The organism is Nocardia coubleae NBRC 108252, from assembly GCF_001612805.1.
Lineage (GTDB): Bacteria > Actinomycetota > Actinomycetes > Mycobacteriales > Mycobacteriaceae > Nocardia > Nocardia coubleae.
In genome coordinates, this window is record NZ_BDBD01000019.1 from 344483 (window position 1) to 399215 (window position 54733).

General features: G+C 67.9%; 64 protein-coding genes (2 of these 64 cut by a window edge). 19 read left to right on the plus strand and 45 right to left on the minus strand.

Translation table 11 applies throughout. The features are described 5' to 3' along the window. The 7 genes from NCO8_RS21260 to NCO8_RS21290 form a co-directional block, all read right to left on the minus strand. On the minus strand, window positions 1-332 hold the beginning of the coding sequence (locus tag NCO8_RS21260; RefSeq protein ID WP_376739935.1) for a histidine phosphatase family protein. Its footprint begins 400 nt before the window's first position; the window shows 332 of its 732 coding nt (coding positions 1-332); it begins with the start codon at window positions 330-332; its stop codon lies off the left edge, out of view. Then, the gene (gene hemL, locus NCO8_RS21265; protein ID WP_067641903.1) at window positions 329-1675 is read right to left on the minus strand and encodes a glutamate-1-semialdehyde 2,1-aminomutase; all 1347 of its coding nucleotides are present in this window, start codon (window positions 1673-1675) and stop codon (window positions 329-331) included. Before hemL ends, NCO8_RS21260 begins: the two co-directional genes overlap by 4 nt. Window positions 1676-1839: 164 nt before the next feature. After that, the gene (locus NCO8_RS21270; protein WP_067641904.1) at window positions 1840-2055 is read right to left on the minus strand and encodes a hypothetical protein; all 216 of its coding nucleotides are present in this window, start codon (window positions 2053-2055) and stop codon (window positions 1840-1842) included. Window positions 2056-2139: 84 nt separating this feature from the next. After that, window positions 2140-2415 carry a hypothetical protein gene (locus NCO8_RS21275; RefSeq protein WP_067641905.1) on the minus strand — a complete coding sequence of 92 codons (276 nt, stop codon included), beginning with the start codon at window positions 2413-2415 and terminating at the stop codon, window positions 2140-2142. A 256-nt stretch (window positions 2416-2671) separates the two neighbouring features. Beyond that, window positions 2672-3184 carry a hypothetical protein gene (locus tag NCO8_RS21280; RefSeq protein ID WP_067641906.1) on the minus strand — a complete coding sequence of 171 codons (513 nt, stop codon included), beginning with the start codon at window positions 3182-3184 and terminating at the stop codon, window positions 2672-2674. Continuing rightward, complete coding sequence (hemB, locus tag NCO8_RS21285) at window positions 3181-4158, minus strand: porphobilinogen synthase (protein WP_067641907.1); 978 nt, start codon at window positions 4156-4158, stop codon at window positions 3181-3183. The genes NCO8_RS21280 and hemB overlap by 4 nt, the downstream gene beginning before the upstream one ends. Window positions 4159-4200: 42 nt before the next feature. Next, the gene (locus NCO8_RS21290) at window positions 4201-5379 is read right to left on the minus strand and encodes a serine hydrolase domain-containing protein (RefSeq protein ID WP_167353319.1); all 1179 of its coding nucleotides are present in this window, start codon (window positions 5377-5379) and stop codon (window positions 4201-4203) included. Window positions 5380-5620: 241 nt separating this feature from the next. Between NCO8_RS21290 and NCO8_RS21295 the strand changes: the two genes are divergently transcribed. Beyond that, the gene (locus NCO8_RS21295; protein WP_067485858.1) at window positions 5621-5902 is read left to right on the plus strand and encodes a hypothetical protein; all 282 of its coding nucleotides are present in this window, start codon (window positions 5621-5623) and stop codon (window positions 5900-5902) included. A gap of 56 nt (window positions 5903-5958) precedes the next feature. Here the strand turns inward: NCO8_RS21295 and NCO8_RS21300 are convergent, their stop codons facing one another. From NCO8_RS21300 to NCO8_RS21320, 5 genes are all read right to left on the minus strand, one after another. Next, window positions 5959-7530, minus strand: a complete 1572-nt coding sequence (locus NCO8_RS21300) for a bifunctional uroporphyrinogen-III C-methyltransferase/uroporphyrinogen-III synthase (protein WP_067641909.1) — start codon at window positions 7528-7530, stop codon at window positions 5959-5961. Beyond that, window positions 7527-8561 (minus strand): hydroxymethylbilane synthase, encoded by a 1035-nt coding sequence (gene hemC / locus NCO8_RS21305; RefSeq protein ID WP_067484929.1) that lies wholly within the window; start codon window positions 8559-8561, stop codon window positions 7527-7529. The genes NCO8_RS21300 and hemC overlap by 4 nt, the downstream gene beginning before the upstream one ends. 58 nt (window positions 8562-8619) lie before the next feature. Next, the gene (locus NCO8_RS21310) at window positions 8620-10014 is read right to left on the minus strand and encodes a glutamyl-tRNA reductase (RefSeq protein ID WP_067641910.1); all 1395 of its coding nucleotides are present in this window, start codon (window positions 10012-10014) and stop codon (window positions 8620-8622) included. Then, window positions 10011-10955, minus strand: a complete 945-nt coding sequence (locus NCO8_RS21315; protein WP_174550352.1) for a redox-sensing transcriptional repressor Rex — start codon at window positions 10953-10955, stop codon at window positions 10011-10013. Before NCO8_RS21315 ends, NCO8_RS21310 begins: the two co-directional genes overlap by 4 nt. Before the next feature lie 206 nt (window positions 10956-11161). After that, the gene (locus NCO8_RS21320; RefSeq protein ID WP_067641911.1) at window positions 11162-11443 is read right to left on the minus strand and encodes a glutaredoxin family protein; all 282 of its coding nucleotides are present in this window, start codon (window positions 11441-11443) and stop codon (window positions 11162-11164) included. 87 nt (window positions 11444-11530) lie between these two features. On the opposite strand from NCO8_RS21320, the gene NCO8_RS21325 reads away from it, so the two are divergent. Continuing rightward, a complete protein-coding gene (locus tag NCO8_RS21325) occupies window positions 11531-12559 on the plus strand; it encodes an HAD family hydrolase (RefSeq protein ID WP_376739934.1) in 1029 nt (342 codons plus the stop codon). Here the strand turns inward: NCO8_RS21325 and NCO8_RS21330 are convergent, their stop codons facing one another. The 9 genes from NCO8_RS21330 to NCO8_RS21365 all read right to left on the minus strand — a co-directional run bounded on the left by NCO8_RS21330 (window position 12560) and on the right by NCO8_RS21365 (window position 21019). Beyond that, window positions 12560-13576 (minus strand): lysophospholipid acyltransferase family protein, encoded by a 1017-nt coding sequence (locus NCO8_RS21330; RefSeq protein WP_067641912.1) that lies wholly within the window; start codon window positions 13574-13576, stop codon window positions 12560-12562. Next, window positions 13573-14658 carry an NAD-dependent epimerase/dehydratase family protein gene (locus NCO8_RS21335; protein WP_067641913.1) on the minus strand — a complete coding sequence of 362 codons (1086 nt, stop codon included), beginning with the start codon at window positions 14656-14658 and terminating at the stop codon, window positions 13573-13575. The genes NCO8_RS21330 and NCO8_RS21335 overlap by 4 nt, the downstream gene beginning before the upstream one ends. A gap of 186 nt (window positions 14659-14844) precedes the next feature. Further along, on the minus strand, window positions 14845-14946 hold the full coding sequence (locus tag NCO8_RS30780) for a 30S ribosomal protein bS22 (RefSeq protein ID WP_003402602.1): 102 nt from the start codon (window positions 14944-14946) through the stop codon (window positions 14845-14847). A 259-nt stretch (window positions 14947-15205) separates the two neighbouring features. Continuing rightward, window positions 15206-15487 carry a helix-turn-helix domain-containing protein gene (locus NCO8_RS21340; protein WP_371851926.1) on the minus strand — a complete coding sequence of 94 codons (282 nt, stop codon included), beginning with the start codon at window positions 15485-15487 and terminating at the stop codon, window positions 15206-15208. Window positions 15488-15631: 144 nt separating this feature from the next. Beyond that, a complete protein-coding gene (gene proC / locus NCO8_RS21345) occupies window positions 15632-16450 on the minus strand; it encodes a pyrroline-5-carboxylate reductase (RefSeq protein WP_067484911.1) in 819 nt (272 codons plus the stop codon). 34 nt (window positions 16451-16484) lie between these two features. Further along, entirely contained in the window at window positions 16485-17348 is an 864-nt protein-coding gene (locus NCO8_RS21350; RefSeq protein WP_067641914.1) for a thioesterase family protein, read from the minus strand. An 81-nt stretch (window positions 17349-17429) separates the two neighbouring features. Further along, on the minus strand, window positions 17430-18287 hold the full coding sequence (locus NCO8_RS21355) for a sugar phosphate isomerase/epimerase family protein (protein ID WP_067642101.1): 858 nt from the start codon (window positions 18285-18287) through the stop codon (window positions 17430-17432). Window positions 18288-18318: 31 nt separating this feature from the next. After that, on the minus strand, window positions 18319-20043 hold the full coding sequence (locus tag NCO8_RS21360; protein ID WP_067641915.1) for an Rv0497 family membrane protein: 1725 nt from the start codon (window positions 20041-20043) through the stop codon (window positions 18319-18321). Continuing rightward, a complete protein-coding gene (locus tag NCO8_RS21365) occupies window positions 20033-21019 on the minus strand; it encodes a Ppx/GppA family phosphatase (RefSeq protein ID WP_067484905.1) in 987 nt (328 codons plus the stop codon). Before NCO8_RS21365 ends, NCO8_RS21360 begins: the two co-directional genes overlap by 11 nt. 66 nt (window positions 21020-21085) lie before the next feature. Here NCO8_RS21365 and NCO8_RS21370 point away from each other — a divergent pair, with 66 nt between their 5' ends. Both NCO8_RS21370 and NCO8_RS21375 read left to right on the plus strand, forming a co-directional pair. Continuing rightward, window positions 21086-21949 carry a DUF3109 family protein gene (locus tag NCO8_RS21370; RefSeq protein WP_245655449.1) on the plus strand — a complete coding sequence of 288 codons (864 nt, stop codon included), beginning with the start codon at window positions 21086-21088 and terminating at the stop codon, window positions 21947-21949. Window positions 21950-22013: 64 nt separating this feature from the next. Next, on the plus strand, window positions 22014-22343 hold the full coding sequence (locus NCO8_RS21375; RefSeq protein ID WP_067641916.1) for a hypothetical protein: 330 nt from the start codon (window positions 22014-22016) through the stop codon (window positions 22341-22343). A 48-nt stretch (window positions 22344-22391) separates the two neighbouring features. Here NCO8_RS21375 and NCO8_RS21380 read toward each other — a convergent pair whose 3' ends face one another. From NCO8_RS21380 to NCO8_RS21390, 3 genes are all read right to left on the minus strand, one after another. After that, window positions 22392-23081 carry a winged helix-turn-helix domain-containing protein gene (locus NCO8_RS21380; protein WP_067484899.1) on the minus strand — a complete coding sequence of 230 codons (690 nt, stop codon included), beginning with the start codon at window positions 23079-23081 and terminating at the stop codon, window positions 22392-22394. Continuing rightward, entirely contained in the window at window positions 23078-24316 is a 1239-nt protein-coding gene (locus NCO8_RS21385; protein ID WP_067484896.1) for a sensor histidine kinase, read from the minus strand. Before NCO8_RS21385 ends, NCO8_RS21380 begins: the two co-directional genes overlap by 4 nt. 131 nt (window positions 24317-24447) lie before the next feature. After that, entirely contained in the window at window positions 24448-24822 is a 375-nt protein-coding gene (locus NCO8_RS21390; RefSeq protein WP_067641917.1) for a winged helix-turn-helix transcriptional regulator, read from the minus strand. A 105-nt stretch (window positions 24823-24927) separates the two neighbouring features. Here NCO8_RS21390 and NCO8_RS21395 point away from each other — a divergent pair, with 105 nt between their 5' ends. Further along, window positions 24928-25614: an NADPH-dependent F420 reductase gene (locus NCO8_RS21395; protein ID WP_067641918.1), complete on the plus strand. Its 687-nt coding sequence runs from the start codon at window positions 24928-24930 to the stop codon at window positions 25612-25614. 30 nt (window positions 25615-25644) lie between these two features. Here NCO8_RS21395 and NCO8_RS21400 read toward each other — a convergent pair whose 3' ends face one another. The 6 genes from NCO8_RS21400 to NCO8_RS21425 all read right to left on the minus strand — a co-directional run bounded on the left by NCO8_RS21400 (window position 25645) and on the right by NCO8_RS21425 (window position 29935). Next, window positions 25645-26400 (minus strand): class I SAM-dependent methyltransferase, encoded by a 756-nt coding sequence (locus tag NCO8_RS21400; RefSeq protein WP_067642103.1) that lies wholly within the window; start codon window positions 26398-26400, stop codon window positions 25645-25647. A 15-nt stretch (window positions 26401-26415) separates the two neighbouring features. Further along, the gene (locus NCO8_RS21405) at window positions 26416-26763 is read right to left on the minus strand and encodes a DoxX family protein (protein WP_067641919.1); all 348 of its coding nucleotides are present in this window, start codon (window positions 26761-26763) and stop codon (window positions 26416-26418) included. Window positions 26764-26950: 187 nt separating this feature from the next. After that, a complete protein-coding gene (locus tag NCO8_RS21410) occupies window positions 26951-27655 on the minus strand; it encodes an ESX secretion-associated protein EspG (RefSeq protein WP_067641920.1) in 705 nt (234 codons plus the stop codon). Then, window positions 27652-28938 carry a hypothetical protein gene (locus tag NCO8_RS21415; RefSeq protein ID WP_067641921.1) on the minus strand — a complete coding sequence of 429 codons (1287 nt, stop codon included), beginning with the start codon at window positions 28936-28938 and terminating at the stop codon, window positions 27652-27654. The genes NCO8_RS21410 and NCO8_RS21415 overlap by 4 nt, the downstream gene beginning before the upstream one ends. Window positions 28939-28940: 2 nt before the next feature. After that, window positions 28941-29573 carry a DUF3558 domain-containing protein gene (locus NCO8_RS21420; protein WP_084457350.1) on the minus strand — a complete coding sequence of 211 codons (633 nt, stop codon included), beginning with the start codon at window positions 29571-29573 and terminating at the stop codon, window positions 28941-28943. Beyond that, a complete protein-coding gene (locus NCO8_RS21425; protein ID WP_067641923.1) occupies window positions 29573-29935 on the minus strand; it encodes a hypothetical protein in 363 nt (120 codons plus the stop codon). The genes NCO8_RS21420 and NCO8_RS21425 overlap by 1 nt, the downstream gene beginning before the upstream one ends. 188 nt (window positions 29936-30123) lie before the next feature. Here NCO8_RS21425 and NCO8_RS21430 point away from each other — a divergent pair, with 188 nt between their 5' ends. The 4 genes from NCO8_RS21430 to NCO8_RS21450 all read left to right on the plus strand — a co-directional run bounded on the left by NCO8_RS21430 (window position 30124) and on the right by NCO8_RS21450 (window position 33847). Continuing rightward, the gene (locus NCO8_RS21430; protein ID WP_067641924.1) at window positions 30124-30444 is read left to right on the plus strand and encodes a hypothetical protein; all 321 of its coding nucleotides are present in this window, start codon (window positions 30124-30126) and stop codon (window positions 30442-30444) included. 1 nt (window position 30445) lies between these two features. Next, window positions 30446-31495, plus strand: a complete 1050-nt coding sequence (locus NCO8_RS21435) for a hypothetical protein (protein ID WP_157105026.1) — start codon at window positions 30446-30448, stop codon at window positions 31493-31495. 1005 nt (window positions 31496-32500) lie between these two features. Beyond that, window positions 32501-33304: a hypothetical protein gene (locus NCO8_RS21445; protein ID WP_067641927.1), complete on the plus strand. Its 804-nt coding sequence runs from the start codon at window positions 32501-32503 to the stop codon at window positions 33302-33304. A gap of 18 nt (window positions 33305-33322) precedes the next feature. Next, window positions 33323-33847, plus strand: a complete 525-nt coding sequence (locus NCO8_RS21450; RefSeq protein WP_067641928.1) for an LpqN/LpqT family lipoprotein — start codon at window positions 33323-33325, stop codon at window positions 33845-33847. Between the two features lie 69 nt (window positions 33848-33916). On the opposite strand, the gene NCO8_RS21455 is transcribed toward NCO8_RS21450, so the two are convergent. Both NCO8_RS21455 and NCO8_RS21460 read right to left on the minus strand, forming a co-directional pair. Further along, the gene (locus NCO8_RS21455) at window positions 33917-34654 is read right to left on the minus strand and encodes a phosphoglyceromutase (protein ID WP_067485849.1); all 738 of its coding nucleotides are present in this window, start codon (window positions 34652-34654) and stop codon (window positions 33917-33919) included. Between the two features lie 17 nt (window positions 34655-34671). Next, window positions 34672-35577, minus strand: a complete 906-nt coding sequence (locus NCO8_RS21460; protein ID WP_067641929.1) for an ROK family protein — start codon at window positions 35575-35577, stop codon at window positions 34672-34674. A 189-nt stretch (window positions 35578-35766) separates the two neighbouring features. Between NCO8_RS21460 and NCO8_RS21465 the strand changes: the two genes are divergently transcribed. Further along, window positions 35767-36942 (plus strand): lipase family protein, encoded by a 1176-nt coding sequence (locus tag NCO8_RS21465; protein WP_084457351.1) that lies wholly within the window; start codon window positions 35767-35769, stop codon window positions 36940-36942. 40 nt (window positions 36943-36982) lie between these two features. Here NCO8_RS21465 and NCO8_RS21470 read toward each other — a convergent pair whose 3' ends face one another. From NCO8_RS21470 to NCO8_RS21485, 4 genes are all read right to left on the minus strand, one after another. Beyond that, a complete protein-coding gene (locus NCO8_RS21470) occupies window positions 36983-37477 on the minus strand; it encodes a type III secretion system chaperone family protein (RefSeq protein WP_067641930.1) in 495 nt (164 codons plus the stop codon). Then, window positions 37474-38832, minus strand: coding sequence for a D-inositol-3-phosphate glycosyltransferase (mshA, locus tag NCO8_RS21475; protein ID WP_084457377.1), 1359 nt, complete (start codon window positions 38830-38832; stop codon window positions 37474-37476). The genes NCO8_RS21470 and mshA overlap by 4 nt, the downstream gene beginning before the upstream one ends. Window positions 38833-38977: 145 nt before the next feature. Further along, entirely contained in the window at window positions 38978-39973 is a 996-nt protein-coding gene (locus NCO8_RS21480) for an alpha/beta hydrolase (RefSeq protein ID WP_439951687.1), read from the minus strand. A 345-nt stretch (window positions 39974-40318) separates the two neighbouring features. After that, on the minus strand, window positions 40319-41140 hold the full coding sequence (locus NCO8_RS21485; protein ID WP_067641932.1) for an alpha/beta fold hydrolase: 822 nt from the start codon (window positions 41138-41140) through the stop codon (window positions 40319-40321). 81 nt (window positions 41141-41221) lie between these two features. On the opposite strand from NCO8_RS21485, the gene NCO8_RS21490 reads away from it, so the two are divergent. After that, window positions 41222-41962 carry an SDR family NAD(P)-dependent oxidoreductase gene (locus NCO8_RS21490; RefSeq protein ID WP_067641933.1) on the plus strand — a complete coding sequence of 247 codons (741 nt, stop codon included), beginning with the start codon at window positions 41222-41224 and terminating at the stop codon, window positions 41960-41962. Between the two features lie 78 nt (window positions 41963-42040). Then, window positions 42041-42511 carry a large conductance mechanosensitive channel protein MscL gene (gene mscL, locus NCO8_RS21495; RefSeq protein WP_067641934.1) on the plus strand — a complete coding sequence of 157 codons (471 nt, stop codon included), beginning with the start codon at window positions 42041-42043 and terminating at the stop codon, window positions 42509-42511. Here the strand turns inward: mscL and NCO8_RS21500 are convergent. After that, window positions 42501-43634, minus strand: a complete 1134-nt coding sequence (locus NCO8_RS21500) for a UDP-N-acetylmuramate dehydrogenase (protein WP_157105027.1) — start codon at window positions 43632-43634, stop codon at window positions 42501-42503. The genes mscL and NCO8_RS21500 overlap by 11 nt on opposite strands. Between NCO8_RS21500 and NCO8_RS21505 the strand changes: the two genes are divergently transcribed. Genes NCO8_RS21505 through NCO8_RS21515 form a run of 3 tightly spaced genes read left to right on the plus strand, consistent with a single transcriptional unit; the run spans window position 43633 to window position 45505 of the window. Next, window positions 43633-44118 (plus strand): DUF2505 domain-containing protein, encoded by a 486-nt coding sequence (locus tag NCO8_RS21505; protein WP_067641936.1) that lies wholly within the window; start codon window positions 43633-43635, stop codon window positions 44116-44118. The two genes, NCO8_RS21500 and NCO8_RS21505, sit on opposite strands and share 2 nt — an antisense overlap. A 48-nt stretch (window positions 44119-44166) precedes the next feature. Further along, the gene (locus NCO8_RS21510; RefSeq protein ID WP_067484831.1) at window positions 44167-44691 is read left to right on the plus strand and encodes a DUF2505 domain-containing protein; all 525 of its coding nucleotides are present in this window, start codon (window positions 44167-44169) and stop codon (window positions 44689-44691) included. A 10-nt stretch (window positions 44692-44701) separates the two neighbouring features. After that, entirely contained in the window at window positions 44702-45505 is an 804-nt protein-coding gene (locus NCO8_RS21515) for a class I SAM-dependent methyltransferase (RefSeq protein ID WP_067641937.1), read from the plus strand. A gap of 15 nt (window positions 45506-45520) precedes the next feature. On the opposite strand, the gene NCO8_RS21520 is transcribed toward NCO8_RS21515, so the two are convergent. Then, window positions 45521-46129 (minus strand): type IV toxin-antitoxin system AbiEi family antitoxin, encoded by a 609-nt coding sequence (locus NCO8_RS21520; RefSeq protein ID WP_067641938.1) that lies wholly within the window; start codon window positions 46127-46129, stop codon window positions 45521-45523. A gap of 104 nt (window positions 46130-46233) precedes the next feature. Between NCO8_RS21520 and NCO8_RS21525 the strand changes: the two genes are divergently transcribed. Then, complete coding sequence (locus NCO8_RS21525) at window positions 46234-46965, plus strand: LmeA family phospholipid-binding protein (RefSeq protein ID WP_067641939.1); 732 nt, start codon at window positions 46234-46236, stop codon at window positions 46963-46965. Here NCO8_RS21525 and deoC read toward each other — a convergent pair whose 3' ends face one another. After that, complete coding sequence (gene deoC, locus NCO8_RS21530; protein WP_067641940.1) at window positions 46966-47625, minus strand: deoxyribose-phosphate aldolase; 660 nt, start codon at window positions 47623-47625, stop codon at window positions 46966-46968. A gap of 70 nt (window positions 47626-47695) precedes the next feature. Here deoC and NCO8_RS21535 point away from each other — a divergent pair, with 70 nt between their 5' ends. Beyond that, window positions 47696-48223 (plus strand): GNAT family N-acetyltransferase, encoded by a 528-nt coding sequence (locus NCO8_RS21535; protein ID WP_067641941.1) that lies wholly within the window; start codon window positions 47696-47698, stop codon window positions 48221-48223. Window positions 48224-48225: 2 nt separating this feature from the next. Here the strand turns inward: NCO8_RS21535 and purU are convergent, their stop codons facing one another. From purU to NCO8_RS21565, 6 genes are all read right to left on the minus strand, one after another. Next, window positions 48226-49116, minus strand: coding sequence for a formyltetrahydrofolate deformylase (gene purU / locus NCO8_RS21540; RefSeq protein ID WP_067641942.1), 891 nt, complete (start codon window positions 49114-49116; stop codon window positions 48226-48228). Window positions 49117-49136: 20 nt separating this feature from the next. Continuing rightward, window positions 49137-50189 carry an alpha/beta fold hydrolase gene (locus NCO8_RS21545; RefSeq protein ID WP_067642106.1) on the minus strand — a complete coding sequence of 351 codons (1053 nt, stop codon included), beginning with the start codon at window positions 50187-50189 and terminating at the stop codon, window positions 49137-49139. A 73-nt stretch (window positions 50190-50262) separates the two neighbouring features. Then, a complete protein-coding gene (locus tag NCO8_RS21550) occupies window positions 50263-50535 on the minus strand; it encodes a DUF2516 family protein (RefSeq protein WP_067485839.1) in 273 nt (90 codons plus the stop codon). A gap of 93 nt (window positions 50536-50628) precedes the next feature. After that, window positions 50629-51270, minus strand: coding sequence for a heparin-binding hemagglutinin (locus tag NCO8_RS21555; protein ID WP_067641943.1), 642 nt, complete (start codon window positions 51268-51270; stop codon window positions 50629-50631). Then, the gene (locus tag NCO8_RS21560; protein WP_067641944.1) at window positions 51270-51716 is read right to left on the minus strand and encodes a helix-turn-helix domain-containing protein; all 447 of its coding nucleotides are present in this window, start codon (window positions 51714-51716) and stop codon (window positions 51270-51272) included. Before NCO8_RS21560 ends, NCO8_RS21555 begins: the two co-directional genes overlap by 1 nt. A gap of 93 nt (window positions 51717-51809) precedes the next feature. Beyond that, the gene (locus NCO8_RS21565) at window positions 51810-53138 is read right to left on the minus strand and encodes a DUF445 domain-containing protein (protein ID WP_174550353.1); all 1329 of its coding nucleotides are present in this window, start codon (window positions 53136-53138) and stop codon (window positions 51810-51812) included. A gap of 199 nt (window positions 53139-53337) precedes the next feature. Here NCO8_RS21565 and NCO8_RS21570 point away from each other — a divergent pair, with 199 nt between their 5' ends. Continuing rightward, complete coding sequence (locus tag NCO8_RS21570) at window positions 53338-54018, plus strand: TetR/AcrR family transcriptional regulator (protein ID WP_084475774.1); 681 nt, start codon at window positions 53338-53340, stop codon at window positions 54016-54018. A 159-nt stretch (window positions 54019-54177) separates the two neighbouring features. Next, window positions 54178-54733, plus strand: the 5' portion of a protein-coding gene (locus NCO8_RS21575) for an ABC1 kinase family protein (protein ID WP_067642108.1). The gene runs 863 nt beyond the window's last position; only the first 556 of its 1419 coding nucleotides appear in the window; its start codon is at window positions 54178-54180; its stop codon lies beyond the right edge, outside the window.

Below are 54733 nucleotides of genomic sequence, written 5' to 3' on the forward strand. Positions count from 1 at the left end.
CGCACGATGAGGTCGTGGGCGGCCGCGATCGGGGCGGCGGTCTCCTGTGCGCGCTGCAACGGCGACGCGATCACCAGGGAGATGTCGTGGTCGGACAGCGAACGGGCCACCGCGGCGGCCTGCGAACGACCGGTCACCGACAGGCTGAAACCGGGCAGGCGGCCGTAGAGGATGCCGTTGGGGTTGTGCACCTCGCCGTGGCGCAGTACGTGGACGATGGTTTCCACGCTCGACGGATCGTGGTCGAGACCGGGCGGGGCGGCGGCGGGCGCCGGGTTCGGCGCTTCGTCGGCGACGGGGGTGGGGAGTGCGTCGGGCTGGTCGGAGCTCACGCTTGCGATCCTTCGGGGGTGGCGGCCGCGGCCGCGTGGGCGGCGGCGGGCAGAGCGGCGGCGATACGGTCGAACGCGTCCTCGTCGAGCGCCGCGGAGACGAACCATGCCTCGAACGCGCTCGGCGGCGCGTACACACCCGCGTCGAGCAGGGCGTGGAAGAAGGCGGGGTAACGCCAGGTCTGACTCGCCTTGGCGGCGGCATAGTCGGTGACCGGGCGATCGGCGAAGAACACGCTCACCATATTGCCTGCGAACTGCACCTGATGCTCCACCCCGGCTTCGGTGAGCGCTTTCGCGAAGAGGCCGCCGAGCCGATCGGCGTTGCGGTCGAGCGCCGCGTACACCTCGTCGTCGGCCGCGCGCAGCGTCGCCAGGCCCGCAGCGACGGCGACCGGGTTACCCGACAGCGTGCCCGCCTGATAGACCGGGCCGAGGGGGGCGAGGTTGTTCATGATCTCGGCGCGGCCACCGAACGCGGCGGCGGGCAGGCCACCGCTCATCACCTTGCCGAACGTGTAGAGGTCACCGGCCACGCCTTCGCGGCCGTACCAACCCGAGGCGCTCACCCGGAAGCCGGTCATGACCTCGTCCATGACGAGCAGAGCGCCGTTGTCGTGTGCCAGCGTGCGCAGGCCCTCGTTGAAACCGGGCAGCGGGGCGACGGCACCCATGTTGCCCGCGGCGGCTTCGGTGATGACGCAGGCGATCTGGCCGGAGTGCGCTTCGAAGGCGGCGGCGACGGCGGCGAGGTCGTTGTAGGGCAGCACGATGGTGTCGGCGGCCTGGGCACCGGTGACACCCGGCGAGGTCGGCAGGCCGAGCGTCGCCACGCCCGAGCCCGCGTCGGCCAGCAGGGCGTCGACGTGGCCGTGGTAGCAGCCGGAGAACTTGATGATCTTGGAGCGCCCGGTGAAGCCGCGCGCCAGCCGGACCGCGCTCATCGTCGCCTCGGTGCCGGAGTTGACCAGGCGCACCCGCTCCACGGGTTCCACGCGGGCGGCGATGGCCTCGGCCAGTTCGATCTCGGCCTCGGTGGGCGCGCCGAACGACAGTCCGCCGGTAGCGGCCCGCTGCACCGCCTCGACGACGGCGGGGTGGGCGTGTCCGAGGATCATCGGGCCCCACGAACACACCAGGTCGACGTACTCGTTGCCGTCGGCGTCGACGAGGGTGTAGCCGTTGGCCGAGGAGATGAACCGAGGCGTGCCGCCGACCGAATTGAACGCACGGACCGGGGAATTGACACCACCCGGGATCACCGAGGCCGCCCGCTCGAAGAGCTGGGCGGAAATCGGTACCTGCGACGAACTGGCCGTGGTCGCGCGCGGAGAAGAACTCACGAATTCCAGTGTCTCAGCTCGCCTCGGCACGCCGGACGACAGGGTGGAGCACAGTGACCCAGACCGCAGCGACCCACCGACGACACGCCCGACACGCCGCGATGCCGACGGCTACCGCGCCCGGCTACAGCAGGTCGCGGCGCACGTCGGCGTCGAAAGACGTACTAGGTGTACATGCAGGGCACGTCGGCCGAGATGGTGTGCAGCTGACACATGATGCCGTTGTAGATACCGCTCGAACCGGTCTCCGGGGCGAAGCCGCCCGCGGCGGGGTCCGCGACCATCGGGGTGAGCGGCAGACCGGCCTCGGCCTGAGCGGGCGCGGCGAGCGCGATCGTGGCGACTGCGACGGCGAATATCCCCGCGGTGAACTTGGTCATCGAGTTTCCTCCTGGTGGGCCCGCCTCGACGGACCCGGCATCGGGTGTTCGAATCCCAACGCGCACATCGGAATTCGACTTCCCTCAGACCATCGGACCCGCGGCGCGCAACGCTACACGTCGTTCGCGAGCCGAAAGGATTCGCGCGACCGCGTCGATCAGGAACAACCCGGCGAGGATCACGAGCCCGGTCGACAACGCCAGCATCGGCGGCACGTACCGCACGGCCTCGAAACCGGAATGCTCATGGGCGCCGAATTCGGTGCTGCGCCGGGCGTTGCCCCAACTGGCGACGGCACCGGCAAGGCACACGGCGGCCAGGCCGAGTTCGACCGACACCGCAACGATCCAGCGTTTCATGCGTGCGATCCTGCCAGGGCCGCGAGTGAGCGCGGGCTCGTGGGTCAGACGACGCTGGGTAGCAGGACAAGGGCGATGGTGGTCAGCCCGAGCAGCACGAGCAGCCCGATCACCAAACAATCGCGCCGCAGACTGTGGGGTTGCTCGATCACCACGCGCATCGTTGCCTCCGCTCCCCTGGCAGCACCATTACTGCCACTGTGTGACAATCCTCACGATACACGGCGGCGCGTCAGCGGCCAATGGGGCCTGTTGTTCATCTCGGGTTCTTCTGGAAGTACCCGACGGAGTCCGGTCGGAAACACAGGTACGCCGCGCCGACGGCGAGTACACCCTGCACGATCGACGTGCCACCACTCACCATCGCGGCCACACCGGTGTCGCCGGAGAAGCTGAACATGGTGGCGACGGCACCGATCCCGAGCCAGACCGCGACCACCGTCAGCACTGTGCGCGCCCAGTTCTTACCGCGCCCCAGCTGATGGGCGATGGCGACGGTGACGCCCGCCAGCAGCACCCCGACGATCGCGGTGAGCACGAAGGCCGCCGTCACCATCAGATCGACGGTCGAGGCGGGGATATTCGGGTCGCTCTTGTGCATCTCGTCGAGGAACTGCTTACTGAGCTCGTCGCGCTGCCCGGTCATGGCGGCCACGCTCGCGCCCGTGTACACCACCCCGAGGCCCGCGACGGCGAACCACAGCTGCTTGGCGGTGCCCACGTCCTCGGGCATCGGACGGGATTCCGGTTTGTTCGGTGGAACGATCACGACAGCCAGTGTGCGGCCTCGGTCGCCCAGTAGGTGAGCACGATGTCCGCGCCCGCCCGCCGGATGCCGACCAGCGATTCCAGCACGGCGGCGCGGCGGTCGATCCAGCCGCGCTCGGCGGCGGCGGTGATCATCGCGTACTCGCCCGAGATCTGGTAGGCCGCGACCGGGACGGTCGAACGGTCGGCCACGTCGCGCAGGATGTCGAGGTAGGACATCGCGGGCTTCACCATCACGATGTCGGCGCCCTCGGCGAGGTCGAGATCGAGCTCGCGCAACGACTCACGGCGGTTGGCCGGGTCCTGCTGGTAGGTGCGCCGGTCGCCCTCGAGCGACGAACCGACCGCCTCACGGAACGGGCCGTAGAACGCCGAGGCGTACTTGGCGGCATAGGCCAGGATCGCGGTGTCGGTGCGGCCGACGGCGTCGAGGCCGCGCCGGATCGCGCCGACCTGGCCGTCCATCATGCCGCTGGTGCCGAGCAGGTCGGCGCCTGCTTCGGCCTGGGCGAGGGCCATCTCCACGTAGCGGTGCAGGGTGGCGTCATTGTCGACGGCGCCGTCGGTCCCGATCACGCCGCAGTGGCCGTGGTCGGTGAATTCGTCGAGGCAGGTGTCGGCCATGACGACGGTCGAATCACCGACCTCCTCGGCCAGCGCGCGCAACCCGCGGTTGAGGATGCCGTCGGGGTCGCTGGCCTGGCTGCCGGTGGCGTCCTTGTCCTCGGGCAGCGGCACACCGAACAGCATGAGACCGCCCACGCCCGCGGTCACCGCCTCGACGACGGCCTTGCGCAGCGAGTCGAGTGAGTGCTGGTACACGCCGGGCATCGAGCTGATCGCGCGCGGTTCGTCGATCCCGTCGGCCACGAACATCGGCAGCACCAGGTGGCGCGGCTCGAGCGTGGTTTCGGCGACGAGCCGACGCAATGCGGGTGTCCTGCGCAACCGCCGCGGGCGGTCGAAAGCGGTCATAGCCCGCAGAATACGCCTGCGCTATGCGGCCCGCACCGGCGCCTATACCCCGCCGGACAGGCGGCTGCGTTCGCCGAGAATCTGCTCGAAGGTCGCGAACACCGGTAGCGGTCCGGCCGAATTCCACATCTGGTTGGTGAGCAGGATCGCGGTCACCGGACCGTCGCTGGTCCAGCTGGAGCCGAGACCGCCCGCCCAGCCGTAGGCACCTGCGCGAGGGCCGTCGGGACGGTCGGTCAGCTGTACGCCCACTCCGTAACCCCAGCCGGCGCTGCCGTCCGGCTCGGGCCCGCCGCGAGCGATTTGCTCGGCCGTCAGATGGTTGGTGGTGATGGCCGCGAAGGACCGTTCGGACAGGATCCGCGTTCCGTCGAGTTCACCGCCGCCGGACAGCATCCGCGCGAAACGATGGAAGTCGGCGAGGGTGGAGACGAGTCCGTCGCCGCCGCCTTCGAACACCGGTGGCCTGCTCCACTGGCCGTCGACCGGATCGAAGACCACACGCTCGCCGTCGACCTCGACGAAATGCGGGCCGAAGCGGTCGAGCTTGCCGGGCGCGACACTGAATCCGGTGTCGGGCATATCGAGCGGGTCGAGCACCCGTTCGGACAGGAACTGCGACAGCGGTTTGCCCGCCGCCCTGGCGATCAGGATGCCGAGGATCGCCGAGCCGATGTGGTACAGCCAGCGCTCCCCCGGCTGGAACTGCAACGGCAGGGTGCCGAGCCGGGCGAGCCAGATGTCCGGCGGCGGCATCTCGGCGGGGGTCGGCGGACCGGCGCCGAGGCCCAGCTCGGCACAGGCCGCGTCGAACGGCTTCGGCGAGAAGTCGGTGAAATCCATGCCCCACCCGAGCCGGAAGGTGAGCAGGTCGTCGATCGTGATGGGCCGTCGTGCCGCGACCGTGTCGGTGATCTCGGCAGCCGGATGGGTCAGCACTTGTCGATCGGCGAGCTCGGGCAGTAAGCGGTCGACCGGTTCGGCGGGGTCGATGACGCCGTCCTCGATCAGGATCGATGCCGCGACGGCCGTGAGCGGCTTGGTCATCGAGGAGATCCGGAAGATCGTGTCGGTCCGCACCGGCGTCGTGCGCGCGGCATCCAGATGACCGATCGCACCGGTGGCCACGGTGTTCGAATCGTCGACGAGCCAGGCCAGGCCGAGCAGCTCGTCGGCCGCCACGTGTGCGCCGAGGCGTTGGTCTATCGGGTCGAGCGTCATCGCATCTCCTCCCGTTCGCGTGACGCCACTAGACCACAGCGGTCCGACAGCTATTACCGAATCGCCTCTGGCACCGAGCACAATCGCCCTCGGCAAACCTGTGGACAACTTCCAATAGCCCACCAGCACAACAACTTCCGATGGCGAGCGACGAAACTTGTCGGTGCCTCCCGATACAATCGAAAGCGTGTTCGAGGATCGCGCCGCACACAGCGCGATCCGTTCGCGAGGGAGGACGCCGATGAACGCCATTGCCGCACAACGAAAGACCTTCATCACCGAGCCCTACGTCCCGCTGGAGAAGAAGCGGCTGCCCGCCGGCCGTCCACGCCGCTGGTACATCGCGCACAACCGCAGGCTCAAGGCCATGCGGCTGACCATCGCCCTGCTCGATTCCGGTGTGTACCTGCCGAATCAAGCGACCAACGACACCATCCGGCGCACCGCCGAGAAGATCGACCTGCGCGCGCCGTCGGATGCCACCTGCCGGCTCGTGCGCACGCTGCTGCGCTACAGCCGATGACCCCGATACGCCGAAAGCCCGCCGTGACGGGCGGGCTTTCGGGGTATCTACGACGGCTAGCGGCTGCTGCTGCGGCGGCTCTTCTTACGCGGCGGCGGCAACAGACCCTCGGCGCGCAGGCGCGACGCGTGCTCGGCCAGCGCCTCAACCAGGGGGCCCACCTGCGCGGTCTCGGGCTGCACGTCCACGCGCAGACCGAACTCGATCGCCGTCTCGGCGGTCTTCGGGCCGATACAGGCCACGATGGTCCGCGCGTGCGGCTTACCCGCGATACCGACGAGATTGCGGACCGTGGAGGACGAGGTGAACAGCACCGCGTCGAAACCGCCGGTCTTGATCATCTCGCGGGTCTCCGCGGGCGGCGGCGACGCACGCACCGTGCGGTAGGCGGTGACGTCGTCGATCTCCCAGCCGCGTTCGCGCAGGCCCTCGGCGAGGGTCTCGGTGGCGATGTCGGCACGGGGCAGCAGCACCCGGTTCACCGGGTCGAACACGTCGTCGTAGGGCGGGAAGTCGGCGAGCAGGCCCTCCGAGGACTGTTCACCGCTCGGCACCAGTTCCGGGTTGATGCCGAAGGAGCGCACCTTCTCGGCGGTCGCCTCGCCCACACAGGCGATCTTCACACCGGAGAACGCCCGCGCGTCGAGACCGAACTCGGCGAACTTCTCCCACACCGCGCGCACCGCGTTGGTGGAGGTGAACACCACCCACTGGTAGCGGCCGTCGACCAGGCCCTTCACCGCGCGTTCCATCTGCGCGGGGCTGCGCGGCGGCTCGACCGCGATGGTCGGCACCTCCATCGGAATGGCACCGTGGGTGACGAGCCGTTCGCTCATCTCGCCGGCCTGATCCTTGGTGCGCGGCACGAGCACGGTCCAGCCGTACAGGGCCCGCGACTCCCACCACGACATCTTCGAGCGCTTCTCGACCTCTTTACCGACCGTGACGACCAGCGGGCCGACCAGCTCGGAAGCGGCGTTGTTCAGCGAGGCGAGCGTGGCCTCGATGGTGCGCTGCTGACGGGTGGTGCCACGCACGGTCACCGCCACCGGGGTCTGCGGCGCGAGCCCGTGCTCCACCAGCGCGCTCGCGGTCTCGGCCAGGTGGCCGGAGGTGGCGTGCAGCACCAGCGGGCCGGGAGCGGCGGCCAGCGCGGCCCAGTCCACTTCCCCGCGCACATCGGCCTCGGTGTGTCCGGAGCCGAGCGCGATACCGGCGTAGCTCGGCACCGCCGAACCGTTGGGCAGACCGGGCAGCACCTCGAACACCATGTGCGAGCGGGTGACCGCGTTGACCTCGTTGATCACCGAATCGGTCGTCAGCGGGTCGCCGGTGACGATGCGGACCACGTCGTGGCCGTTGCGGGCCTCGGCGATCAGCGTCTTGGCCACCTCGGCGGGTTCGCCGAGCGCCGGACGCACGTCCACCGGACGTTCGCCGTCCTCGCCCGGTTCCACGGCCACGCCGATGAGGGCGAGCACACCCTTGTCCACATCGGGATCGGTGAACGCCAGCGTCGCCCGCTCGAGCACCTCGCGGGCGCGCACGGTCAGCAGGGCCGGGTCGCCGGGGCCGGATCCGACGAAAAGGATCCGCCCGGGTTGCTTCTTGGTGGCTCGGCTGCTCATCGGTTGTTCTCCATCGGGCTGGAATTAGGGAAGTCTGTGGCGGGCGCGGGCTCATCGGCGACGCTCAGCAGGGCGCGGGCACCCAGGTCGAGCAGTTCGCGGGCCAGCGTGCGCCCGAGTTCGGCGGCGTCCTCCGGCGCGCCGACTATCGAAGCCCGCAACACATCGGAACCGTCGATCGCGGCAGCACAGGCACGCAGCGACAGTTCCTCGAAGATCCGGCCGTCCTCGTCGATCGACTCGACGACCTCGGCGAGCGCGCCGATCGGCGCGGTGCAACCGGCCTCGAGTTCGCCGAGCAGCGCCCGTTCGGCTTCCACCGCGTATCGGGTCGGCGCGTCGTCCAGACCGGACAGCACCTCGATCAGCTGCGGGTCGTCGCTGCGGCACTCCACCGCGAGCGCGCCCTGGGAGGGAGCGGGCAGCATCTGCACCGGCTCCAGCGATTCGGTGATGGCCTCGGTGCGCCCGATCCGGCACAGGCCGGCGCGGGCGATGACGATGGCGTCGAGTTCGCCCTCGCTCACCTTGCGCAGCCGGGAGTCGATGTTGCCGCGCAGCGGGAGGATGTCGAGACCGAGCCCGAGGGCACGCAACTGCGCGGCGCGGCGCGGCGCGGAGGTGCCGACCTTCGCGCCCGCGGGCAGCTCACCGAGCACGAGCCCGTCGCGGGCGACCAGCGCGTCGCGCGGGTCCTCGCGGGGCGGGATCGCGGCGATGGTGAAGCGCGGGTCCTGCGCGGTCGGCAGATCCTTGTACGAGTGCACCGCGATATCGATACCGCCGAGTGCGAGCTCGTCGCGCAGTGCGGAGGTGAACACGCCGACGCCGATCTTCTGGACCGGGTCCGACGACAGATCGCCGGGAGTTTTGATCACGACCAGTTCGGCGGGCTGGCCCGCCGCGATCAGGGCGTCGCGCACGGTACCCGCCTGGGTCAGCGCCAACAGGCTGCCGCGCGTGCCGATCCGCCAGGGCGCACGAGTGCTTCCTGCGGTCACGGTGTCCTCTTCCTGCACTGTCGTGGTCATGATGTGCCCTTCTTCGCACGTCCGGGCTTCGTCTGGTTGTGTGTCACGGCGCGGGCGGTCATGCCGACTGCCCGTCGCCGAGGTGTCCCGCGGTGAAGTCGTCGGCCAGCGCGGGCTCGGCCGCGGCGACCTCCATGGGCGCGGCAACCGCTTGCACCGCACCGGGTTTCAGTTCGAACAGCTCGCGCAGCGCCTCGGCGTAGCTGTCACCGCCCGGCGTGGACGCCAGCTGCTTCACCCGCACCGTCGGCGCGTGCAGCAGCTTGTCGACGACGCGGCGCACGGTGCGCGCCACTTCGTCGCGAGCCGGATCGGCCAGGTCGGGCAGCCGCGAGTCGAGGCGGAGCAGCTCGGCCTCGACCACTTCGGCGGCACGCTGACGCAGCGCGGCCACCGTTGGGGTGACCTCGGCCATGCGTTGCCCGGCAAGGTATTTGGTGAGTTCGTCGGCGACGATCGCGCGGGCGGCGGCGGTGTCGTCGGCCGCGGCGCCCGCGGCCGGATCGCGCTGCAGCGACTCGATGTCGATCACGACGACACCTGGCAGCCCGGCCACGGCGTGTTCCACGTCGCGGGGCAGGCCGAGGTCACAGAACACCAGCGGCCGTTCGGCCGCACCGGTGTTCGCCCGGCCCGCGAGGGCCCGGTGGGTATCGGCCAGGGTCACCACGGCCCCGACCGCGCCGGTACAGGTGATGACGACGTCGGCGCCTGCCATGGCGTCGATGAGCCCACCCGTCTCCACCGCGACGGCGTCGACACCGTGCATGGTCCGCCCGGTCTCCGCCAGCCGCTGCGCGCGATCGAGCGTGCGGTTCACCACCACGATGCGGCCGATGCCCGCCCGCGAAAGATGCGCCACGGCAAGGCCACCCATGGCACCCGCGCCGAGTACCACGGCGGTGCGCCCGGTGAGATCACCGATCACGCCGCGCGCCCGGTCGAGCGCGACCGAAACCACGGAGGCGCCGGCCCGGTCGATCCCGGTCTCGGCGTGCACTCGCTTGCCGACGCGCAACCCGTGCTGGGCCAGCTCGTGCAGGGTGCGGCCGACGGCCTGCTGGTTGTCGGCACTGGCATAGGCGCTGCGGATCTGGCTGAGCACCTGCTGCTCGCCGACGACCATCGAGTCGAGCCCGCTGGCCACCGCGAACAGGTGCTCGGCGGCGGCCTCGCTGTAGCGCACGTAGGCATGCCTGGTGAGGTCGGCGAAGGCCATCCCGGAGTGTTCGGTGAGCAGCTCGCCCACCACGTCGAGGCCGCCGTGGAAGGCGTCGACCACCGCGTACACCTCCACCCGGTTGCAGGTGGAGACGATCATCGCCTCGGACACGTGACTCGACTCGAGCAAGCGGTCGACCAGTTTGGGCCGGTCGGCCTCGCTGACAGCCACCTTCTCCAGCACCGAAACCGGGGCACTGCGATGAGAGATCCCGACAAGCAGAATGCTCATGACTGCACCTCGCCCGGTTCGGTCACGCGCGCACGCGCGCCTGCCTGTTGGTTCGCTCGCTGACGCTCGCTCATGGGGTGATCACCGATCCCTGGGTGCTTGGCTGGCGTTGCCGCATGCGGGTTGGCCGAATGCGGCGCGGTGCGACGCGGCGGCCTGCCGCGCGCCGGTTCGACCGGCGCGGGGTGATTGAGGGCGGGATGGTTCTGCGGCGGCACCCGGCGCGCGACCCGGCCCGAGCTCGCCTGGGCGACCTCGGGCAGCGGCGGCGCGTCGTTGCGGGCGGCGTCGAAGGACAGCATCTGCAGTTCCATCGCCAGATCCACCCGGCGGATCTGCACGTGCGCGGGCGCACGCAGCTCGCACGGGGCGAAACTCAGGATCGAGAGCACCCCCGCGTCGACGAGCCGGTCACACACGTCCTGCGCGGCTTCGTCGGGGACCGCGAGCAACGCGATCGTGGGGGCGAGAGCGGGAATCTGGGCGACGAGCAGCTCGACATCGCGCACGACGAGACCGGCGTACGACTGACCGATCACCGCCGGATCGTTGTCGAAGATTCCGACCACGGTGAAGCCGCGTACCCCGAAACCGCCATAGCCGACCAGGGCGCGGCCGAGGTTGCCCGCACCGATCAGCACCACCCGATGTCCCTGCGACAGACCGAGCACATCCTCGATCCTGGTGCGCAACTTGGCTACGTCATAGCCGACACCCCGCACACCGTTGGGTCCGAGGAAGGAAAGATCCTTGCGCAGCTTCGCCGAATTGACACCCGCCGCGACAGCCAGTTCCTCACTCGATACGATGGCAACACCGGAGTCGGCCATGCCGGCCAGAACTCGGAGATAGGTAGCAAGACGAGTCACCGTGGCCTGCGGGATATCCCGCGCGAGAGCCTTGCCGGAGGCGCCTGTCGGCGTCTCGTGCTGCTCTGTCACGTCGTCGGCTCCTCGTTCCGGGCCTGATCGCGGTCCGGTACCTGTCGTTGCTTCACCGGTTGTGGGCCGCTGCGTCTCGAGGCAGCGACCGGTGCCATGGGGGGCGTACAAACCCGATCACCACCGCTGCTGAAGGCGGCGGTGCGGATTGCGTGCCACCACCGTAACCGCTTGTGCAGGCGTTCACAAAGTCGGTGAATTTGGCCTCATTTTCGCTCGCGACCAGCGAAACGGCTCAGATCGGCCCGCAAACGTGGCTCGTCGACGTCGAAATAGCTGTGTTCACGGCCGTCCAACAGCACAACGGGGAGCCGATCGCCGTATTCGGCACGCAATGCCGGGTCGGTTGCCGCGGCTTCGTCGACATCGACGGTCTGTACCGGGAGACCGAAATCACCACAGATGGTCTCCAACTGGGCGAGTGCGATGCTGCACATTCCGCAACCGGCGCGCGTCAACAGGGTCACGTTTGGTGTGGGATTCGTCATGGCTCTTATTTAATCCCCGGGCTCGCCGCGGCATGTCGGCGAATCCGGTTACTGTGGACATGTTCGCGCGACTAGCGGAGGGTACTGGTGCCGGAACGTTCGAAGGTGACTAGGGCCGGATTCGTCGCAGGGCGATTCGGCGAGTTCCCTGCGCGGTGGCAGCCCAGCCGCCTCGGCCAGGAGCTGCAGGAACAGTTCGCGCGGCTGCCGCGCAGCCCGTTCGGGCCGAGCGAGGAGGAGCTGCGCGCGAATCTGGCCGGCGAGGCCAGTGCCGATGCCGCCCTCACGCTGCACGACGCCGAACTGGCCGAACAGGGCACCGACGCGGGCCCCGAAGCACCGCCGCGCGACCTCACCGCCGCCGCGTTCTTCGACGTCGACAACACCCTCGTGCAGGGCGCCTCGATCGTGCATTTCGCGCGTGGCCTGGCGGCCCGCAAGTATTTCAAGACCTCCGATCTGGTCGACGTCGCCTGGAAACAGGTGAAATTCCGGGTCACCGGCAAGGAGAACTCCTCGGATATGGCCTCGGGCCGGGAGAAGGCGCTCAGCTTCATCGCCGGTCGGCCCACCGCCGAGCTGGCGATGCTCGGTGAGGAGATCTACGACGAGATCATCGCCGACAAGATCTGGCCGGGCACCCGCGCGCTCGCGCAGATGCACCTGGACGCGGGTCAGCAGGTGTGGCTGGTGACCGCGACCCCGGTGGAGCTGGCGAATGTGATCGCCAAGCGGCTCGGGCTCACCGGTGCGCTCGGCACCGTCGCCGAGAGCGTCGACGGCAAGTTCACCGGTCGCCTGGTCGGCGACATCCTGCACGGTCTCGGCAAGGCCCACGCCGTGCGCACCCTCGCGATCCGTGAGGGCCTCAATCTCAAGCGGTGCACCGCGTACTCCGACAGCCACAACGACGTGCCCATGCTGTCGCTGGTCGGCACGGCCGTGGCCATCAACCCCGATTCCGACCTGCGTGAGGTGGCCAAGAACCGGGGCTGGGAGATTCGCGACTTCCGCACCGGACGCAAGGCCGCCAAGATCGGCGTACCGACCGCGCTCGCGCTGGGCGCGGCGGGTGGCGCGGTCGCGGCGGCGGTCGCCCGCCACCGCGAGAAATAGTCAGCCGAGAACCGGGTTCCTGCGCTTGGCCAGCAGCTTGTACAGGGTCTGCTGGATGGTTTCGCGCACCTGGTCGGTGACCTCGAACATCGTCATCGGGTCGTCGGCTTCCTCCGGTTCGAAGGCGGTGGTCGCGATCGGCTCACCGAACTCGATGTACCACTTCGACGGGACGGGGATCGCGCCGAGCAGGCCGAGGTGCGGGAACAGCGGGGTCACCGGGAAGTACGGCAGGCCGAGGAGACGGGCCAGCGGCTTGATGTCGGCCAGCTTCGGGTAGATCTCCTCCGAGCCGACGATCGACACCGGGATGATCGGCACACCGGTGCGCACCGCCGCCGACACGAATCCACCGCGACCGAAGCGCTGCAGCTTGTACCGGTCGGCGTAGTTCTTGCCGACACCCTTGAAGCCCTCCGGGAACACCCCGGCGATGTGCCCGGAGCGCAGCAGCCGTTCGGCATCGGGGTGGCAGGCGAGGGTGTGCCCGGCCTTGCGGGCGAGCGCACCGAAGACGGGCAGCTCGAACACCAGGTCGGCGGCCAGCAGGCGCAGCGCGCGGTGGGCCGGATGCTTGTCGTGCACGGCCAGCTGCAGCATGAGCCCGTCGAGCGGAACCGTGCCCGCGTGGTTGGCGACGAGCAGCGCGCCGCCGGTGGCGGGAATGTTCTCGATCCCGGACACCTCCACCCGGAACCAGTAATCCGACAGCGGCCGCAGCGCGGGCAGGATCACCGATTCGAGCAAGTGCTTGTCGTAGCCGAATTCGTCGATCTGGTAGTCACCGGTGAGCCTGCGCCGCGCGAATTCCGCGGTGCTCTCGATCTGCTTGCCGAGAGCGTCGCGCAGTGTCTCCGACAGCGACTTCGGCGGCCGGGTCGGCATGCCCGGCCGATGATCGCTCAAGGCGGTGACGGGGGTGGGTTGGACCGGAACGTCCGGTTTGCGCCGGGACGACGGCCGGTGCCGGGTCTCGACATTCACGTCGAGACGAATGACTTTCGCTCCTTCGTTCATGTGTGCGCTCCTGAACCGGCCCCGATGAGGCCGAGCAGTTTGTGTTCCGCGGCGTCGATCCATGCCGGATCGAAGACGGGCCGCAACGCTGCGCCCGCGATGAAGTCGTCGAATGCCTGGACCGTCGTCCAGCGCGGGGTGAAGCCGAGTTCGGTTCGCATGCGGGTGGTGTCGAGACCGCAACCGAAGTAGAAGTAGTCGGGTTGTTCCCCGCTGAAACCGCGCATGACCGGACCCATCAGGCTCCGGCCGACGGTGCGGAAAACAAAGAGGGGTACCGGGGCGGCGATGCGCCCGGCCCGGCGGATGGCCTGCGACATCGCCAGCGCGCCGTCTCCGGCCACATTGACGGTGCCACCGTGGGCGCGGGAGGCGGCGTGTACGAGTACCGCCACCGCGTCCTCCTCGTGCAGCAACTGCATCCGGGCTTCGCGCCCGAGCACGGTCGGGGTGATCGGCGACCGCAGGTATTGCACGCCGCTGTCGGCCAACCGGGGACCGACGATCGGGGCGAGCCGTAGAATCGACGCCGACATATCGGGCCTGCGCCGCGCCATCGCACGCACGAGCGCCTCGATATCGATCATGTCGCGGGCGAACCACCCGGCCGGTGGCGTGCGCGCACTCATTTCCTCGGTGAATTTCGCCGGGTCCTTGGCGCTGCAGCCGTATACGGCCGACGACGAACGCACGACGACGCGACGCACCGATTGCGCCTTCTGGCACACCGCGAGCAGTTGCATCGACCCGAGCACATTCAGGTCTTTCATCACCGCGCGACCGCCGCGCGCCGGTGGGCGGGTGAGCAGGGCCGCGTGGACGACGGTATCGACGTTGTTGTTCTCGACGACCTTGCGGATCAGCGGATTCCTGATGTCGGCGCGCACGAATTCGGTACGGCCGAGGCGACGGCGCACCTCGCGCCCGGGGGGCATGGTGTCCACCGCGATCACCCGTTCGACACCGGGATCGGCGGCGAACCGGGACGCGATCCTGCTACCGAAGTAGCGGCTGGCACCGGTGACCAGCACGACTTTCGGTTCGTGGCGTTCCCGCGTATCGGAACCCTGACCTGACCCCACTCAAAGCCCCCTGCTTCTCATGATTTCCGCGTACCAGAGTAGCCGCATTCGCGCCACCCGCCGACACGATCTACCAGCTTTTAACGAGGACGACCCGTTATCGCACAGCGAGATTTACAAACCGGGACATTTCACAGCGAGAGCCCGTCACCTCGAAAGGTGACGGGCTCTCGCGGGCACGCAGGCTTACTTGCCGAGTTTGCGCCGCTGAACACGTGTGCGGCGAAGCAGCTTACGGTGCTTCTTCTTCGACATACGCTTGCGGCGCTTCTTGATCACAGAACCCATAGGGTTTCCTCGCGTTCTCTCTACTCGGCATGCACACGCGGTGTCGCGTGCGTCGTCTGGTGCCCGCGCCGCCGGGGCGCACCGGACACCACGAAGCGGTGCCACCGGCAGGCGGACACGAACCGATTGTCCATGCTACAGCGCTGTCGGCGGCACGGGTGCCGCGGGTTCTCGGCCCCGAGGCCTCGATCCTTCCCTCCCTGCGGGCACTCCTTCGTCGCACCCTCCGGTCAGTCCAGGATCGAGGCGGCCGAGAACCTTATCCGGCGTCGAAGTACGACGTCTCCAGGTAGTCGTGCACCGCCTTCGCGTGCACCCGGAACGAGCGTCCGACCCGCACCGCGGGCAGTTCACCCGAGTGCACGAGCCGGTACACCGTCATCTTCGACACCCGCATGAGATCGGCGACTTCGGCGACGGTGAGAAACTGTGTGCCACCGCCGATCACCGGTTGCGGAGTGGCACCGACTCGTGGAGCGGGTGACCCCGATCCACCGCCGGACGCCGGTGAATTACTGGACATTCTGTTCGCAGACATCATGGCACCATTGACCTCCGGCACGTCCGCGCCGCCGGCTTCCCCACCGGCGGAACAGACACGCACGTGCTTCTACGAGCTTAGCGGTGCCAGTGGGATTACTGCGACGGGTGTGAGAAATCGGTTATCGCGCCGGGCGCCCGCGTGTCATTCGCTGGACGCGCCCTGTTCCACGGATCGACGCTTGGCGGCCTGCAATGCCTCGATGAAAGTCGACCGAATCGCGCCGCGCTCGAGTTCGCGCAATGCCGCGGCCGTCGTGCCGCCGGGCGAGGTGACCGCCGCGCGCAGATCGACGGCGTTCTGCCCGCTCTCGTCGATGAGCGCGGCCGAGCCGATCATGGTCTGCACGACCAGTTCGGTGGCGATCTCGCGGGTGAGGCCGAGGCCCACACCGGCGTCGATCATGGCCTCGACGACCAGGAAGAAATACGCCGGACCCGACCCGGAGACGGCGGTGACGGCGTCCATCTGCGTTTCCGGCACCGTGACGACCTTGCCGACGGCCTCGAGCATCTCCCCGACCAGTTCCAACTGCTCGGGATCGGCGTAGCGGCCAGGCGCCTGCACGGACATGCCCTGCCCCACCAGCATCGGGGTGTTCGGCATGACCCGGACCACAGGGAACCCGGCCGGTAGCTTCGACTCCAGGTGGCTGGTCGTGATGCCCGCGGCCAGCGAGACCAGCACCTGCTCGCGGCCGCTGTCGAGGTCGGCTTTGGACAGGTCGGCGAGTACCGAGTCGACCACGGTCGGCTTCACCGCGAGGACGACGATGTCCGCCCCTACGACGGCATCGGAGGTCGATGCGCTGACCCGCACCTTGAACCGCTCGGCCAGCTGCGCGGCGCGGGGGGCGTGCGTCTCGACGACGACCAGATCCTTGGGCGCCCGACCGGCTTCCAGCAATCCGGCGACCAGCGCCTCACCGATCCGCCCACCACCGACAACAGCAATTCTCGTCATGCGGCCAAGGTTAGTGGTGGTGTGGCCGCGATTGTTACTTGGCGGGGATCAGGGCCAGTTGGCGGCTCTGGGCGACCACCGCACCGGTGGAGTCGAGGACCAGTTGGTCCTCGTCGAACATGCGCTCGCCGACTTCGCGGGAGGTGGCGATGACGCGCAGCCAGCCGGGTGCCGGGACGCGACGCAGGTAGGTGGTCATCTGGACCGTCGGCGACCAGCCGAAGTGGCCGAGGTTCATCGGCACCGGCGGGCTCATGTCGGCGGCCATCATCGCGAAGGCGGCGCGGGCCAGGGGGTCGGCTTCGTCGCCGTCGAAGGGGCGGATCCACAGTCGCAGCCGGGGATCGCCGGTCTCACCGCGCAGGAATTCGCCCCAGGTGGGATCGAGCAGGACGTGCGCGCCCTGGCTGACGTGCACGATCTTGCCCATCGGCGAGTCCGGGGTGTACCGGAGCGCGGTGTCGGTGGGTTCGGCCGGCATGTCGGTGTCGGGGCCACTCCAGCGGGTGGCGGTGGCGTCGAGGTGGCCGAAGGTGAACGCGGTGCGCACCAGGGTGCGGTCGTTCTGGATCAGTTCGGCGTCGACCAGGCAGATCTGGCGACCCTTCTTGCGGATGTGCACCGCGTACTCGACCTTGCCCGGATCGGGGGCGCCGAGGAAGTCGGAGCTGGCCGCGATGGGCGCCATGCGGGCGTAGGAGGCGTCGGCCTCGGTGAGCCATCGGGTCGCCGCGGCGGCGCTGGCGGCCACCATGGTGCCGCCGTGCACCTTGGGGCCGATGGTCCAGGTGGGCTCGATGACACCGGCGTAGCGGCCGGTTTCGGCATCGGTGGTGGTGAGCTCGGTCAGGTCGATGACCTGACTGAACGGCGCGTCGGTCGCGAGTTCTCGCGTCATCGTCACTCCTGGTCGCGGTGCACTTTCGTACAGCGTACAAGCACGGTGCCGCTCGGCATATTCCCGAGTTCGCCGCGATGGTTACGGCAGGTCGGCGTGGCGGGGCTGCGGGTCGGGCGTGGCGCCCGTGAGGTGACGGCGCGCGAATTCGAGCGTGCGCGCCAGCAGGGCCGAACGGGCTGCCGTGGTCCGCGCGTTCTGGGTGTTGATCTCGGCGACGGCGTGACCGCGAAAACCCGTGTCCACCAGGTATTCACACAGTTGCGCGCACGGCTGGGTGCCGTCGCCGGGGACCAGGTGCTCGTCGTGGGCGGCGCCGCGCCCGTCGGCCAGATGCAGATGCACCAGGCCCTCGCCCATCCGCCGGGCCAGCTCGAGAGCGTCGGTTCCCGCCGTCGCGGTGTGCGACAGGTCGAGGGTGTAGTGGTCGAAACCGGTATCGGTCGGGTCGCAGGACGGGCTGAACGCGCTCACCGCGCGCCCTGGCCCCGCGCGACGTTCCAGCCTGCGCACGGCGCCCTCACGGAACAGGGTGTCGGCCCGCATCGGGAACATGTTCTCCACCGCCACCTTCACCGGGTGGTGCGCCTCGAGTTCACCGACCTGTTCGGCGAAACCCCTGGCGTAGCGGCGCTGCCAACGAAACGGCGGATGCACGACCACGGTGTCGGCACCGAGCGCCTCGGCCGCGCGCACACTGCGTTCCAGCTTCGCCACGGGGTCCGCGCCCCAGACCCGTTGGGAGATCAGCAGACACGGCGCGTGCACCGCGAGCACCCGCACGCCGTAGCGCTTGGCATAGGACTGCACGGTGTCGATGTTCTGGCTGGCCGGTTCGGCCCACACCATCAATTCGATTCCGTCGTAACCCAATTCGGCGGCATAGCGGAACGCCGCCTGGGTGTTCTCCGGATAAACCGACGCCGTCGACAGCCCGATCTCGATGTTCCCCACGGCCCACTCCCTGTATTCAGCTGGTACTGAGGAGGAAGGCTAGCGGTCCGAGCGTCACGAAGACGCCGACGATGACGGCGATCACCGTGCTGAAGATGTCGTCGGTGCGGCGCAGCACCCGAACCAGCGCGACCAGACCGAGGATCACCACCATCGCGAGGGCGAGCGCCACCCAGGGCAGCGTCTCCCACATCGTCTCGAAACCCTTGAACAGCAACATGCCCGCAACGGCCGCACCGGCGCTCTGCGCGCCGAGCATCATCCACTCGCGGCGATGATCGTCGGCGGGCGCCTTGGCCGTGAACCGGGAGATCCGGCCACCCGCCGCCGACCGGTTGCGTGACGACGCGACCCGGCTCTTGGCACGGGATCTCGCGCGGCCCGCCACCTTGGCCGCGGCGGCCTTGGTCGCGGCCCGCCTGCTCGCCCGGCTCGGTTTCGGCTCGGGCTCGTAGTCGTCGTCCTCGTACTCGTCGTAGTCGCCGTAGTCGGTGTCGGAGTAGTCGTTGTCGGCGTAATCGCGGTCGGTGTAGTCGGATTCGGCGTAGTCGTCGGTCGCCGGTTCGACGCCGCCGAGGCGATACACCTCGGTGCGCGCGTCGGCGGTGGCGTCGATCTCGGCGCGCTGACGCAGCAGATCGGCCGCCACCGAGTCACCGGCGAGCAGCGGCTGTTCCTGACTGATCGGCGACCACGCCGCCGTCGGGACACCGGCGCTTTCGGGCGCCGGATCCTGCGCGGGGCGATGCCTGCGGGCCGACCACGACGGCAGACCGCCACCCTTGCCCGCATCACGCCTGCGCTCGAGCGACGGGTGCGGGTCGGCGGGGGCCTCGGGTGCGGGGCTGTAGGCCTGCGTCGGCTGGGGGTAACCGTTCGGCGCCGGATACCCGCTGTCCCTGCCGTTGAAAGCCTGCGGCTCGTAGGCGGGCGGTTCATAGGGCGTCGGCTCGACGCTCGGGTGGTTCTCGAATCCGAGATCCGGGAAGGCGTTGAAGCCGGGGGTCTGGCCGGGACGACCCATGAACGCGCGCGGCGCGTCGATCCCCGACTCGTGCAGCGAGGCCGCGTACCCGCTCGCGGCGGGCGGTTCGGCGGCTTCCTCCGCGGCCTCGGCGGCGCGGCGGCGCGCGGCCCGGCCACCGGTGACCGGCGGTGCGGGTGGTGCGGGTGCCGGGTACTCGGGTTCGTCGTCGGCCTTGCGGCGACGGCCACCGCCGACGGCGGGCAACGCACCGGAACCGAACATCTCGGCGATACCGGGGTCGACGGGTTGCGTCGTCCCGCCGGGCACACCGAGCCTGCCGTTCTGGCGCGTGTCGCGGGCTTCGGCGCGGAAGGGACCGAACGGATCGGAGCCGGATCGGGACGCGGTGGGCGCAAGGGGGTCCGCGGTCGGATCGAGGCGGGTGATCGGGCCGGAGATCGGTGAGTACGCCGGTTCGGCGGGGCCGGGCGGCGGATACGGCGCGGGCTGTTGGCTCGCGGGCGGTTCGTAGCTCGGTGGTTCGTAGCTGGGTGGTTCGTAGCTGGGCGGTTCGGCCGGTGTCTCGGTGGGCGCGGCGTGTGAGCGGCCACCCGTCCGGACCACCGCGTTCTCACCGGTCAGGTCGGTGACCGAGACCCCACGACCGCTGCGGCGCCGCCTGCCGCCACCGGAGGACGGCGGCGACCCGCCCTGCGCACCGTTGCGCGCGAGCAGTTCGGCTACCGAGAGCTGTTTGGAATCCTCACCACTCATGCTGTCTCCCTACCGGTTCCACCGGCGGCATCGCCACCGGGCCACCCCCGTTGGGTTCGGTATCGAGTTTGCGCAGGATCAGCCCTTCGCGCAGCGCCCAAGGGCAGATCTCGATGCTGTCGAGCGATAACGCCCGCATACTCGCCTCCGCGACCAAAGCCCCGGCCACCAATTGCTGGGACCGGTCCGAACTCACACCTTCCAGTTCCGCACGATCCGAGGCGGTCATCCGGGAGATGAACGCGATCAGCTGGCGCAGACCGGAGCTGGTCAGTGTACGGCGCACCCGCGGACCCGCGGCCGAGGGTGCCGCTCCCGTGAGCCTGGCCAGCGAGCGGAACGTCTTCGACGTGCCGACGGCGAGGTCGGGTTTTCCCGCTTCGATCAGGGTCTTGGACGGGACGACGAGTTCGGCCTCCAGCCAGTCGCGCAGGACCGCGATCTTGCGCTTGCCCGGCGGATCGTCGCCTAACCACTCCCTGGTCAACCTGCCCGCGCCGAGCTGCAGCGACAGCGCGACATCAGGCTCCTCGTCGCCGCCGTTGGACATCTCGAGCGAGCCGCCGCCGATGTCGAGGTTGAGGATGCGCCCGGCGCTCCAGCCGAACCAGCGGCGCACCGCGAGGAACGTCAGCCGCGCCTCGTCCTCGCCGGAAAGCACCCGCAGATCGACCCCCGTGCTCGCCCGCACCCGGGTGAGCACTTCCTCGGAATTGGTGGCCTCACGCAGGGCGGACGTGGCGAACGGCATCAGTTCCACGCACTTGGCCTTGCGGGCCAGATCGGCGAATTCGGTGATGGTCGTGATGAGCCGCGCCTCGCCCGCCTCGGTGATCCGACCGTCGCCGTCCATGTTCTCCGACAGGCGCAATGCCGCCTTCGAGGAGCTCATGGGCATCGGGTGTCCACCACGATGCGCGTCCACCACCAGCAGGTGAACGGTATTGCTTCCGACATCGAGAACACCTAGCCGCACTCCGAATACGGTACTTGGTGATCCGGGAGTACAGGGCAGGCGACTGAACTGTTAGCGTCAGAACTTGTGACCGAAGGCGAAGGCCCCATCGCGCAGACCGGGCTCCGACCTGGGCGGAAGATCGATCCGGCCCCGGAAGTCGAGCTGGATTTCCCGCGCGAGTGGATCGAGTTCACCGACCCAGCAAACGACGAGCACCAGATCGTCGCCGACCTCACCTGGCTGCTGTCGCGCTGGTCCTGCGTGTTCGGCACCCCCGCCTGCCAGGGGATCATCGCCGATCGTCCCGACGACGGGTGCTGTTCGCACGGCGCGTTCCTCGCCGACAAGGACGACCGCAAGCGCCTCGCGAGTGCTGTGAAACAGCTCACACCGCAGGACTGGCAGCTGATGGGCGAGGCCACCGAGAAGGGCAAAGTCGTCAAGAAGGGTTACCTCGAGCTCGACGAACTCGAGGACGAACCCGCCCTGCGCACCCGCCGTTTCGACGGTGCCTGCATCTTCCTCAACCGCCCCGGTTTCGCCGCGGGCGCAGGCTGCGCACTGCACATCATGGCCGTGCGCAAGGGCATCGAGCCGCTCGAGATGAAGCCGGACGTGTGCTGGCAGCTGCCGATCCGGCGCACCCAGGACTGGGTGGAGCGCCCCGACGGCGAGCAGATCCTGCGCACGGTCGTCACCGAGTACGACCGCCGCGGCTGGGGTCCCGGCGGCCTCGATCTCGACTGGTACTGCACCGGCTCCCCCGACGCCCACGTCGGCGCGAAACCGGTCTGGCAGTCCTACGCCCCCGAACTGCGCGAACTCCTCGGCGCCCCCGCCTACGAGGAACTGGCCAAGCTGTGCCGCCGCCGCGAGGGCCTCGGCCTGATCGCCGTGCACCCCGCCACGGTCGAAGCCGAACGCCTCCACGGCACGCATCCCGCCTGAGCCGGGGGTCCGGTTCACCTGCCCGCAATCGCCGCGTCATCGAGGTCGGGTTGGATCGCTGCTCATGTCCAAGAAAGCGCTCTACCTCGCGACCCTGACGATCGGCGCCACCCTGTCCATGACCGGCCTCGCCCACGCCGAGCCGAACGGTGACCCGACCAAGTACGCCGACTTCACCTCGAGCTTCGTGAGCTACACCGACCCCGCGGCCATCGACGCGGCGAAGAACGGCAAGTACATCATCGCCAGCACCCAGGGCACCTCGACCACCATCGCCTGCCGCGGCAACGGCGCCGACGTGGAGATCTACGACTGCATGCAGGAAGACGCCTACGGCTGGGTTCCGCTGAAGAAGATGGACACCCCGCTGGGCGTCGTGTGGAGCGCCATCTGACACGCACGACGAAACCCGGCATCGCCTCGGATGCCGGGTTCTCGTCGGTCAGGCCTCGAGTTTGTAGCCCAGCCCGCGCACGGTCACCAGGTGTTCCGGCTTCGCCGGGTCGGCCTCGATCTTCGAGCGCAACCGCTTGACGTGCACGTCGAGGGTCTTCGTGTCGCCTACGTAGTCCGCGCCCCACACCCGGTCGATCAGCTGCCCACGGGTCAGCACGCGGCCCGAGTTGCGCAGCAGGTATTCGAGCAGGTCGAACTCCTTGAGCGGCAGCGTGACCTGTCCGCCGTTGACGTGCACCGTGTGCCGGTCCACATCCATCCGCACCGGCCCGGCCTCGAGCACGCCGTTCTCACTGCCGGAATCCAGCTCGTCCCCCGCTCCACGCCGCAGCACGGCGCGGATGCGGGCGATGAGCTCGCGCGCCGAGTACGGCTTGGTGACGTAGTCGTCGGCGCCGAGCTCGAGCCCGACCACCTTGTCGATCTCGCTGTCACGCGCGGTCACCATGATGACCGGCACGCCGCTGCGGGTCCGCAGCTGTTTGCACACGTCGGTGCCGCTCATGCCGGGGAGCATGAGGTCGAGCAGGACGATATCGGCGCCGGAGCGGTCGAATTCGGCCAGCGCGGAGGGCCCGTCACCGGCGATGGTGACGTCGAAGCCTTCCTTGCGCAGCAGGAACGCCAGCGGATCGGCCAGCGACTCCTCGTCTTCGACGATCAACACACTCGTCATCTGCGTGCCTCCACACCGTTCGTTCGTCCAGCGGGATTGCGCTGGGCGATGGTTTCTCTCGTGGCGAGCTCGGGCGTCTGCCCCGCGTCCTCGTCCCCATCGGTTTCCAGATGGGCGGGGATGCGCAGGGTGAACGTCGAGCCGGTGCCCAGTTTGCTCCACAGGGTGATCTCACCGTTGTGGTTGGCCGCCACGTGTTTGACGATGGCCAGGCCGAGCCCGGTACCGCCGGTCGAGCGGGAGCGGGCCTTGTCGGAGCGGAAGAACCGCTCGAACACCCGTTCCTGGTCTTCTTTCGCGATGCCGATGCCGCGGTCGGTGACGGCCATCGCGACGTGATCGCCGCGCAGCGACCGGCTCACCGACACGTGCGAACCCTGCGGCGAGTACGCGATGGCGTTCTCCACCAGGTTCGACAGCGCGGTGACCAGCAGCGTTTCGTCACCGAGCACTTCCAGCCCGCTCGGCCGGTCGGTGCTGACGGTGATGCCCGCGGCTTCGGCGGCGGTGCGCGAGCGGTCGACGGCCTGCTGCACCACGGTGTCGACGTCGACAACGGCCAGGTCGGGCAGTTTCTCCGCGCCCTGCAGCCGCGACAGCGCGATCAGTTCGGTGACCATCTTCCCGAGGCGCCGGGATTCGGCGAGCACGCGGGAACCGAAGTGCCGCACCGCGTCGGGGTCGTCGGCGGATTCGAGCATGGCCTCGGCGAGCAGGCTCATCGCGCCGACCGGCGTCTTGAGTTCGTGGCTGACATTGGCGACGAAATCGCGCCTGGTCGCCTCCATGCGCGCCTGCTCGGAGTCGTCGTCGGCGAACAGCACGACGAAACTGGTCTCCTCGCGCGAGAGTTTGCGTGCGATGCCGCGCACCGCGATGCGGCCGCGCCCGGGTAACGGGTTCTTCGCGGTGAGGTCGAACTCGGCGGATTCACCGGTGGCGAGGACCTTCTCGACCGCCGACCAGGCGCGTTCGTCGAGGAGCCGGTTGCGGACCAGGCCGAGTTCCTCGGCGCGCGGGTTCACCAGCACCACGTCGCGGTATTCGTCGACCACGGCGATGCCGCTCTCGGAGGCGAGCACGATGAGGTCGAGCACCTGCGACATGGTGAGCCCGGTGTCCTCCTGGGTCCGTGCCGCCTGCCTGGCATTGACGTAGGGGATCAGCAGGCCCCCGACTGCCAGTCCGACGACAGCCGCGAGGACTGCCAACAGCACGGCCTGCGGAACGCTCACGTTATTGATCGTACGAGTGCACACCGACTTCCCGGCGCGGGGTGGGGTGAAGTTTCGCGCAGGTCACGGGCACTTGGGGTGGTGTTCGTCCGCCGTTCACCCAGCGGGCACCCAGTGGGCCGCCGGGCGTGTCAGACGTCGGTTCCGCCGTACAGCGCGGCACTCACCTCGGCCCCGTGCGCGTCGACCCATGCACCGAGCGCATGAATCGGGACGAGCAGATCGCGACCGGATTCGGTGAGTTCGTATTCCACCCGGGGCGGCGCTTCGGCGTACCGACGCCTGCGTACGAGCGTCATCCGCTCCATCCGCCGCAGGCTCTGCGTCAGCATCTTCTGGCTGATGCCGCCGATGCCCGCGAGAAGTTCGCTGTGACGTTGCGGACCATCCCTGAGCATGTACACCACCACCGGCAACCACCGGTTGCCGAATAGATCAACGCCGAGCCTGGCCGGGCAGTCGGCCTCGAATTCACCGTAGGGAGCGAATCGGATCGGCTCAGTCATGTGTCCAGTCTGGCAGCGTGGTCAGGCACCCGGAGGTGCCTGTCGCAATCCCTAGCGTCTGTTGGGCCGGTGCCACTCGGGCACCGACGGACCACGGGAGTTGTCATGCGAATCGGAATCATCGGGGCAGGGTCGATGGCGGCCGCGCTCGGCGGCGGCTGGGCCCGTGTCGGCCACGAGTTGCTCATCGGCGCCCGCTCGGCCCGCTCGGCACGCGACCTCGCCGACACCATCAACGCCGGCACGGAACCCGCCCGACACCGGGTCGGTGCGGCCACGATCGCCGAGGCGATGGACTTCGCGGAGGTGGTGCTGCTCGCGGTTCCGGTAGCCGCGCTGACCGAGCTGCTCGACGAGCACGGCGAGCGGTTGGCCGACCGTGTCGTCATCGATTGCACGAATGCGTTCCAGCCCGACGAGTCGGCGCCCGACGGCGCGACCGCCTTCGTCCTCAGCGAACCGGCGGTAGCCGAGCGGATCGCGTCCCGCGCCTCGCGTGCCCGAGTGGTCAAGGCCTTCAATCTGCTCGCCGCCGAGGTGTGGGCGGGCGAGGACCGCGTCTTCGACGGTGTTCGACTGGCAGTCCCGTTCTGCGGCGACGACGAGACAGCGATGCGAATCGTTGCCGATCTGGCGGAAGACCTCGCGCTGCAACCATTCCCCGCAGGCGGTCTACATCGCGCCAGGTACCTCGAGGCAACGGCGGTCTTCACGGTCGGTCTCTGGTTCGCCGGACTGGACGCCCGCGCCGCCTTACCTCCGCTGACTGCCGCTTTCGCCGTCGCCGATTGATGAACGGCCTGTCGCCCACCCGGATCGTTGTCAGGGTTTGGTCGCCTCGATCAGGGTCCGGCTGGAGTGTGCGATGAAGGGCCCTTCCCGCCGGATCTGTTCGTGCAACTCGCGCAGCCGGTCGCGGTAGGTCTCGACCGTGAAACCGGGGACCATCCAGATCACTTTGCGCAGGAAGTAGACGACGGCACCGATGTCGCCGAATTCCATGCGGAGACGTTCGGTGCGCTGGTCGACGATCCGCAATCCGGCCGCGTGCGCGGCGGCGGCTTCGTCGTCGGGGTGACGCGCCCGGCGGGCCTGCGGTTGCGGTCCGAGGAAGTATTCGACAAGTTCGAACGCACTCGCAGGGCCAACGTGCTGAGCCAGATAGGTGCCGCCCGGTGCCAGCACGCGGGCGATCTCGTCCCACCACACGGTGGCCGGATGGCGGGCGGTGACCAGATCGAAAGCGTTGTCGGCGAACGGAAGAGGCGGCTCGTCCGGTGTGGCGACAACGACGACGCCCCGCGGGTGGAGCAGCGCGGTGGCCGCGGCGACGTTCGGCGGCCACGATTCGGTGGCGACCATGGTCGGCGGAAACCGGTCGACCCCGGCCAGTACTTCCCCACCGCCGGTCTGCACATCCAGCGCCGCGGTCACCGTCGGCAGCCGAGCACCGAGCAACCGCTGATATCCCCAGGACGGACGTTCCTCGCTGGCCCGGCCGGCGAGCCAGGAGAAGTCCCAGCCGGCCACCGATACCGAGTCGGCTTCCTCGATCAACTCCTCGAACGTCCGCATGATCTTCACCCTGCCAGGTCAGGCCGCGAAACCGAGTCCCAACGCCACCGCGACAGGCACCAGATACAACACCGGAAACGCCACCGTCTTGTACGACCGCGCCCGCAAAACCGTCACCACCGCACCGGTGAAATAAAGGATCAGCCCGACGCCCGCGGCCACCCCGACCACCGGCACCCACAACCCCACCACCAACCCGATCGCCCCCGCCGCCTTCGCCACCCCCAACGGCGTCCACCAACTCTCCGGCACCCCGTAGTCCACCAGCGGATCCACAACGAACGCAGCCCGCCGCAACAACGAGAATGCCGAGAACCCGACCCACAGGGCGGCAACAACGGTAACGACAACGTAGGCAGTTTCCATGACTCGACTCCTTGCCCTGCCGCGCTTTTCGCGGCGTTCACAGAGTCGACGACACAGCCACAGACAGTGTGACATCGCCTCATCGCAGGCGAGACCGCGGTTGTACCGAGAGGTCACTACGCCGTCACTGCACTGACCGACGATCAGGATTCGACCGGCGAGCGCGGCCGACGATATTGCGCCTGTGTCAGCCGGTATGCACACCGATCGAGGCAGCAGCCTCGATCGCGTCGATCACACGCTGCTTGCCGGCCGGTTCGATGTGCAGGTCCTGGTACCGGCGGTAAGAGAGATAACGGCCGTCATCGGACACGTCGAGCCAGGTGAGGTACGAGGTGGGACCAGGCCGGCCCGACTGCAATCCGGTTCTGATTTCGATCCGCCCTCCTGCCGCCCGTTTCGCCTCGGTGAGCCGATGCATGCGGGCGGCGACGGAATCCGGTGGGCGCTGCCAGGATTCGAAATGTGTGGCCAGCCGGTCGACATCCTCGACCAGGTGGCCGACCTGTCCAGCGGGCTGGTCGCCGAGGAAGGCGGCGAACGCACGGTTGACCAGACCCGCACTGCCGGAGAACACCTCGACGCTGTGATCCTCGTATTGGCGAATCACGACCCCTCGGTCCCCGGTCCGCGCACCGTAGGCGCGCAGTGGTGGGCCGATTTCGCTAAAGAGCGCCAGTGCCGTCTCGGGCCGCGCGGCGTGCCGGAATACCGCGCTCAGGTCCAGATCAGCACCAGCGGGCCAGCGTTGCGCGGCGGCCGCGGCAAGCTGCTCGTACGCGCTTTCCGTCGTGGCGGCCGAATATACGGTGAGCGGGAACGGATAACGATCGTCGCCCGTCTCCCGCAACCACACATGCGCGAATTCGTCGGGGGTGAACATCCAGCTCATGCGTTTCCGGACTCCTGTTCCGGCAGGCGGGTCGCCGGGGCGTCGGCGCCGATGGCCTGGGGCACCGCATGCTGCTCGTCACCCAGCAGTTCGGGTTGAACACCACGCAGGTAGTCGGGCGCTTTGTGCTCGTCCTCGTCGTCCTTGCCGCCACCACGCGCGCCCGGCGCACCCATCATTCCCGGACTCATCCCGCGCCCACTGGATCCCGCCGCACCCGAAGAACCTGCGGCGCCGGGATTTTGGCCGGCAACCACCGGGCCGCGACCAGCCAAGGCACCACCCGGTGTCGGTGTGCCGCTACCCGGCGTCGAACCGCCCGCTGACCCGCCTCCTGGCGAACCACCACCCGGTGAACTACCACCTGGCGATCCGGTACCCGGCGAACCAGCGCCAGGGGTCGTCGAGGATGGCGTGGTCGAGGATGGATCGGTACTCGCCGGATTGGTCGTGCTGTTCTGCCCTTGCGAGTCGTCGGTACCGCTGCTGTCGTCGTCATCCGTACCGGCACTGGATGTTTCGTCGTCCGTGGTCGTACCGGGCTGGTTCGGGTCCTCGGTGGTCGCGGTGTCGCCCGCATCGCCCGGCCCGGTGTCACCGCCACCGGCACCACCATTGTTCGATCCGCCACCGCCGGAGCCAGGATCACTCGTTCCGTCGCCCGGTTGGCTCGGCGCAACGAAGGCGGGCACGGATTCACCAGCCGGACCATAGGTGGGTTTGTAGGTCGAATTCATCGCCGCGATCGCCTGCAACCGCCGGTCTTCCTTCTCCCGCTCCACAGTGCCAGCCTCACCCGGAACAGCCAGTTCGGTCAGCGACACAGGGATCGTCGACCCGACACCCGCGCCAGCCTCCTTTGAAATCGGCGGTGGCACAGCTACTTTCACAGCCTCTGCACCGTAAGCCGCGGCCTTCACCCGATGTCCGACCACCGACAGCACCGTATACACGTCGGTGGCCTCGGTGATGAACCGTCGTCCCGCCGCTTCTCCCGCCGAAGCGAACTGCCCCTCCAAACTCGAGGTCGCCCGCGCCGTTGAAATCATCAACGCGGTCACCGCACCCGAGATCTCCGCGAACATATTGACCCAACTGTCGCCGAGTTGCTGCATCTTCCCCGGCTCCATCGCCTGCACGCCGTTGAAGATATCTTCGTGTGAAAGATTTTCGTACACTTCGAATTCCGAGATGTACTTCGGATCGACGCCACCGTGGCTCAGCGATTGCTGCTGCTCCTCCGCGCCCAGCTGCTGTTGCGTCCCACCCGCCGAAACAGCCATCGTCAGTTCTCCTTACCGATGGATTTCTCCACTACCGAAGCGGTTTCCATGATGTTGGTGCAGGGGTCGAGGTTCTGCTTCTTGCCCAGGCTTAGCACCAGCGATCCGACAATGACGACACCGGCCTTGGTCTCGACATGCACTTGGCACGCGTCTTCGCCTCCCGGCTGGTTACGCACCAGTCCTGCTCGGCGTCCATTCACGGTCGTTGCCTCGAGCCAAGCACCGTTCTTCTGGAGATTCTCGTCCCAAGTGATGTTGCCGGAGTCCACATTCAGCGACATCGTGTTGTCCACGTTGCGGAAAATGCATGTCAAGAATGTGTATTCGGCAACCAGATCTGGGCCTCGCCGTCGCGACTCGGACCGAAAGCCCGTGGACTCGATTTCGGCTGCACCGATCCACGTGCAGGGATCGAAGACCACCTTCGGCCGACCCGATGTCTGCGTGTACTTGTTGTCTTGCGCCGGGGGCTGCAGCTTTGCGTCGGTCAGTGTTGGTCGCGCGTGTGGCGTCGAACTAACCGAACCGTCGTGTTCTGCAGTCTCCGGAACCGCAGTACCGCTCGACGAACTACACGCCGACCCGGCCAAGGCAAACAGGACGCAAGCCCCAATTAATGCTGATTTCACCATTATGCCCGCTCAGCTATCGCTCTCATCGCATCCGAATTGAGCTGGTCCACCTCGGCGAGCACTCCGGCAGCCTGCAGGTATCCCTCCGCCATACCTCGAGCTGCGGTCGCCATCTCTCCGAGAACTTTCTTTGCCTCGCCCGCTTTATCAGAGAAACCCTTCTGCAGCTGCCCAGCGGACTCCAGCGACCCGAAACCGGTGACGCCGCGCATAACCTCGGCATCCTCGGTCCATCGGTCACACATCGCCGCGAACCGCAGGTAGCTGGCTGCCACCTCCCGAGCAGCATCCGGCTCCATCCGCAACTGCCCCGACGACGAAGCGTTCCACAACTGCGCCGCAGCATCCCCACCGATTGCCACAGACCCCTCCCCACATCCGGCCGGTCGCACGCAGTCTAACGCCCGCCTGGACCGTCCGACATCACCGCGATCTCCACTGTTCGTCACCGCGGCTCGAGACCAGGCTGAGAATCCGGATGGAACCATCTGCTGTTAGCTTGCGTCCAAGAGGTGTGTGAAGGTTCTGCAGAAAATGGGGGAGGCGGTTCATGGCGCTCGAAGTCAGTCCTGACAGCTTGCGACAAGCCGCCGCAGCCCTCGCTCTCCTCCCCAACGACATCGAAAATGCGAAGAAGCTCGGGGCGGCACCGGTGGCCGCAGCGCTCCGGGGGTCAGCGGTCGGTTCTGCTCTCGGCGGCTCCGACTCCCGCAGCAAGACGGCGAAAGACGTGCTGAAGGCGCGATTCAATCATCTGTCGGGCCTGATGGCCCTGTCGGCGAACAAATACGAGGGCACCGACGCGGATGCGGCACGGCGCCTTGCCGCTGTTGCCGACTTGAACTCCGGCAACGCCCACGAGGGGAAGTGACATGGCCCCACCTGCTGACGTCCTCACCTGGGATCTTTCGCACCTGCCTGCCGTGGCGACCAGCGCGGGCGAAATCGCCGACGCCATCGTGGCTGCGGCCGGCACCATGCACAACACGATCCACAACGGCTTGATCTGGAAGGGCGATGCGAAAACGGCCGCCGAAGACAAAGCCGACGAGGAACAGACCCAGATGCGCGCTATCGCGGTCGCCTACGACGACCTGGAGGCCGCATGCAACGGCGCCTACCAAGCCATGAATCAACCTCTGGCCGACATCAAAACCATTTACCAGAATTACGTGACCGGGAAGGTATCGGTCACCGACGACTGGAGCGTCCACGGAGTCGACGACTGGAACTCCGAAGCGGGTATCCAGTTGGCCCGGCTACCTGGACTTGCGTCAGCCCTGATGACCGCCGATGCCACGTGGGGTCAGAAGCTCGCTGATGCGAACAGCGAGCTCGACCGAATGGCGCCCGCGTCGGCATTGGCCGCTACGGCTGCAGCGATCACCGCGATCAAGAACGAAGATCCTTCGGCTATCCCCGATTCCATCGCCGCATCCCCCGCGTCGCATTGGGCACCGGACAAAGAAGCGATGACCGCTGCCGCGATTGCCGGAGCGATGACCGAAGGTACGCGTATGGGTCTCGAGTCCGCAGCGAAGGACGCTGCGGACAAAGGGGTGTTGAAATGGGTCGAGAACTGGGGCAAGTGGGGCCAGGACGGTAAGTGGACGAGCGGTATCGGCAGGCTCGGCATTGTCGGCAACGTCATCGGTACCGTGCCCGCCATTGCGAACGACATCAACGGCGGTATGGATCCGACCGAGGCGATCGTCAGCGAATCCGCGGGCACAGCAGCTGGAATGGCAGTCGGAACAATGGCGGGGACTGCGGTCGGCTCGTGGGCGACCGGCGCGCTCACTGGAGCCGCGGTCGGATCAGTGGTACCCGGCGCCGGTACCGCCGTGGGGTTTGTGGTCGGCGCTGGAGTGGGTGCACTGACCGCTTGGGGTGTTTCCAAATCGATTCAGAAGTTCTGGTAGCACGGTGACTGATTATCCCGAACTGCCTCGCCTTCAGATTTCGGAACGTTACCGAAATCATCGCCCTATCGCGATGGCGGCATTCCTGATACTTATGGCGATCGGATTCGCGCTGTTGAGCGCGACTTGGGCTGTGATTGTGATACGGGAATGGACCGAACAGCCCATGATCGTAGTCGTTGGTCATGTAGGCCTAGCCGTCGCCGCGGCTGGAATCACGGCAATGTTCTCGAGCATCGCCGCCGTTCCCTATCGATCAGCGCACTTGGGCACCCGCCGAGTGGTGGTACAAACAAGCGATCCGACCAGGGGGACCGGGGTCGAACTGCTTCAGTCCACAATGTTCACTCCGCTCACTCTGATATTCATCGGTTTCTTCCTCTATGGACAGTGCGCTTGGTGGGCGTGGCGTGGGGGAACTAGCGAATCCTTGCTCCCGATGTCTCGAGACAACAGCGTCGGGGCGACCCTGGCACTTCTCATATCTTTGGCATTGCTCGCATGCCTGGTACTCATGATCCTTGCCAAACGATGGCGTGTGGCCTACCAGCTGTACCCATCCGGAGTCCTGAGACAGACAACCCTGCCGGGGTCTACCAAATCGCGATTTATACCGTGGGAATCGATCTCCGGGATACGCGGCGATGAACGTTACATTTCACCATACCTTCGCTCGGCCTCATTGATCGTCGCCGAGCTCCTCGATTCAGCACCGAACACCGACCACGCACTTTTCGACCGCCCGGGCGAGTTCGGCATCCCCGCATACCTACTGGAATGTGACTCCAACCTACTTCTCGCCGTCATGAGCGAGCTCGCGAAGAATCCGAGTTCTCGAGAACTTCTCATGCATCCCCGAGCAGCGGATTGGTTCACCCATAATTACCATGGCGAGGCGTAGCCATGCGCGAAAACACTTCCGCCCATTCAAGGTCGCCGGTCGTACTCATCCATCGACAGTGGCACGAACGAGCGTCACGGGGCGTCATTGTCTTCACAACGATCATGATGCTCGCACTGCTAGCTGCCGCGTCGGTTTGGCTGGTGATTGCGATCCGAGGCGACGGCAGCAACAACGTCATGACAATCGTCGGGCACATTGGGGCGATTGCCCTATTTCTGGGCGCCGCGGGACTGTTCGGTGCCAGATTGCTGACGATGTTCCCACATGCGGCCGCAATGATGATCCCTCCGACAGGTCGAAATGTCGACGCGGAATGGGGATCGGGGATCCACCTACGGCAAGAATCCAGTCTGCTGTCACTGGAACTGACCCTCGCCGGTTGCGGCCTCTTCGGCTTCGCAGCCTGGTGGGACTGGCATGCAGGCGGCACAGACGGCTTACTTCCGTTCTCCCGCAACAACAGCGGCGGCGCGATCGGCGCACTGGTGTTCTCGATCGTAACCGTTACCGCACTCCTCCTGATGATTTTCGCGCGGTTCGCACGAATTCGATGGGAATTGTACCCGGCAGGAATAATCTGCCGGATGCCTATGCGTGGAACCTCGCGGATCAACTGGTCGGCCATTTCGAACATTCGCGGCGATGTGTGCAAACTCTCGGCTCAATACGATAAGGCGCCGGTCGTCCTGGCGACCTTGGCAGACACCTCCCGACCGGCGAAGCACAAATTGTTCGACAGAGTCGGTGAATTAGGAATTCCGGCTTGCATTCTTCGATGCGATTCAGATCTTCTGCTGGCGCTGATGAAACATCTCCTGGACGAGCCGGAGTCGCGACAGCTTCTCGCGACCGAGGCCGCGACGGAGTGGTTCACCCTGCGTTATCACCAACTGCCGAACGACTGACGCAATCAGGAGCACAGCATGAACCAGAGCCTTGCCGAATATCTCCATGGACGCGAGATCCGAATCATCCCGGTACACACCGACACCATCGGAGCGCCGGATATCCGTGTTGTTCCACCGGAGGGCTGGCTCGAGATCGGCCAGGATGCGATGCCAGGCGCCTACGCGGCGTGGGCGAATCCGTCGGCCGATGGAGGCGGGTGGGCGGACAACGTCCTGGTCATGGTCGGCCGGCTCACCGAACGAGTCGATTCTTCAGAGTTGATGGACTGCGCGTTCGTCGACTCCCGGCGGCTGCCGAGCTGGATCGAGCAATCGGCCGAATTCGTGGACTGCGACGGATATCGGGCGGCCACCATCTCGGGTCTCTATACCGGCGGTGAGCTGCGCGTCCGCACCAGAACGCAATATCTGCTGATCGATGTTCTCGACCACGACTATCTGGTGCAGTACACCGCTACCGTCGCCGCAGACTCGGCCGCCTGGGACATCATCGACCTTCCGTCACCCTTGTCGGTGGTGTGGCCACCGCGCGGCTGCTGAGGCCTGCACCCGCAGGAGCGACCCGGTGCCGCACCGTGCGAACGATGCGGCACCGGCTCGATGGAACGACTACTTCCCGCCCTGGTTGGCCACGGCGGCCGCGCCGGCGGCGGCGGCCTCGGGGTCGAGGTATTCGGCCGGCTTGACCGGGCGCAGGTTTTCGTCGAGTTCGTAGCGCAGGGGGATGCCGGTGGGGATGTTGAGGCCGGAGATGTCCTCGTCGGAGATGCCGTCGAGGTGCTTCACCAGGGCGCGCAGGGAGTTGCCGTGGGCTGCCACCAGGACGGTTTTGCCGGTGAGCAGTTCCTTGGAGATGGTGTTCTCCCAGTACGGGATCATGCGGGCGACAACGTCTTTGAGGCATTCGGTCTTGGGGACCTCGATGCCCGCGTAGCGGGGGTCGCCTTCCTGGCTGTACTCGTTGTCGTCGGCGATGGGCGGGGGCGGGGTGTCGTAGCTGCGCCGCCACAGCATGAACTGGTCCTGGCCGTACTGTTCGCGGACCTGCTCCTTGTTCTTGCCCTGCAGGTCGCCGTAGTGGCGTTCGTTGAGGCGCCAGTCGCGGATGACGGGGATCCAGAGGCGGTCGGCCGCGTCGAGCGCGTTGTTGGCGGTGCTGATCGCGCGGCGCAGCAGCGAGGTGTAGACGATGTCGGGCAGCACGTCGTGCTCGGCGAGCAGCTCGCCTGCCCGCTTGCCCTCGGCGATGCCCTTGTCGGTCAGGTGCACATCCACCCAGCCGGTGAACAAGTTGAGGGCATTCCATTCGCTCTCGCCGTGGCGCAGCAGCACGAGGGTGTAGGTCATGAGGTCATTCTGGCATTTCACCCGCGCTCGGCCCACGCCACCTCGTCGATGGCGAGCACGCCCGCGCCGACCAGGGTGGCGCCCTCGGGCAGGGTCGAGAGTGAAACGGTTAGGGCGTCGATGAATTCGAGCCCGGCGTGCCGGTCGACAGCGGCGCGCAACGGTCCCCACAGCGGTTCGCCGGAGTCGGCGAAGCCGCCACCGATCACCACGCGGTCCACGTCGAGCAGGGCCGCGGCCGAACAGACGGCCCGACCGAGAGCGGTCCCGGCCCGTGCCATCGCGGCGACGGCGACGGGCTCGCCGTCGTGGGCGGCCTGCGCGAGTTCGATCCCCGTCGCCCCGGTCCAGCCCTGCGCACGAGCCCAGCGCACGGTCGACATCCCACCGGCAACCGCTTCGACGCAACCGAAACCGCCACAGGCACAGGGCGTTTCATCACCGGGCACGATGATGTGGCCGATGTGGCCCGCATTGCCGGTTCGCCCCCGCAGCACCCGCCCGTCGGCGAGCACCCCGCCGCCGACCCCCGAAGACACCGTCAACGCCAACCCGTTGTCGAGCCCGCGCAACCCGCCGACCCGGTGTTCGGCGAGCACGAGGCACGCGCCGTCGATCGCGAACCGCACGGCCGCACCGGGGAACACCGAGCGCACCCGCTCGACGATGGGGAACCCGTCGCGCCACCGGGGAAAGTTCAACGGTCGCGTCACCCCGGCGGGCACGTCGACGGGTCCGGCCGACCCGATGCCGACCGCGCGAACCTCGTTGTCCCCCGCCACAGCGAGCAGTAACTCCCGACACACCGCCCACGGATCCTCGACGGCCACGGCCGCGCGCCGCACCGAATGCACCGTGTAGTCCGGATCAACCACTCCTACAGCGAATTTCGTCGCTCCGATGTCGAGCGCGAGGACGACCATCGCCCACTCCTGTCTGTTCGGCCCGTACGGGGTTGATCAGCCACGACCCGGCCGGCGATGTGAACGCTCACAAAAATGTGGCGGTGGACACTTTGACTAGTGGTTGCTCCACACCGCCGGTTTTCGTTGGATACTTCGTCCGGGTCGGGTGATTCCGTTGGGCTGCGTTACTGATGATGAAGGAAAGTTGTGTCGAAATTAGTAGTACTGGTGTTGAGCCTGCTCTCGGTAGGCCTCCTCGCCGCTCCCGCGGCTGCGAATCCGCTGTATCCGACGCCCGATCCTGACCCGTTCTTCACCGCACCGGCCGACATCGCCGAGCTGGCTCCCGGCGACGTGGTCCGCACTCGCCGCATCGACACGATGCTCTATCCCGGCACCGAGGGCTGGCAGGTCGCGTTCCGCTCCACCAACTCGGCGGGCAACGCGATCATGGGCGTCACCACGGTCTTCATGCCGATCGGGGTGAAGAGCCCGCCGCTGGTCTCCTACCAGGCGCTGATCAACTCCATCGGCACCCGGTGCAACCCGTCGAAGTCGCTGTTCAACGGTGAGCTGCAGGACGCACCGGGCGCGATGCTGCCGATCGGTCGCGGCTGGGCGGTTTCGGTGCCCGACTACCTCGGCCCGACCGTCGCCTACGGTGCGGCGCGGATGAGCGGCATGGTGACCCTCGACAGCGTGCGGGCGGTGCAGAAGGTCACCGAACTGGGTCTCGGCGGCTCGCCGGTGGCGCTGGCCGGGTACTCCGGTGGCGGCATGGCCACCGCGTGGGCCGGTGCGCTGCAGCCGGAGTACGCGCCCGAACTGAAGCTGGCCGCGGTCGTCGCCGGCGGTATCCCGAGCGACCTCGAACTGATGGCCGACGCCCTCGGTTTCGCACCGCACCCCGGTTTCGGCCTGGCCTTCGCGGCCGCCATGGGCATCGAGCGCGAGTACCCGGATCGGGTGCCGGTGTCGGATCAGCTCAACGAGACCGGCCTGTGGTTCCGCGAGTTCACCAAGGACGCCTGCCGTCGCTTCCTGCTCTTCCACGGCATCTTCCGCAACGCCGAGCAGATGGCCGCGTCGAAGGAACTGCTGTCGAGCCAGGTGGCGCGTGGTGTGCTGCGCGAGAACAGCATCGTGCACTACGAGGGTGCGCCGACCGCGCCGACCTACATCTGGCAGGGCCGCTACGACACCCTCACCCCGTACGGCCCGGTGGCCGACACCGTGTCGCACTGGTGCGGTGCGGGCGCGCCCGTGAAGCTGGCGACCTACGACATCGCCGAGCACATGACCGCGGCCGTGGCCGGTTTCGTCGACGCGTGGAGCTACGTGGAGTCCCGCTTCCGTGACGAACCGGTGCCCACCACCTGCTGAGAACCCGAACGCGGGTGCCGCACAACGGCACCCGCGTTTCTCATACCTTGTCGGCCTCGTCGACGAGATGTTCGAAGGCGCGCAGGTTCTTCAGCGATTCCCCCCGCGAGACGCGCCACTTCCATTCCTTGCGAATGGATTCCGCGAAGCCAAGCTCGAGCAGCATGTTGAAGTCGGTGTCGACGGCCTCGAGGACCTGACCGAAGACGCGGTCGAGTTCGTCGGCGGTCACCGATTCGGTCGACATGCGACCGACCAGGTAGATGTCGCCCACATTGTCGAGGGTGTAGGCCACACCGTAGAGGCGGCGGTTGCGGCGCAGCAGGTACTTGTAGACGCCTTCGAAGTTCTCGTCGGGCTTGCGGCAGACGAACGATTCGATTCGCACACCGTGCTTGCCGACGGTGAGCATCACGGTGGTCTTGAGCTTGCGCTCGCCGGGCAGCACCACGATGAAGGTGTCGTCACCGTGGCGGGTGTATTCGATCTCCCGGTCGCGCAGCGTCTCGTCGATCACCTGCGATACGGCGCTCACCTGAGTACTCCTGTCCGGCGCCGCCACAGCGCCCGCGATCTGGCTTGGCTTGTCTCACCCGCGCGCAGGGCGATCGGGTTGCGTTCGACGCGCATACCCGCGATCGCGGCGGCGTAACTGTCGAGCAGTCCTTCGGCGGTGTGCGCCCAGGAGAACCGGCTGGCGTGCTCGACCGCCGTGGCGCCCATGCGGCGCAGACGATCCGGGTCGTCGAGCAGGGCGGCCAGGGCGTCGGCCCAGTCGCCGGTGCGGTGGCTCGGCACGAGCAGACCCGATTCACCGTGCCGCACAGCGGTTCCCAGGCCGCCCACGTCGGCGGCGAGCACGGGGGTGCCGCTGGCCTGCGCCTCGATGGCGACCAGACCGAACGACTCGTTGTAGCTGGGTACGGCGACCACGTCGGCCGCGCGGTACACCTGCACGAGGCGGTCGGCGGGCTGCGGCGGCAGGAAGGTGACCTGCTCGGCGATGCCGAGGTCGGCGGCCAGTTCGATCAGGGCGTCGGGGCGGGCCAGGCCGGTGCCGGAGGGTCCCCCGACGATCAGTACGCGCAGCGCGCGCCGCGGGTCGCGGGCCAGCAGCTCGGCGGCCGCGCGGACAAGCACATCGGGGGCCTTGAGCGGCTGGATCCGGCCGACGAACGCGACGACCTGCTCATCGGCGCGCAATCCGAGTTCGGCGCGGGCGGCGAGTTTGTCGCCAGGCCGGTAACGGCCCAGGTCGGCGCCCGGCGGCACCACATCGATGCGGTCGCGGTCGGCGCCGTAGAGGTCCACCAGCTGACCGGCTTCGTCGGCGGTATTGGCGACCAACCGGTCGGCCTCGGCGATCACCTGCTTCTCCCCGATCACCCGCGTCTCGGGTTCGGGGGTGTCGCCCTCGGCGAGTGCGAGGTTCTTCACCGCGGCCAGCGTGTGCGCGGTGTGTACCAGCGGCACCCGCCAGCGGTCGCGGGCGAGCCAGCCGACCTGACCGGAGAGCCAGTAGTGCGAGTGCACGAGGTCGTAGTGGCCGGGCAGGTGCCGAGCCTCCTGGCGCAGCACCTCGGCGGTGAAGGGGCACAGCTGGGTGGGCAGTTCGTGCTTGTCGAGCCCTTCGAACGGTCCGGCGACGACGTGGCGCACGAGCACCCCGGGTGCGGCCTCGGCGACCGGCGGCAGGTCCGAGGAGGTGGCCCGGGTGAAGATCTCCACCTCGGTACCTCTGGCGGCCAGTTCGAGCGCGGTCTGCAACACATAGACGTTCATGCCCCCGGCGTCACCGGTGCCGGGTTGGGCCAGCGGGGAGGTATGCACCGACAGCACCGCGATGCGGCGGGGCCGAAGTTCAAGACGTCGCTGACTCACACCTTCCAGTGTGCACGCCGCGACGCCACCGATAACATCCCTACCGGGATCGGTGACGGCCATCACAGCCGTGCGGTGAGTGAGCTCACGCACCGATCGCCATCGAGCGTGCCCGATCCGGGCGGCACACGCCAGCGCTTTTCGGCCGTCGCATTCAGCGGTTGAGCGCGGACTCGAACTGCGGCCACGAGGTGTGCAGATCCTCCTCCCAGTAGCCCCACGAGTGGGTGCCGGTTGGCCGCAGATTGACGGTGGCCGGGATGCCGAGCGACTGGAACCGGTCGCGCAGCTGACGGGTGCACTGGTGGGTGACCGCTTCGAGCGTGGCGCCGAAGGCCAGCTGGTAGGCGAGCTGCAGCGGGTCCGGCTGGACGGCCGGGTTGTCGTACGGGCCGGGAAGGCCGGTGCCGGAGGAGATGTAGACCTCGGTGCCGCGCAGGGATTCGGCGTGCAGGTACGGGTCGTGGGCCGACCAGGCCGGGTCGGTGGGCGGGCCCCACATGTTGGCCGCGTTGCCCATCCGGCTGCCGACGACGGTGCGCACGATCGCCTGGCCGCGCAGGTCGCTGGTGCGCACGCAGCCGCTGTAGGAGCCGATCGCCCGGTAGAGGCCGGGTTCGGCGAGGGCGAGCTGGAACACCGAGGTGCCTGCCATCGAGAGCCCGGCGATCGCGTTGGCGCCGGTGCCCCCGAATTCGGCGTCGATCAGGGGCGGCAGTTCCTTGGTGAGGAAGGTCGCCCAGCGCTGCTTGCCCAGCACCGGGTCGTCGCGGCGCCAGTCGGCGAAATAGCTGCCCGCGCCGCCGAAGGGGATCACCACGTTCACCTGTTTGTCGCGGAAGAACGACACCACATCGGTGCGGTCGAGCCAATTGCCGTCGGCGCCGCCACCGACGCCGTTGAGCAGATACAACGTCGGCGCGGGTTTCGAGGGGTCGGCGGCGCGCAACACCCGCACCCGGTTGACGTTGTCCATGGCGGGTGAGTACACGCCGATATCGATGGTCTGATCGGCTTCCACGCGCCGATCGTCGATCCGTGCCTGCTCGATCGGCTCGGAAATCCCCTGGCCCGCCGCCGTTGCGGTGGCGAGCATCGCGGCCAGCGCCGCGAGGACGATCCGAACCCCCAACGCCCGACAAGACATCATCGAACTCCGATCGCCGAATCCTGTTCCTGATTCGTGATTCAACGACATATCCGAACGCTACACACGCTTTCGGGAAATCATTGTGACGATCCCCAGAAGATTTTCCGTGAAACTGTGCGGATAGTTCGCTACAGGAACGATCGCAATCACGGGCTTATCACGCCCGTGCAATGCTACTTGACGAACAGCGCTCTAGCTGCGGAAACAGTGGACGAGTGACTCGATGCGAAGCGCTCGCCATGGACATCGACTATGCCGGAATCAACCTCATTACAGCCTAAAAATAGACCCTCCGGATTGGTTCCGGACACAGTCCGACAATCCCCCGTGACGCCACGCCGCAATTCAGTCCAGCGCGTCGACGAACTCACTCACCTCGGCGACGAACCGGGCCCGATCCTCGATGAACAGCCCGTGCTGGGCGTCCTCCCAGAACGAACCGCGCGCGCCCGGCACGTTGTCGACGATGTAGCGCCCGTTGTCGGCGGGCACAACCGGATCCGCGGTGCCGTGCAGCACCAGCACCGGGATATCAAGGGCGCGAAGGGTTTCAGTGTTGTCGATGGTGCGGTAGAACAGCGCCTTGCGCACCGACGGCGCGGTGGCGAGACTGCCGCCGAACAACCGCTGCGCGTCGACACCCTTGTCCTCCCCCGGTCCGGTGTTCGCATTGCCGAACACCGCGAACGCGCGCACCGCCCGCCCGGCCGACTCCTCGAACACACCGGGGATCGCCTTGTCCATCGCGGGCCCGGTCGCCGCACCCGGCACACCGGGGCCGATGTGGGCCAGCGAACCGGTGTAGATCGCGGCCGCGACGGCGCCGGTGCCGTAGGTGGCGAGGTAGTCGGTGGCGACGATGCCGCCGTAGGACCAGGCGAGCAGCACGGCGCCGGAGTCGATGCTCTCGGCGGCCAGCACCGCGGCCACGTCGGCGGCCCAGGCCTTCGGGTCGTCGTACACGCCGGGGTCGTCGGAGTAGCCGTGCCCGCGCAGGTCGACCGCGATCACCCGGTAGCGCTGCGCGAGGTCGTCGGCCGCGGCGCCCCAGCAGCGCAGGTTGCCCGCCCAGCCGTGCAGCAGCACCAGCGGCCTGCCCGTCTCCGGACCGGTGACCCGGTAGACGATCGTCGTTCCATCGGCGCTGACAGCATCACGAATACCCATGCCGACAGGCTAACGCCGGTATCGCTCACCGTGATCGGAGCCGTGGCGGCGGCGAAACGGCGGCGAATAGGATCGGTGGTCATGAGTACTCGCACCGCCGTCGTCACCGGAGCCAGCTCGGGCATCGGGGAAGCCACCGCACGGGAACTGGCCAAGCAGGGGTATCACGTCTACGTGGGGGCCCGCCGGTTCGACCGCGTGCAGCGGCTGGCCGAGGAGATCGGCGGCACCGCACTGGAACTCGACGTCACCTCCGAGGACTCGGTGCGCGGGTTCACCGACGCCGTGGAGCGGGTCGACGTGCTGGTCAACAACGCGGGCGGCGCGAAGGGCCTCGCCCCCGTGCTCGAGGCCGACCTCGACGACTGGCGCTGGATGTGGGAGACGAACGTGCTCGGCACCCTGCGCGTCACCAAGGCGCTGCTGCCCAAGCTCATCGCTTCCGGTGACGGCCTGATCGTCACCGTCACCTCGATCGCGGCCATGCACACCTACGACAACGGCGCGGGTTACACCTCGGCCAAGCACGCCCAGGGTGTGCTGCACCGGACCCTGCGCGGGGAACTGCTCGGTCAGCCGGTGCGGCTCACCGAGATCGCGCCCGGCGCGGTGGAGACCGAGTTCTCCCTCGTCCGCTTCGACGGTGACGCCGAGCGGGCGGCCAAGGTCTACGAGGGCATCGATCCGCTCTACGCCGAGGACATCGCCCAGATCGTCGCCTTCGCCGCGAGCAGGCCGGCGCACGTCAACCTGGACACGATCGTGGTGAAGCCGCGCGATCAGGAGGGGCCCGGCCGCTTCTCGCGTCGTCCCACGAACTGAAACCGCAGGTCGTGAGCCTGACCACAGATTGTTGCTGACAATTCGCTGAGCGAATGACCAGTCATTACCATCTCTGCGATGGGCAGAATCAAGTCGGTATTCGACGGTTTCAAGAACTTCCTGATGCGCGGCAACGTCATCGACCTCGCGGTCGCCGTGGTGATGGGTACCGCGTTCACCGCGGTGGTCACCTCGGTCACCAAGGGTTTCGTGAACCCGCTGCTCGCGGTGTTCGGTTCGACCAATGAACTCGGCCTGGGCGTGCAGCTCATCGCCGACAAGCCCGCCACGTTCATCGCGGTCGGCCCGATCATCACCGCGTTCATCGACTTCATCATGGTCGCCGCGGTGCTCTACTTCGTGCTGATGGTCCCGATGAAGTCGCTGAAGAACAAATTCGGTACCACCAAGGAAGCCGAGCCGACCGAGACCGAACTGCTCATCGAGATCCGCGATCTGCTGGCCAAGCAGCAGGGTCTGAACGCGGAGCAGACCGCGGCGCTGAGCACCGAGCAGGCCAAGAAGGACCCGGCTCAGCTCACAGACTGATCCCGACGGTCACCGGTTCCGGTTCGAGCACGATGCCGAACCGTTCGCGCACACCGTCGCGGACCGTGCGGGCCAGCTCGACGATGTCGGCCGCGCGCGCCGCGCCCCGATTGGTCAGGGCGAGTGTGTGTTTGGTCGACAGTCGCGCGGGCGCGTGCTCGCCGGGGAAACCCTTGGCGAAACCGGCGCGTTCGATGAGCCAGCCGGCCGAGAACTTGGTGCCCGAGGGGGCCGGGTAGGTCGGGACGCTCACCTCGCCGAGGTGGGCGGTGATCGCGGCCAGCACCTGGTCGAGGCGGTCGTCGCCGACGACGGGGTTGGTGAAGAACGAACCCGCGCTCCAGGTGTCGTGGTCGGCGGGGTCGAGCACCATGCCCTTGCCCGCGCGCAGGCGAAGCACCTCGGCACGGACCTGGGCGGCGGGTCGGGTCTCGCCTTCGCTCGCGCCGAGCACGCGGGCCAGTTCGCCGTAGCGCAACGGTGCGCTGGTACCGGTGGGGTCGAGCCGGAATTCGACGGCGAGCACCACGGCGGCGTCGCTGTGCTTGAGCACGCTGGTGCGGTAGCCGAATCCGAGCTCGGCCGGTTCCACCCAGCGGACCTCGCCGCTCACCCGGTCGAGCAGCCGCACCCGGCGCAGCAGCGACTCCACCTCCACGCCGTAGGCGCCGACGTTCTGCACCGGCGTTGCCCCGACCGAACCAGGAATACCCGAGAGGCATTCGAGCCCACCGAACCCGGCCGCCACCGAAGCCGCGACGAGCTCGTCCCAGTTCGCGCCCGCCTCCGCGAGCACCGAATCGGTCCCGAACTCGACTCCGGTGTTGCGCACCCGAACGACCACACCGTCGAACCCGGCGTCGTCGATGAGCAGGTTCGACCCACCTGCGACGAGCAGTACCGCCACACCGGCATCGTCCAGGGCCCGCACGGTGGCGACGAGGCAATCGGTGCTGTCGCATTCGGCGACCAGCGCGGGACCGCCGACGCGCAGCGTCGTCAGTTCCGACAGCGGCACCGCCGGGCGCACCACCGCACCGGTCTCGGCCAGCAGGTCACGCAGCTGTTCGGGGGACACCACCCGTGTTGTTCGCACGTCAGAAGACGGTACCGTGTCGCACATGGCTACACCTCTGGCGTTCACGGCCGGTTATACGCATTCCATCGACGCGGTGCGCGCCGCGTACTCCGATGAGCAGTACTGGAAGGCCCGCATCGCCGAGGTCGGCGGCCCGAATGCCCGCCTGGACTCGCTGACGGTCGACGGCGACCAGGTCCGCATCCAGCTGGTGCAGTCCATCCCCGCCGACCAGCTCCCGCCCGCCATCACCGCCGTGCGCCCCGGCGACCTGGTGATCCCCCGCGTCGAGCACTACACCGGCACCTCGGGCACCTTCGAAGCCCACGTCGACGGCGCCCCCGCCACCGTCCGCGGCACGGTCACCCTCACCCCGACCGCCACCGGTTGCGAAGGCTCGGTCACCGGCACCATCGAGGTGAAAATCCCCCTCTTCGGCGGCAAGATCGAAGCCGCCATCGCCGAACGCCTCACCGAACTCCTGAGCAACGAGGCCACCTTCACCGAACAGTGGCTCGCCACCAAGTAGCACCCGTCCGGGGCGCCCACTGATGGCGCCCCGGTAACGTGTTCGGGCATGGCACGTCGACTGGACTACTCCGCGCGTTACCCCCTGCACACCACTGAAGAGCTGTACGCAGCCCTGCAGAGCAGGGATTACTGGGAAGCCCGCGTCGAGGAGATGCGCAAGTACTCGCCGCACAACGAAGTCGTCAGCCATGAGGTGACCGACGACGGCATCGATATCGTGCTCGCGCATACCCTGCCGCGCGAGATGCTCCCGGAGATCGCGCAGACGGTGATGCGCAAGGACATGGTCATCACCCGCAAGGAGAGCTGGGGTCCGTTCGACCACGACGAGACCGAGGGCAAGTTCTCCGCCTCCATCCCGGCGGGTCCGGGCAGCCTCAACGGCACCATCCGCCTGTTCCCCACCGAGACCGGCGCGACCATGCGCTTCTCCCCCGTCGCCAAGGTGTTCATCCCCATGGTCGGCCCGCGCCTGGAACAGCTGATGCTGGTGAATCTCGTCGACCTGTTCCGCGCGGAGCAGGAGGAAACCCTGCGCTGGCTGGAGACGGCCGCCAAGAACCCGGTCTGATCCTCGTCCCATGACCGGCACGAGGAGGACGGTGCCGGTCGGCACCATCACGCGCGGCACCACCGGCGTCAACCGGTTGCGCCGCAGCGATCGCTGGCTGGTCAACGACGACCTGGTGAGCACCCGCCTGCGCGAGGCCGTCGACCCGCTGGTGGTCGACCTCGGCTACGGCGCGGCGGGCTGGACGACGATCGAACTGGCCGCGCGCCTGCGCACCGTTCGCCCCGATCTGCGTGTGGTCGGCCTCGAGATCGACCCCGCCCGGGTGCTGCCCCCGCGCGACGGTGTGCGTTTCGCCCGCGGCGGTTTCGAACTGGCCGGTCTGCGCCCGGTGCTGGTCCGCGCCTTCAATGTGCTGCGCCAGTATCCGGAGGACGCGGTCCCGGCCGCGTGGTCGCGGATCCAGTCGAATCTGGCACCCGACGGCCTGCTCGTGGACGGCACCTGCGACGAACTCGGCCGCCGCAGCGCCTGGGTGCTCCTCGACCGGCACCGCCCCCTCTCGCTCACCCTCGCGTGGGATCCGTTCACCGTCGAGCGCCCGTCCGACATCGCCGAGCGACTGCCGAAGGTGTTGATCCACCGCAATATTCGCGGCGAGAAGGTGCACGCCCTGCTCACCGCCGCCGATCAGGCCTGGGAGCGCAGTGCCGCGCTCGCACCCTTCGGCCCGCGTATCCGTTGGCGGGGTACAGCGGAGCTGTTGCGCGCCAACGGGTTCCCGGTGCGCGCCTACAACCGGCGGATGCGTGATTGTGTGCTGTCGGTGCCGTGGGATGTCGTCGCACCGAACGGGTGGGAGGCGGGCGAGTAGTCCCGCCGGAAGAAGTCAAACCGCGAGCAGTGCCCGCCGTATCCGGCCAGCTGCCCGAGGAGCCAATTGCTCCGCACCCCAACGTATCTCGTCGACGTCACAACGGTGGATGGCAACCGCATCGGTCACCACCTCGTTCAGCGCCGACTGCGCGATCTCGGTTTCGGCCAGGTCGAGCACCGTCCGCGCCGGTGTGGTCACCAGGAACGATCCCGCCGATTCCGTCGCCGCCCCGGTGAGCTTGCGCCGGGTGAGCACCAGCCGTGGCGTCACCGGTGGCCGCCCCGCCGACACCGACAGGTGCAGAAACCGTGGCCGCAACCGTCCGAGCCCGTGCAGTTCGGCCGCGCTCTGATACGACACCACGGCGGCACCGTCGAACCAGGCCGACCACATCGCGTATTCGTCGAGCGGGCCGGGCCGCCATTGCGTCAGCCGCAGCATCCCGACTCCCGACCTGGTCACCGACCCGTCGGCCAGCGCCGCCCGCACCCGCAGCTCACATCCGGTGCGCAGGACCTGCCTGGTGGTGAAGAATCCCGCGTGTCGTCCGGCGAGGCGCCGCAGCACCCGCCACCGGTGTTCGGTGGTCCCCGCCATCCGGCGCGCTCCCTCGCCAGCCATCCAGCCATGCTACGCCGCGCGACGTGGTACAGATCACAAATCGAAAGAAGGCCTTCATGGCCTCCTCAGAGCGGACACAGAAAAATCCGGAAGAATCGACTGTCATGAGCACCCAGACACCCCAACGCCCGAAGGTCCGTCGGCGCACGCTGGTGATCGCGTTGGCCGTGGTCGCCGTGCTCCTCGTCGGCACCATCGTCGCGACCGAAGCGTATGCCCGTCACCAGATCTCGCGCTGCATCAGCAGCCAGTTCGAGCAGGAGATGGGCTCGAGCATCGACGTGAGTTTCGGTCCGAAACCGATGCTCATCACCTATCTCGACGGCAAGGTCGGGTCGATGAGCATCGACAGCGAGGACAACAAGTTCGGCCCGGCCGTCGGCATGGTCGTGCACGCGAAGTTCGAGGATATCGAACTCACCGATCGTGGGCGCGGCGGCGCGACCGTCGGCAGCTCCAGCGCCGAGGTGACCTGGAACAACGACGGCATCCGCCAGACCCTCGGCACCATGGTGAGCGGGGTGAGCTCCTCGGCGAGCAGCGACGTGCTCACCCTCGACGTTCTCGGCGGCCTGGCCCAGCTGCAGGTGCAGCCGATGGTCCGCAACGGCAATGTGGAGGTGGAGACCAAGTCCGCGCAGCTGCTCGGCATCGGCCTGCCCACCGACCTGGTGCAGGGCATCGTCGAGACCTTCACCCAGAGCCTGCAGAGCTACCCGCTCGGCCTGCGTGCTCAGAAGGTCGATGTCACCGACGACGGTGTGGTCGTTCACCTTTCGGGCGGGCGCACCGTCCTGGAGAGCTCCGGGCGCAGCGACGCCGAGCTGCGCTGCTGATCAGTCCGGAAAGCCGTCGAGCACGACCGCCGACTTCGACAGCCCGAGCCGGGTGGCGCCCGCCTCGATCATCGCCGCCGCGTCCTGCGCGGTCCTGATCCCGCCACTGGCCTTGACACCGAGCCTGCCGCCGACGGTGTCGGCCATCAGCCGCACCGCGTGCACGCTGGCCCCACCGGCGGGATGAAAACCGGTGGAGGTCTTCACGAAATCGGCACCGGCCTTCTCAGCGGCCCGGCAGGCGCCGACGATCGCCTCGTCGGTGAGCGCGGCCGATTCGATGATGACCTTCAGCACGGCCCGGTCCTCGACCGCCTCGCGCACGGTGATGATGTCGGTGAGCACCGCCGCGAAATCACCGGCCACCGCGGCACCCACGTCGATCACCATGTCCACCTCGGCCGCGCCGCTGTCGACGGCCAGGCGCGCCTCGGCACCCTTGATCAGCGAATGATGTTTGCCCGAAGGGAATCCCGCGACGGTGGCGACCACCAGCCCCGGCGCGCGCACCGGAAGCATCGACGGCGAAACGCAGATCGCGTACACGCCGAGTTCGCGGGCCTCGGCGATCAGGTCGTTCACCTGGTCCGGGGTCGCTTCGGGAGCGAGCAGGGTGTGATCGATCATGGCGGCCACGTCGGCCCGGGTCAGCGACGTCATGGGAGCGAGTCTGGCATATCGGCACAGAAGTCCATTGCGCACGCGTACCCCTATCCGGGAGACTTGGACCGTGTTGATTCGTCGCGAGACCCCTGCGGACGCCGCGGCGATCGCCGCGATCCATCGTGCCGCCTTCGCCCCGCACTATGCCGGCGATCCAGCCGTCACCGAGCCACCGGAACCCGCGCTGGTCGATACCCTACGCGCCGACGAATCCTGGATGCCGACGCTGTCGCTGGTCGCGCTGGCCTACGACACCGTGGTCGGGCACATCTGCCTCACCAGGGCGGGCATCGGCCCGTTCCCGGTGCTGGCACTCGGTCCGCTCGGCGTCGACCCGGATCATCAGAAGACCGGGGTCGGTTCGGCCCTGGTGCACGCGGCCCTCGGCGCCGCCGACGCGCTCGACGAATCGGTGGTCGGGCTCGTCGGCGACCCCGACTACTACTCGCGCTTCGGTTTCGTGCCGGGCGCGCGCCGCGGCATCGTCCCCGACCAGACCGACTGGGCCGAATACTTCCAGGTCCGGCCGCTGGCGGCCTATGATCCGGCGGTCACCGGCGAATTCCGCTACCCGGCGCCGTTCTACGACCTGTAGGCCTACTCGAACACCACGGTGCGCCGACCGTGCACCAGCACCCGGCCCTCGAGATGCCAGCGCAGGCCCCGGGCGAGCACCACCCGCTCGATATCGCGACCCTGGCGGACCATGTCGGGCACATCGTCGGCGTGATCCACGCGGATCACGTCCTGCTCGATGATCGGGCCCGCGTCCAGCTCGGCGGTCACGTAGTGACAGGTCGCCCCGATCAGCTTCACGCCACGGTCGTAGGCCTGGTGGTAGGGGCGGGCGCCGACGAACGACGGCAGGAAGCTGTGGTGGATATTGATCGCCCGGCCCGCCCAGTGCTCGCACAGCGAGGCGGGCAACACCTGCATGAACCGGGCCAAGACCACCGCGTGCGGGTCGTGCACGTCGACCAGTTCGCGCACCTGCTCGAACGCCGGTCCGCGCTCGGCGGGGTCTTTCGGGAACGGCACATGGTGGAACTTCACCCCATGCGCCTCGGTCATCGCGGCCAGGTCGGGGTGGTTGCCGATGACGGCCTCGATGGTGGCGGGCAGTTCACCGGCCCCCGCGCGACCGAGCAGATCGTGCAGGCAGTGCCCGTCCTTGCTCACCAGCAGCACCACCCGGCGGCGGGCGCCGGTGTCGTGCAGCTGCCAGTCGGTCTCGGGACCGAACTCCGCGGCCACCCGCGCGAACCGGGTGCGCAGCTCGTCGATGCCGAACGGCACCGTCGAGGCCTTCACCGCCTGCCGGGTGAAGAACCAGCCGATGTCACCGTCGGAGTGGTAGCCGGCCTCCACGATCGACCCGCCGAAATCGGCGATGAACGAGGAGATCCTGGCGATGATGCCGGGCCGGTCGGGGCAGCCGAGCGTCAACACGAACCGACGGTCGTCCGAGGTCACAGGGGCAGAACTCATCCCCTCATCCTCGCAGGCCCTCAGGCAGAGGCGCGTGCGGGCTCGCGGACAGCGGCGAGTACCTCGCGCAGCTCACGGTTGAACAGGTCGTAGCGCTCCACATTGCCCAGGTGGCCGGTGGGCAGCACCGCGAACTTCGCCAGCGTGCCCGCCTTGCTCAGCAGTTCGGCGAGCCGTTCGGCGTGAATGGCCGGGGTCATGTCGTCGCGGTCGCCGGCGAGCACGGTGGTCGGCACGGTGAAGTTGGTCGCGGCGTCGCCCAGGTGCAGCGCGGCGAGCAGCAGGCCGTAGCGCGAGCGGGTCATCATCGGGCAACCACGCACGACCGACAGGGCGTAGCTCAGTTTCTCCGGCGTGGTGTCCAGGGTCATCACCTGGCGGGCGAAGATCCAGCGCACCGGCGCGATCGGCGGGAACACCACCGGGGTGCCGAGGATGAGCTTGCCGAGCCAGTCGGGCGAGGGCAGGGCCCGGCCGCGCAGCAACCGCAGCGGCTTGTTCAGACCGGGAACCATGGTCGACACCTCGACCAGCGAGTGCGCGCCGGTGTTGGTGAGCAGCACGGCGGCGGCCTGCTCGGCGACGCGTTCGGGGTAGCGGCCCGCCCAGGCGATGAGCGTCATCCCGCCCATGCTGTGGCCGACGAGCACCGCGCGCTGGCCGGGCAGCAGGGCCGCGTCGAGCACGTCGCACAGGTCGTCGGCGAGCAGGTCGGTGCTGGGGCGCGCGTAGCCGTTGGTGCTCTCGCCGTGGCCGCGCTGGTCGTAGGCGATCACGCGGTACTCGCCGGCGAAGGCGTTGATCTGGGCGTTCCAGTACTCGATGGAACAGGTCCAGCCGTGGGCGAACACGATGACGGGAGCGTCGACCGGGCCGTAGGCGTGCACGCGCAGGCGCGCGCCGTCGGCGGTGACCACGGGGATCACCTCGTGCGGGACGCTCGGCGGATCGAAGGCCGCCACGCCGTGGGTCCGGGTCCGCAGATCGGCCCGGTGGGCGGCAAGTCCGGCCTTGATCCTGGTGGTCACGGTATCGACCAGGTCGTTCACGGTCGCGGGCAGCATTGCGCGCATCGACACACTCCTTTGTGTTACTCATAGAAACAGTAACACCGGGAGCGCTCGACCGCGAGGGTCCGGCGACGATTTACCAGCGCGGCCCGCGCTGCACCTCGTCGACTTTCGGCCGCACATCGGCCAGATACACACCGGTCGCGATGATCGCGATGAACGAGGTGAGCATGCCGAACCCGCTGATCCCCAGCAGCAGGAACACCAGCGCGCCCGCCAGGATCGCCAGCCAGATCGGCTTGGTCATCTTGTCGACGGCCGTAAACGCGTCGGGCCGCTGACGCACGGCATGGATCAGCGCGAACACCGTCGCACCGAAGGCTGCCAGCCACAGGACCAGCAAAATCATCCCCGTCACTCCATGCACCACATTCACTCCCCCATCATACGAACAGCGGCCCCGCACACCAGGGGTGCGCGGGGCCGCTGTCGGCGGTGAGGGTTACACCTTCTTGGGTGCGGCCTTCTTCGCGGGGGCCTTCTTGGCCGGCGCCTTCTTGGCGGCCGGAGCCTTGGCCGGGGCGGCCTCGTCGGTCACGGCGACGACCTCGGCCTCGACCACAGCGGCGGCCTCGGCGGCAGCGGCCTGCGCCTCTTCCTTGCCACGGCCCAGCAGGTCGGTGACCTTGGCGAGGGCTTCCTCGGCGCGGGCGGAGGCATCCTTGTACAGGGACTCGACGCGACCGATCTGCTCGTCGACGGCCTCGTTGGCACGCAGCCGCTCGACGGTCTCCTCACCGCGCACGGCGAGGTCGGCGTAGATGTCGAGAGCCTGGCGGTAGTACTGCTCGGCCAGCTTGCGCAGTTCCTCGGGGGTGAACTTCTCGCGCAGCTCGGCGAGGTCCTCCGGCAGCTCCGAGGGCAGGCCGGCGAGGCGCTCACGGATGGTGTCGAACTGGGCCTGCACGTCGGCGGGCACGTTGGCGATGCGCTCGCGGGCCTCTTCGACACGGGCCTTGGCATCGGTGGTGGCGACGCGCTCGCGGACGTCGGCGACGACCTCGTTCACGGCGGTGTAGATGGCATCACCGGCGCCGACGGTGGCGAACAGCGGCTTGGTCACGGTAGCGGTCTTCTCGGTCATCAGTCTTCGCTCTCCTGGTGTGGCGGAGTGTCAATTGTCGTGAACGAAACGTCGCTGTCCCGTTCGTTCCCCCCTGAGCCGGTTTCTTCCCCGTTTTCCCGGCGAAACGACTCATAGATTTCCAGCAACACCTGTTTCTGCCGTTCGGTCACCGAAGTGTCGGCCAGCAGGGCGTCCCGGACCGGGCTGTGCGGGCGCTGTTCCAAATATCCGGCCCGCACATACAACACCTCCGAAGAAACCCGCAGTGCCTTGGCGATCTGCGCGAGTACTTCGGCGGAAGGGTTACGTAATCCGCGTTCGATCTGGCTCAGGTACGGATTACTCACCCCAGCCAGGGCAGCGAGTTGACGCAGGGACACCTGCGCAGCTTCGCGCTGGGACCTGATGAACCCTCCGATATCTTGAGCCGCATGGACGACTCGGTTCTCGGGCTGGTCTGCCATCACTCACCTTCTGGCGTTGTACGGTCAATACTAGGTCAGGGTGCTAGCTCTTGCAAGCACTACAGTTAGCAGCCGCCGGGCGAACGCCCGGAATCAGTGGAACAGCAGCTGCGAGATCGTGTAGATCGCCAGGCCGGCCAGCGATCCGACGACAGTGCCGTTGATCCTGATGAATTGCAGGTCCCGCCCCACCTGCAATTCGATCTTCCGGCTCGCCTCGTCGGCGTCCCAGCGGGCGACCGTATCCGTCACCAGGGTCGAGATCTCAGCGGCGTAGTTACCCACCAGATAGCGCGCCCCCCGGTCGATCCACCCATCGACCTTGCCACGCATCGCCGGATCGTCACGCAACTGTTCACCCAGCTGTTGCACATTCTCCGCCACTTTGCGTCGCAACGTGGAATCGGGGTCGTTCGCCGACTCGAGAATCAATCGCTTGGCCGCACGCCAGGTGGCCTCCGCCATTCCGGTGATCTGTTCGCGGCCCATGATCTCGGCCTTCACCTTTTCCGCCTTGGCGATCATGGCCTCGTCGTGTTGCAGGTCGTCGGCGAAATCCTGCAGGAATCGGGTGGCGGCCAGACGCAGTTCGTGTTCGGGGTCCGAACGCACCTTCCAGGTGAATTCCACCAATTCCCGGTAGATCCGCTCCGACAACAATGTGTTGACGAATTTCGGCGCCCATTGCGGCGCGTCGCGCAGCACGATCCGGTCGATCGTCTCCTGCGAGCCGAGTGCCCACTGATGCGCCCGCTCGGCGAGCAGATCGATGAGCGGCAGCTGCCGGTTGTCGGCGATCAGCTCCGAGAGCACCCGGCCGAGCGGCGGACCCCACTGCGGTTCGGCGATGCGTTTGACGATGGTGTTGTCGATGATCTGCTCGACGTCCTCGTCGCGCAGCACGCCGACCACGGCGGTCAGGATGGTCGAACTCTCCTGCGCCACCCGCGCCGCGTTGGCGGGTGTGGCCATCCACCGCCCGACCCGCAGCGAGATCTGGGCCGCGTCGAGCCGGGCCGACACCACATCGGGAGCGAGGAAATTGGTGCCGACGAACGCGCCGAGACTCTCGCCGAGCTGGTCCTTCTTCTTGCGGATGATCGCCGTGTGCGGAATGGGCAAGCCGAGCGGGTGCTTGAACAACGCCGTCACCGCGAACCAGTCGGCCAGCGCGCCGACCATGCCCGCCTCCGAGGCCGCGCGCACATAACCGACCCACGCGCCGCCGCCACCGCGCGACTCGAGCCAGCGGCACAGCAGATAGATCACTGTCGCCACCAGCAGGAAGCCGGTGGCGAGGGCCTTCATCTTGAACAGGTCGCGTCGTTTGCCCGCCTCGTCGGTCAGATCCGCGAACCCGGCGGGCTGTGCCGGTGCGGTGCGCGGCGTGAGCACCGCCGTGTTGCCGGGAGCTTTCTCCATGGCCCCCATTCTGCTGTGCGAAATGCCGCCGCGCCGACGCCGGCCTGTGGTAAATCCCCCAACGTGGCCTAAACGAGCGCTGCCCCACATCGACAGGCCTAAGCTGTATCGCGAGAGACGCCACATCGATCGCAAGGGGGCTGTCCTGTCCACCGAAGACCTTGTCGAGATCGGCGAGCAGACCGGTCGGGGTTCCGCCGTGCGCGGCGCGGGTCCCGTCGACGGCCGCAAGAGGCGGTGGCGCCAGCACAAGATCGACCGGCGCGAGGAGCTCGTCGACGGCACCCTCAACGCCATCCGCGTACGCGGCGCGCAGGCGGGCATGGACGAGATCGCCGCCGAGATCGGCGTGTCCAAGACCGTGTTGTACCGGTACTTCGCCGACAAGAACGACCTGGTGCACGCCACCATGCAGCGCTTCATCGAGACCACGCTGCTGCCGCGCGTGTACGGCGCCATCAGCCTCGATGCCGACGAGTACCAGCTGGTGCGCGCCGCCATGACCGAATACGTGGGGACCGTCGACGACGACCCCGAGGTCTACCGGTTCATCATGCACAACGGCAGCGGCGACAATGCCTCGCTCGCCGAGTTCGAGCGCCTGTTCGCCGAGGTGGTCACCGCCGTACTCATCGACCGGGCCGGGGCCAAGGGCATCCGCACCGACGGTGCGATGCTGTGGTCCTACGTGCTGGTCGGCGGCATCCAGCTGGCCACCCACTGGTGGACCACCACCGACAAGGCGATGCCACGCCAGGACGTCATCGACTACCTCACGATGATGGCCTGGAGCGCGATCGAGGGCATCGCTCGCGCGGGTGGCTCGCCCGCTGTCTTCACCGAACAGACACACGTTCTACCGCCACTTCCGGAGTCCTGACCAGCGCTGATACCAGACATCGCCGTCCCGGGCTCGACATCGCCGCGCGGTTGGTTACGCTGAACCGAGCGGGGCGCTGTGGCATGTGTCACCGCGAGGTTGCCGTGCGCCGTCAGGCGTTCGGGCAGCGTGCACGTCGGCACCAACGGAGGTACCTCGATGGCGAAGAACGTGCCGACATCCCGGCTTGCCCGTGGCACGAAGCTGGGGGCGGTGGCGGCGAGTTCGGTCATCCGTTCCAAGAAGACCCGGTTGTCGATGCGCGGCAGGTCCGAGGCCGTGCGCGCGAAGATGGCCGAGGAGTCGATGATCCGCACCACCGAGCAGGTGGTCATGGTGCTCGGCACCATGAAGGGCGTGGCCATGAAGCTGGGCCAGATGATGTCGGTGCTGGATCTGGACCTGGTCCCCGAAGACCACCGCGATCGCTTCCAGCAGCGGCTGGCCGTTTTGCGCAACGCGGCACCGACGGTGTCGTTCGAGAACATGCGCGCGGTGATCGAGCAGGACTACGCCCGCCCGCTCGAGGACGTGTTCGCCGAATTCGACCCCGAGCCGATCGCCGCCGCCTCGATCGGCCAGGTGTATCGCGCCACCCTCGCCGACGGCAGGCGAGTGGCGGTGAAGGTGCAGTACCCCGGCGTCGACGTGGCGGTCCGCGCCGATCTGAAGAACCTCACCATGTTCCGGCGCGTGCTCGCCTCGGCCATGCCGT

Bases quoted from the DNA above. Each gene is read 5' to 3' on its own strand.
- NCO8_RS21270 (WP_067641904.1), bottom strand. From the start codon at position 2,055: ATGACCAAGTTCACCGCGGGGATATTCGCCGTCGCAGTCGCCACGATC.
- NCO8_RS21275 (WP_067641905.1), bottom strand. From the start codon at position 2,415: ATGAAACGCTGGATCGTTGCGGTGTCGGTCGAACTCGGCCTGGCCGCC.
- hemB (WP_067641907.1), bottom strand. From the start codon at position 4,158: ATGACCGCTTTCGACCGCCCGCGGCGGTTGCGCAGGACACCCGCATTG.
- NCO8_RS21290 (WP_167353319.1), bottom strand. From the start codon at position 5,379: ATGACGCTCGACCCGATAGACCAACGCCTCGGCGCACACGTGGCGGCC.
- NCO8_RS21295 (WP_067485858.1), top strand. From the start codon at position 5,621: ATGAACGCCATTGCCGCACAACGAAAGACCTTCATCACCGAGCCCTAC.
- NCO8_RS21300 (WP_067641909.1), bottom strand. From the start codon at position 7,530: ATGAGCAGCCGAGCCACCAAGAAGCAACCCGGGCGGATCCTTTTCGTC.
- hemC (WP_067484929.1), bottom strand. From the start codon at position 8,561: ATGACCACGACAGTGCAGGAAGAGGACACCGTGACCGCAGGAAGCACT.
- NCO8_RS21310 (WP_067641910.1), bottom strand. From the start codon at position 10,014: ATGAGCATTCTGCTTGTCGGGATCTCTCATCGCAGTGCCCCGGTTTCG.
- NCO8_RS21320 (WP_067641911.1), bottom strand. From the start codon at position 11,443: ATGACGAATCCCACACCAAACGTGACCCTGTTGACGCGCGCCGGTTGC.
- NCO8_RS21330 (WP_067641912.1), bottom strand. From the start codon at position 13,576: ATGAACGAAGGAGCGAAAGTCATTCGTCTCGACGTGAATGTCGAGACC.
- NCO8_RS30780 (WP_003402602.1), bottom strand. From the start codon at position 14,946: ATGGGTTCTGTGATCAAGAAGCGCCGCAAGCGTATGTCGAAGAAGAAG.
- NCO8_RS21340 (WP_371851926.1), bottom strand. From the start codon at position 15,487: ATGATGTCTGCGAACAGAATGTCCAGTAATTCACCGGCGTCCGGCGGT.
- proC (WP_067484911.1), bottom strand. From the start codon at position 16,450: ATGACGAGAATTGCTGTTGTCGGTGGTGGGCGGATCGGTGAGGCGCTG.
- NCO8_RS21350 (WP_067641914.1), bottom strand. From the start codon at position 17,348: ATGACGCGAGAACTCGCGACCGACGCGCCGTTCAGTCAGGTCATCGAC.
- NCO8_RS21360 (WP_067641915.1), bottom strand. From the start codon at position 20,043: ATGAGTGGTGAGGATTCCAAACAGCTCTCGGTAGCCGAACTGCTCGCG.
- NCO8_RS21375 (WP_067641916.1), top strand. From the start codon at position 22,014: ATGTCCAAGAAAGCGCTCTACCTCGCGACCCTGACGATCGGCGCCACC.
- NCO8_RS21380 (WP_067484899.1), bottom strand. From the start codon at position 23,081: ATGACGAGTGTGTTGATCGTCGAAGACGAGGAGTCGCTGGCCGATCCG.
- NCO8_RS21390 (WP_067641917.1), bottom strand. From the start codon at position 24,822: ATGACTGAGCCGATCCGATTCGCTCCCTACGGTGAATTCGAGGCCGAC.
- NCO8_RS21395 (WP_067641918.1), top strand. From the start codon at position 24,928: ATGCGAATCGGAATCATCGGGGCAGGGTCGATGGCGGCCGCGCTCGGC.
- NCO8_RS21405 (WP_067641919.1), bottom strand. From the start codon at position 26,763: ATGGAAACTGCCTACGTTGTCGTTACCGTTGTTGCCGCCCTGTGGGTC.
- NCO8_RS21410 (WP_067641920.1), bottom strand. From the start codon at position 27,655: ATGAGCTGGATGTTCACCCCCGACGAATTCGCGCATGTGTGGTTGCGG.
- NCO8_RS21415 (WP_067641921.1), bottom strand. From the start codon at position 28,938: ATGGCTGTTTCGGCGGGTGGGACGCAACAGCAGCTGGGCGCGGAGGAG.
- NCO8_RS21420 (WP_084457350.1), bottom strand. From the start codon at position 29,573: ATGGTGAAATCAGCATTAATTGGGGCTTGCGTCCTGTTTGCCTTGGCC.
- NCO8_RS21430 (WP_067641924.1), top strand. From the start codon at position 30,124: ATGGCGCTCGAAGTCAGTCCTGACAGCTTGCGACAAGCCGCCGCAGCC.
- NCO8_RS21435 (WP_157105026.1), top strand. From the start codon at position 30,446: ATGGCCCCACCTGCTGACGTCCTCACCTGGGATCTTTCGCACCTGCCT.
- NCO8_RS21445 (WP_067641927.1), top strand. From the start codon at position 32,501: ATGATGCTCGCACTGCTAGCTGCCGCGTCGGTTTGGCTGGTGATTGCG.
- NCO8_RS21450 (WP_067641928.1), top strand. From the start codon at position 33,323: ATGAACCAGAGCCTTGCCGAATATCTCCATGGACGCGAGATCCGAATC.
- NCO8_RS21455 (WP_067485849.1), bottom strand. From the start codon at position 34,654: ATGACCTACACCCTCGTGCTGCTGCGCCACGGCGAGAGCGAATGGAAT.
- NCO8_RS21460 (WP_067641929.1), bottom strand. From the start codon at position 35,577: ATGGTCGTCCTCGCGCTCGACATCGGAGCGACGAAATTCGCTGTAGGA.
- NCO8_RS21480 (WP_439951687.1), bottom strand. From the start codon at position 39,973: ATGATGTCTTGTCGGGCGTTGGGGGTTCGGATCGTCCTCGCGGCGCTG.
- NCO8_RS21485 (WP_067641932.1), bottom strand. From the start codon at position 41,140: ATGGGTATTCGTGATGCTGTCAGCGCCGATGGAACGACGATCGTCTAC.
- NCO8_RS21490 (WP_067641933.1), top strand. From the start codon at position 41,222: ATGAGTACTCGCACCGCCGTCGTCACCGGAGCCAGCTCGGGCATCGGG.
- mscL (WP_067641934.1), top strand. From the start codon at position 42,041: ATGGGCAGAATCAAGTCGGTATTCGACGGTTTCAAGAACTTCCTGATG.
- NCO8_RS21505 (WP_067641936.1), top strand. From the start codon at position 43,633: ATGGCTACACCTCTGGCGTTCACGGCCGGTTATACGCATTCCATCGAC.
- NCO8_RS21500 (WP_157105027.1), bottom strand. From the start codon at position 43,634: ATGTGCGACACGGTACCGTCTTCTGACGTGCGAACAACACGGGTGGTG.
- NCO8_RS21510 (WP_067484831.1), top strand. From the start codon at position 44,167: ATGGCACGTCGACTGGACTACTCCGCGCGTTACCCCCTGCACACCACT.
- NCO8_RS21515 (WP_067641937.1), top strand. From the start codon at position 44,702: ATGACCGGCACGAGGAGGACGGTGCCGGTCGGCACCATCACGCGCGGC.
- NCO8_RS21520 (WP_067641938.1), bottom strand. From the start codon at position 46,129: ATGGCTGGCGAGGGAGCGCGCCGGATGGCGGGGACCACCGAACACCGG.
- NCO8_RS21525 (WP_067641939.1), top strand. From the start codon at position 46,234: ATGAGCACCCAGACACCCCAACGCCCGAAGGTCCGTCGGCGCACGCTG.
- deoC (WP_067641940.1), bottom strand. From the start codon at position 47,625: ATGACGTCGCTGACCCGGGCCGACGTGGCCGCCATGATCGATCACACC.
- purU (WP_067641942.1), bottom strand. From the start codon at position 49,116: ATGAGTTCTGCCCCTGTGACCTCGGACGACCGTCGGTTCGTGTTGACG.
- NCO8_RS21545 (WP_067642106.1), bottom strand. From the start codon at position 50,189: ATGCGCGCAATGCTGCCCGCGACCGTGAACGACCTGGTCGATACCGTG.
- NCO8_RS21550 (WP_067485839.1), bottom strand. From the start codon at position 50,535: ATGATTTTGCTGGTCCTGTGGCTGGCAGCCTTCGGTGCGACGGTGTTC.
- NCO8_RS21555 (WP_067641943.1), bottom strand. From the start codon at position 51,270: ATGACCGAGAAGACCGCTACCGTGACCAAGCCGCTGTTCGCCACCGTC.
- NCO8_RS21560 (WP_067641944.1), bottom strand. From the start codon at position 51,716: ATGGCAGACCAGCCCGAGAACCGAGTCGTCCATGCGGCTCAAGATATC.
- NCO8_RS21565 (WP_174550353.1), bottom strand. From the start codon at position 53,138: ATGGAGAAAGCTCCCGGCAACACGGCGGTGCTCACGCCGCGCACCGCA.